Origin of the sequence: Vibrio pomeroyi (genome assembly GCF_024347595.1) — a bacterium.
GTDB lineage: Bacteria > Pseudomonadota > Gammaproteobacteria > Enterobacterales > Vibrionaceae > Vibrio > Vibrio pomeroyi.
In genome coordinates this window covers 2,941,240-2,998,910 of sequence record NZ_AP025506.1, presented here as the reverse complement: position 1 = coordinate 2,998,910, position 57,671 = coordinate 2,941,240, and the positions used below count along the sequence as shown (strand labels likewise).

The 57,671-nt window shown below is 44.2% G+C and carries 55 protein-coding genes and 2 tRNA genes (2 of these 57 only partly in view); 47 read left to right on the top strand and 10 right to left on the bottom strand.

What is annotated here, in order from left to right; translation table 11 throughout:
- From ftsH to OCV12_RS13015, 17 genes are all read left to right on the top strand, one after another.
- A protein-coding gene (gene ftsH / locus OCV12_RS13095; protein ID WP_261884836.1) for an ATP-dependent zinc metalloprotease FtsH crosses the window boundary here: on the top strand, window positions 1–236 show its 3' end. Its footprint begins 1,732 nt before the window's first position; 236 of the gene's 1,968 nt are visible here — the last part of the coding sequence; its start codon lies beyond the left edge, outside the window; the stop codon is at window positions 234–236.
- Window positions 237–325: 89 nt separating this feature from the next.
- Window positions 326–1,156, top strand: a complete 831-nt coding sequence (gene folP, locus OCV12_RS13090; protein ID WP_261884835.1) for a dihydropteroate synthase — start codon at window positions 326–328, stop codon at window positions 1,154–1,156.
- A 20-nt stretch (window positions 1,157–1,176) separates the two neighbouring features.
- Window positions 1,177–2,517, top strand: a complete 1,341-nt coding sequence (gene glmM / locus OCV12_RS13085) for a phosphoglucosamine mutase (RefSeq protein ID WP_176680394.1) — start codon at window positions 1,177–1,179, stop codon at window positions 2,515–2,517.
- Between the two features lie 294 nt (window positions 2,518–2,811).
- Window positions 2,812–3,144 carry a preprotein translocase subunit SecG gene (secG, locus tag OCV12_RS13080; protein ID WP_017633282.1) on the top strand — a complete coding sequence of 111 codons (333 nt, stop codon included), beginning with the start codon at window positions 2,812–2,814 and terminating at the stop codon, window positions 3,142–3,144.
- 16 nt (window positions 3,145–3,160) lie between these two features.
- Window positions 3,161–3,245: transfer RNA gene (locus tag OCV12_RS13075), tRNA-Leu, on the top strand.
- A 53-nt stretch (window positions 3,246–3,298) separates the two neighbouring features.
- Window positions 3,299–3,375 (top strand) — tRNA-Met (locus OCV12_RS13070).
- Window positions 3,376–3,609: 234 nt separating this feature from the next.
- Complete coding sequence (rimP, locus tag OCV12_RS13065; protein ID WP_004738265.1) at window positions 3,610–4,065, top strand: ribosome maturation factor RimP; 456 nt, start codon at window positions 3,610–3,612, stop codon at window positions 4,063–4,065.
- 35 nt (window positions 4,066–4,100) lie between these two features.
- The gene (gene nusA, locus OCV12_RS13060; RefSeq protein WP_017633283.1) at window positions 4,101–5,588 is read left to right on the top strand and encodes a transcription termination factor NusA; all 1,488 of its coding nucleotides are present in this window, start codon (window positions 4,101–4,103) and stop codon (window positions 5,586–5,588) included.
- Window positions 5,589–5,610: 22 nt separating this feature from the next.
- Window positions 5,611–8,301 (top strand): translation initiation factor IF-2, encoded by a 2,691-nt coding sequence (infB, locus tag OCV12_RS13055; protein WP_176680393.1) that lies wholly within the window; start codon window positions 5,611–5,613, stop codon window positions 8,299–8,301.
- A gap of 134 nt (window positions 8,302–8,435) precedes the next feature.
- A complete protein-coding gene (gene rbfA, locus OCV12_RS13050; RefSeq protein WP_017633284.1) occupies window positions 8,436–8,849 on the top strand; it encodes a 30S ribosome-binding factor RbfA in 414 nt (137 codons plus the stop codon).
- Entirely contained in the window at window positions 8,849–9,808 is a 960-nt protein-coding gene (gene truB, locus OCV12_RS13045) for a tRNA pseudouridine(55) synthase TruB (RefSeq protein ID WP_261884834.1), read from the top strand. The genes rbfA and truB overlap by 1 nt, the downstream gene beginning before the upstream one ends.
- 211 nt (window positions 9,809–10,019) lie before the next feature.
- Window positions 10,020–10,289, top strand: coding sequence for a 30S ribosomal protein S15 (gene rpsO / locus OCV12_RS13040; protein ID WP_004728948.1), 270 nt, complete (start codon window positions 10,020–10,022; stop codon window positions 10,287–10,289).
- 352 nt (window positions 10,290–10,641) lie between these two features.
- Window positions 10,642–12,762: a polyribonucleotide nucleotidyltransferase gene (gene pnp, locus OCV12_RS13035; RefSeq protein WP_017633285.1), complete on the top strand. Its 2,121-nt coding sequence runs from the start codon at window positions 10,642–10,644 to the stop codon at window positions 12,760–12,762.
- Between the two features lie 124 nt (window positions 12,763–12,886).
- The gene (gene nlpI / locus OCV12_RS13030; RefSeq protein WP_017633286.1) at window positions 12,887–13,810 is read left to right on the top strand and encodes a lipoprotein NlpI; all 924 of its coding nucleotides are present in this window, start codon (window positions 12,887–12,889) and stop codon (window positions 13,808–13,810) included.
- A 154-nt stretch (window positions 13,811–13,964) separates the two neighbouring features.
- The gene (locus tag OCV12_RS13025) at window positions 13,965–14,372 is read left to right on the top strand and encodes a MarR family winged helix-turn-helix transcriptional regulator (RefSeq protein WP_026084112.1); all 408 of its coding nucleotides are present in this window, start codon (window positions 13,965–13,967) and stop codon (window positions 14,370–14,372) included.
- A gap of 89 nt (window positions 14,373–14,461) precedes the next feature.
- Window positions 14,462–15,799, top strand: coding sequence for an MATE family efflux transporter (locus OCV12_RS13020; RefSeq protein ID WP_261884833.1), 1,338 nt, complete (start codon window positions 14,462–14,464; stop codon window positions 15,797–15,799).
- 117 nt (window positions 15,800–15,916) lie between these two features.
- Window positions 15,917–16,930 carry an IS110 family RNA-guided transposase gene (locus OCV12_RS13015; protein ID WP_261884832.1) on the top strand — a complete coding sequence of 338 codons (1,014 nt, stop codon included), beginning with the start codon at window positions 15,917–15,919 and terminating at the stop codon, window positions 16,928–16,930.
- Window positions 16,931–17,201: 271 nt separating this feature from the next.
- Here OCV12_RS13015 and OCV12_RS13010 read toward each other — a convergent pair whose 3' ends face one another.
- From OCV12_RS13010 to OCV12_RS13000, 3 genes are all read right to left on the bottom strand, one after another.
- Entirely contained in the window at window positions 17,202–18,080 is an 879-nt protein-coding gene (locus tag OCV12_RS13010; RefSeq protein WP_017059237.1) for a U32 family peptidase, read from the bottom strand.
- Between the two features lie 18 nt (window positions 18,081–18,098).
- Window positions 18,099–19,112, bottom strand: coding sequence for a ubiquinone anaerobic biosynthesis protein UbiU (gene ubiU, locus OCV12_RS13005; RefSeq protein WP_017629625.1), 1,014 nt, complete (start codon window positions 19,110–19,112; stop codon window positions 18,099–18,101).
- A gap of 180 nt (window positions 19,113–19,292) precedes the next feature.
- On the bottom strand, window positions 19,293–21,332 hold the full coding sequence (locus tag OCV12_RS13000) for a bifunctional diguanylate cyclase/phosphodiesterase (protein WP_017629626.1): 2,040 nt from the start codon (window positions 21,330–21,332) through the stop codon (window positions 19,293–19,295).
- A gap of 258 nt (window positions 21,333–21,590) precedes the next feature.
- Between OCV12_RS13000 and ubiT the strand changes: the two genes are divergently transcribed.
- From ubiT to deoD, 12 genes are all read left to right on the top strand, one after another.
- Window positions 21,591–22,118, top strand: a complete 528-nt coding sequence (gene ubiT, locus OCV12_RS12995) for a ubiquinone anaerobic biosynthesis accessory factor UbiT (protein ID WP_445082096.1) — start codon at window positions 21,591–21,593, stop codon at window positions 22,116–22,118.
- Window positions 22,102–22,605: a GNAT family N-acetyltransferase gene (locus OCV12_RS12990; protein WP_261884831.1), complete on the top strand. Its 504-nt coding sequence runs from the start codon at window positions 22,102–22,104 to the stop codon at window positions 22,603–22,605. Before ubiT ends, OCV12_RS12990 begins: the two co-directional genes overlap by 17 nt.
- 159 nt (window positions 22,606–22,764) lie before the next feature.
- Window positions 22,765–23,163 carry a DNA polymerase III subunit psi gene (locus OCV12_RS12985; RefSeq protein WP_261884830.1) on the top strand — a complete coding sequence of 133 codons (399 nt, stop codon included), beginning with the start codon at window positions 22,765–22,767 and terminating at the stop codon, window positions 23,161–23,163.
- Window positions 23,156–23,611 carry a ribosomal protein S18-alanine N-acetyltransferase gene (rimI, locus tag OCV12_RS12980; protein WP_261884829.1) on the top strand — a complete coding sequence of 152 codons (456 nt, stop codon included), beginning with the start codon at window positions 23,156–23,158 and terminating at the stop codon, window positions 23,609–23,611. Before OCV12_RS12985 ends, rimI begins: the two co-directional genes overlap by 8 nt.
- A 138-nt stretch (window positions 23,612–23,749) precedes the next feature.
- Window positions 23,750–25,330, top strand: a complete 1,581-nt coding sequence (prfC, locus tag OCV12_RS12975; RefSeq protein ID WP_132762122.1) for a peptide chain release factor 3 — start codon at window positions 23,750–23,752, stop codon at window positions 25,328–25,330.
- 98 nt (window positions 25,331–25,428) lie between these two features.
- A complete protein-coding gene (locus tag OCV12_RS12970) occupies window positions 25,429–25,584 on the top strand; it encodes a DUF5363 domain-containing protein (RefSeq protein ID WP_261885959.1) in 156 nt (51 codons plus the stop codon).
- Entirely contained in the window at window positions 25,565–26,377 is an 813-nt protein-coding gene (locus OCV12_RS12965) for a TatD family hydrolase (RefSeq protein WP_261884828.1), read from the top strand. The genes OCV12_RS12970 and OCV12_RS12965 overlap by 20 nt, the downstream gene beginning before the upstream one ends.
- 204 nt (window positions 26,378–26,581) lie before the next feature.
- Window positions 26,582–27,844, top strand: coding sequence for a NupC/NupG family nucleoside CNT transporter (locus OCV12_RS12960; protein ID WP_017629634.1), 1,263 nt, complete (start codon window positions 26,582–26,584; stop codon window positions 27,842–27,844).
- 518 nt (window positions 27,845–28,362) lie between these two features.
- A complete protein-coding gene (deoC, locus tag OCV12_RS12955) occupies window positions 28,363–29,139 on the top strand; it encodes a deoxyribose-phosphate aldolase (protein WP_010436196.1) in 777 nt (258 codons plus the stop codon).
- A gap of 254 nt (window positions 29,140–29,393) precedes the next feature.
- Entirely contained in the window at window positions 29,394–30,722 is a 1,329-nt protein-coding gene (gene deoA, locus OCV12_RS12950; protein ID WP_176680382.1) for a thymidine phosphorylase, read from the top strand.
- A gap of 76 nt (window positions 30,723–30,798) precedes the next feature.
- Window positions 30,799–32,019 (top strand): phosphopentomutase, encoded by a 1,221-nt coding sequence (locus tag OCV12_RS12945; protein ID WP_132762129.1) that lies wholly within the window; start codon window positions 30,799–30,801, stop codon window positions 32,017–32,019.
- A 64-nt stretch (window positions 32,020–32,083) separates the two neighbouring features.
- Window positions 32,084–32,803 carry a purine-nucleoside phosphorylase gene (gene deoD / locus OCV12_RS12940; RefSeq protein ID WP_004734474.1) on the top strand — a complete coding sequence of 240 codons (720 nt, stop codon included), beginning with the start codon at window positions 32,084–32,086 and terminating at the stop codon, window positions 32,801–32,803.
- 97 nt (window positions 32,804–32,900) lie between these two features.
- Here deoD and OCV12_RS12935 read toward each other — a convergent pair whose 3' ends face one another.
- Window positions 32,901–33,512, bottom strand: a complete 612-nt coding sequence (locus OCV12_RS12935) for a YtjB family periplasmic protein (protein ID WP_128644330.1) — start codon at window positions 33,510–33,512, stop codon at window positions 32,901–32,903.
- A 109-nt stretch (window positions 33,513–33,621) separates the two neighbouring features.
- Here OCV12_RS12935 and serB point away from each other — a divergent pair, with 109 nt between their 5' ends.
- Window positions 33,622–34,602 carry a phosphoserine phosphatase gene (gene serB / locus OCV12_RS12930; RefSeq protein WP_261884827.1) on the top strand — a complete coding sequence of 327 codons (981 nt, stop codon included), beginning with the start codon at window positions 33,622–33,624 and terminating at the stop codon, window positions 34,600–34,602.
- A 110-nt stretch (window positions 34,603–34,712) separates the two neighbouring features.
- On the opposite strand, the gene OCV12_RS12925 is transcribed toward serB, so the two are convergent.
- Window positions 34,713–37,061, bottom strand: coding sequence for a PilZ domain-containing protein (locus OCV12_RS12925; protein WP_261884826.1), 2,349 nt, complete (start codon window positions 37,059–37,061; stop codon window positions 34,713–34,715).
- Between the two features lie 161 nt (window positions 37,062–37,222).
- Between OCV12_RS12925 and radA the strand changes: the two genes are divergently transcribed.
- Window positions 37,223–38,602 (top strand): DNA repair protein RadA, encoded by a 1,380-nt coding sequence (gene radA, locus OCV12_RS12920; RefSeq protein ID WP_017063288.1) that lies wholly within the window; start codon window positions 37,223–37,225, stop codon window positions 38,600–38,602.
- Window positions 38,603–38,836: 234 nt separating this feature from the next.
- Entirely contained in the window at window positions 38,837–40,924 is a 2,088-nt protein-coding gene (fusA, locus tag OCV12_RS12915; RefSeq protein WP_017629642.1) for an elongation factor G, read from the top strand.
- 174 nt (window positions 40,925–41,098) lie between these two features.
- Here the strand turns inward: fusA and OCV12_RS12910 are convergent, their stop codons facing one another.
- Both OCV12_RS12910 and OCV12_RS12905 read right to left on the bottom strand, forming a co-directional pair.
- On the bottom strand, window positions 41,099–41,311 hold the full coding sequence (locus OCV12_RS12910) for a VF530 family protein (RefSeq protein ID WP_017106559.1): 213 nt from the start codon (window positions 41,309–41,311) through the stop codon (window positions 41,099–41,101).
- A 45-nt stretch (window positions 41,312–41,356) separates the two neighbouring features.
- Window positions 41,357–42,307: a LysR substrate-binding domain-containing protein gene (locus OCV12_RS12905; protein ID WP_146492029.1), complete on the bottom strand. Its 951-nt coding sequence runs from the start codon at window positions 42,305–42,307 to the stop codon at window positions 41,357–41,359.
- A gap of 103 nt (window positions 42,308–42,410) precedes the next feature.
- Here OCV12_RS12905 and OCV12_RS12900 point away from each other — a divergent pair, with 103 nt between their 5' ends.
- Complete coding sequence (locus OCV12_RS12900; RefSeq protein ID WP_261884825.1) at window positions 42,411–42,617, top strand: DUF1127 domain-containing protein; 207 nt, start codon at window positions 42,411–42,413, stop codon at window positions 42,615–42,617.
- 95 nt (window positions 42,618–42,712) lie between these two features.
- On the opposite strand, the gene OCV12_RS12895 is transcribed toward OCV12_RS12900, so the two are convergent.
- Entirely contained in the window at window positions 42,713–43,618 is a 906-nt protein-coding gene (locus tag OCV12_RS12895) for a LysR substrate-binding domain-containing protein (protein WP_261884824.1), read from the bottom strand.
- 99 nt (window positions 43,619–43,717) lie between these two features.
- Here OCV12_RS12895 and OCV12_RS12890 point away from each other — a divergent pair, with 99 nt between their 5' ends.
- The 4 genes from OCV12_RS12890 to OCV12_RS12875 all read left to right on the top strand — a co-directional run bounded on the left by OCV12_RS12890 (window position 43,718) and on the right by OCV12_RS12875 (window position 46,911).
- Window positions 43,718–43,909 carry a hypothetical protein gene (locus tag OCV12_RS12890; protein WP_261884823.1) on the top strand — a complete coding sequence of 64 codons (192 nt, stop codon included), beginning with the start codon at window positions 43,718–43,720 and terminating at the stop codon, window positions 43,907–43,909.
- A gap of 544 nt (window positions 43,910–44,453) precedes the next feature.
- Window positions 44,454–44,948, top strand: a complete 495-nt coding sequence (locus OCV12_RS12885) for a TadE family protein (RefSeq protein ID WP_370780656.1) — start codon at window positions 44,454–44,456, stop codon at window positions 44,946–44,948.
- A gap of 11 nt (window positions 44,949–44,959) precedes the next feature.
- The gene (locus OCV12_RS12880; RefSeq protein WP_176680375.1) at window positions 44,960–45,517 is read left to right on the top strand and encodes a TadE/TadG family type IV pilus assembly protein; all 558 of its coding nucleotides are present in this window, start codon (window positions 44,960–44,962) and stop codon (window positions 45,515–45,517) included.
- A gap of 11 nt (window positions 45,518–45,528) precedes the next feature.
- On the top strand, window positions 45,529–46,911 hold the full coding sequence (locus OCV12_RS12875; RefSeq protein WP_261884822.1) for a vWA domain-containing protein: 1,383 nt from the start codon (window positions 45,529–45,531) through the stop codon (window positions 46,909–46,911).
- 121 nt (window positions 46,912–47,032) lie between these two features.
- Here OCV12_RS12875 and OCV12_RS12870 read toward each other — a convergent pair whose 3' ends face one another.
- A complete protein-coding gene (locus OCV12_RS12870) occupies window positions 47,033–48,721 on the bottom strand; it encodes an AMP-binding protein (protein WP_261884821.1) in 1,689 nt (562 codons plus the stop codon).
- A gap of 83 nt (window positions 48,722–48,804) precedes the next feature.
- Window positions 48,805–49,548: a helix-turn-helix domain-containing protein gene (locus tag OCV12_RS12865; RefSeq protein ID WP_176680372.1), complete on the bottom strand. Its 744-nt coding sequence runs from the start codon at window positions 49,546–49,548 to the stop codon at window positions 48,805–48,807.
- Between the two features lie 192 nt (window positions 49,549–49,740).
- Between OCV12_RS12865 and OCV12_RS12860 the strand changes: the two genes are divergently transcribed.
- From OCV12_RS12860 to OCV12_RS12815, 10 genes are all read left to right on the top strand, one after another.
- Window positions 49,741–49,920: a Flp family type IVb pilin gene (locus tag OCV12_RS12860; RefSeq protein ID WP_017088257.1), complete on the top strand. Its 180-nt coding sequence runs from the start codon at window positions 49,741–49,743 to the stop codon at window positions 49,918–49,920.
- Between the two features lie 170 nt (window positions 49,921–50,090).
- Window positions 50,091–50,621, top strand: a complete 531-nt coding sequence (locus tag OCV12_RS12855) for an A24 family peptidase (protein ID WP_261884820.1) — start codon at window positions 50,091–50,093, stop codon at window positions 50,619–50,621.
- Window positions 50,622–50,660: 39 nt separating this feature from the next.
- Entirely contained in the window at window positions 50,661–52,010 is a 1,350-nt protein-coding gene (locus tag OCV12_RS12850) for a P-loop NTPase family protein (RefSeq protein WP_176680370.1), read from the top strand.
- A complete protein-coding gene (cpaB, locus tag OCV12_RS12845; RefSeq protein WP_239848345.1) occupies window positions 52,003–52,752 on the top strand; it encodes a Flp pilus assembly protein CpaB in 750 nt (249 codons plus the stop codon). The genes OCV12_RS12850 and cpaB overlap by 8 nt, the downstream gene beginning before the upstream one ends.
- 8 nt (window positions 52,753–52,760) lie before the next feature.
- Window positions 52,761–54,218, top strand: a complete 1,458-nt coding sequence (locus tag OCV12_RS12840; RefSeq protein ID WP_261884819.1) for a type II and III secretion system protein family protein — start codon at window positions 52,761–52,763, stop codon at window positions 54,216–54,218.
- Window positions 54,208–54,477: a hypothetical protein gene (locus OCV12_RS12835; protein ID WP_176680367.1), complete on the top strand. Its 270-nt coding sequence runs from the start codon at window positions 54,208–54,210 to the stop codon at window positions 54,475–54,477. The genes OCV12_RS12840 and OCV12_RS12835 overlap by 11 nt, the downstream gene beginning before the upstream one ends.
- A 14-nt stretch (window positions 54,478–54,491) precedes the next feature.
- Window positions 54,492–55,757, top strand: a complete 1,266-nt coding sequence (locus OCV12_RS12830; RefSeq protein ID WP_261884818.1) for a Tad domain-containing protein — start codon at window positions 54,492–54,494, stop codon at window positions 55,755–55,757.
- Between the two features lie 2 nt (window positions 55,758–55,759).
- Window positions 55,760–56,188 carry a TadE/TadG family type IV pilus assembly protein gene (locus OCV12_RS12825; protein ID WP_261884817.1) on the top strand — a complete coding sequence of 143 codons (429 nt, stop codon included), beginning with the start codon at window positions 55,760–55,762 and terminating at the stop codon, window positions 56,186–56,188.
- Window positions 56,188–56,688, top strand: coding sequence for a TadE/TadG family type IV pilus assembly protein (locus OCV12_RS12820; protein WP_261884816.1), 501 nt, complete (start codon window positions 56,188–56,190; stop codon window positions 56,686–56,688). Before OCV12_RS12825 ends, OCV12_RS12820 begins: the two co-directional genes overlap by 1 nt.
- A 1-nt stretch (window position 56,689) precedes the next feature.
- Window positions 56,690–57,671: the 5' portion of an AAA family ATPase gene (locus OCV12_RS12815; RefSeq protein ID WP_239848347.1), read on the top strand. Its footprint extends 233 nt past the window's final position; the window shows 982 of its 1,215 coding nt (coding positions 1–982); it begins with the start codon at window positions 56,690–56,692; its stop codon lies off the right edge, out of view.

Sequence of the window (57,671 nt, the reverse complement as noted above, 5' to 3'; positions counted from 1 at the left end):
ATGCGCTAATGAAGTTTGAAACGATCGATGCAGGTCAAATTGACGACTTGATGGAACGTAAAGACGACATTCGTGAGCCAGCTGGTTGGGGTGATCAGGTAAAAGCTGGGCCTGCCAAGGAAGAAGCTAAACCTGAAGCAAAACCAGAAGAAGCTGCAGCCGAACCCAAAGCTGAAGAGTCGAAAGTTGAAGAAGTTAAATCTGAAACAGATGATGCTCAAAACAAAGATTCTTAATCGCTAAGTTATAAATTAAAACCCTGAGTACGCTCAGGGTTTTTCTGTTTATAGCCCAAGATGTTTTTACCTTTTAAGACCCGCCTTTCATGATATTAAAAGCACACAATAAAACACTCATTTTAGACCGCCCACATGTAATGGGTATTCTCAATGTCACGCCTGATTCTTTCTCAGATGGCGGAAAATTCAATTCACTAGACAATGCCTTACTGCAAGTAGAGCGTATGATTCAAGCTGGCGTGAGCATTATTGATATTGGTGGTGAATCGACTCGTCCCGGTGCTCCTGACGTTTCCCTTGAGGAAGAGTTAGCTCGAGTTATCCCTGTGATTGAAGCGATTCGCGCTAAGTTTGATGTTTGGATCTCTATTGATACCAGTAAAGCGGAAGTGATGCGCCAAGCAGTTGAAGCAGGTGCAGATTTGATCAATGATGTGCGCGCGTTACAAGAGCCCGGAGCTTTAGAAGCTGCCGCTGATGCGAATGTTCCGGTTTGCCTGATGCACATGAAAGGTCAGCCAAGAACCATGCAAGCAAATCCTAGTTACGACGATGTTCTAATGGATGTTGAAGCTTTCTTACAAGAAAGGGTTGAAGCTTGTGAGGCGGTTGGTATCTCAAAAGAACAGCTGATTCTAGACCCAGGTTTTGGTTTTGGTAAAACCATCGAGCACAATTACCACCTATTATCGCACCTTGAGAAGTTTCATACGTTGGGCTTGCCTGTTTTGGCGGGGATGTCGAGAAAATCGATGATCTTTAAGCTACTAGACAAGGCGCCTGCAGATTGCATGGTAGCAAGTGTGACTTGCGCGACCATTGCAGCAATGAAAGGTGCACAAATTATTCGCGTTCACGATGTCGAAGATACATTGGAAGCGATGAAGATAATCGAAGTGATGAATAACAATCACTAATCATAATTAAGGAAATCAACATGTCTGATAAAAGACGTTACTTCGGCACAGATGGTGTGCGTGGCAAAGTAGGCCAGTACCCGATTACACCTGATTTTGTTCTGAAGCTTGGCTGGGCTGCGGGTCGTGTTCTTGCGAAACAGGGCACAAAGAAAGTGATCATTGGTAAAGATACTCGTATCTCAGGTTACATGCTTGAATCAGCTTTAGAAGCTGGTCTTGCTGCTGCTGGCCTTCAAGCTACATTTACTGGCCCAATGCCAACACCTGCAGTTGCATACCTAACACAGACATTCCGCGCAGAAGCGGGGATTGTTATCTCTGCATCGCATAACCCTTATTACGATAACGGCATCAAGTTTTTCTCTTCTGAAGGTACAAAGCTTCCAGACGATATCGAGCTAGCAATTGAGGCTGAGCTTGATAAAGACATTGAGTGTGTTGATTCTTCTGAGCTAGGTAAAGCTGTACGTTTAAACGATGCGGCTGGTCGTTACATTGAATTCTGTAAGAGCACGTTCCCAAATCAGATGACGCTTGCTGGTATGAAGATTGTTGTCGATTGTGCGCACGGTGCAACTTATCATATCGCTCCTGCGGTATTTAAAGAGTTGGGCGCTGAAGTGATTGCTATGGGCGTTGAGCCAAACGGCACTAACATCAACCATGAAGTTGGCGCAACCGATGTGCGCGCTCTGCAAGCTAAAGTGGTTGAAGAGAAAGCTGCGCTAGGCCTTGGCTTTGATGGCGACGGTGACCGTATCATCATGGTCGACGAGCTAGGCAACAAAGTTGATGGTGACCAAATCGCTTACATCATTGCACGCGATGCATTGCGTCGTGGTGAGCTGAAAGGTGGTGTTGTTGGTACACTAATGACCAACCTTGGCATGGAAAACGGCCTTAAGCAGTTAGGTATTCCATTTGTGCGTGCTGCTGTTGGTGACCGTTACGTGATGGAACAACTTCTAGCTAAAGGTTGGAAGATCGGTGCTGAAAACTCGGGTCACGTTATCCTATTAGATAAAGTGACAACTGGTGATGCTATCGTTGCTGCGCTGCAAGTTTTGGCTTCGGTTGTAGACAGTGAAATGACACTGAACGAGCTTTCGCAAGGTATGACTCTATACCCTCAGGTTCTGGAAAACGTTCGTTTCAGCGGCGATTCAAATCCTCTAGAAGCAGAAGCAGTGAAAGCAGCGGTTGTTGAAGTGGAAGCTGAGCTTGGTGAAAAAGGTCGTGTGCTATTACGTAAATCTGGTACTGAGCCATTGCTACGTGTGATGGTTGAAGGTGAAGATGCCGATCTCGTTCAAGCATCTGCACTTAAGATTGCTGATGCAGTAAAAGCAAACTGCTAATTTAACCTTTTACTGAATAGGCGTAGTGAGTAGCGCCTGTGATTTGAAGTGATTGACTTATATAAAGGTCAAGAGATATAACGGTCAAAAGAGACGTAAATGAGTTTTGTGTCGCTTTTGACCTTTTTTTGACCATTCACTTGGTAAAGGCTTATTTTTTAGCAAATTCTCCTTGTCAGCCATCGTCGCATTCGCTAGTATTGCTCGGCCTTCAGTTAGGAGGTCGCTAGCCTTGTTCTTAAAAATAGTTTTTTGAACGGCGCTGGCTCAACAATTAGGAACATAGGTGGAAAAATGTTTACAGTTCTACTTGTGATTTACCTGTTGGCAGCGCTTGGTGTAATTGGCCTAGTGTTGATTCAACAAGGTAAAGGCGCAGATATGGGAGCCTCTTTCGGTGCTGGCGCTTCAAACACTGTGTTTGGTGCTGGTGGCTCAGGAAATTTCCTTACCCGAATGACTGCAATTTTTGCAACTACATTTTTTATCCTTAGCTTAGTGCTTGGTAATATGTCTACACATAAGACTGAGTCACAGTGGATTGACCCGACCCAAGGTCAGGTAATTCAGCAAGCTGATGATGCAGTGAGTGAAGTTCCATCGCAAGGCGATGAAATTCCACAATAATCTGTAAAGATTTGATGCCGAGATGGTGAAATTGGTAGACACGCTAGCATGAGGTGCTAGTGCCTTAGGGTGTGAGGGTTCGAGTCCCTCTCTCGGCACCATGTTTACAAACTTGTAAAACATCTTGTTGGGCGTATAATGCTCGCAAGTCGGACGCGGGATGGAGCAGCTTGGTAGCTCGTCGGGCTCATAACCCGAAGGTCGTCGGTTCAAATCCGGCTCCCGCAACCAATTTCAATGCTATTATATAGCTTGTATTGGTAGCAAGTTTGCACAGTGTGAACCTCACTGTGAGTTAAGTGCGATATCGAATGTGATGGCACTTAGCATATAAGGGTCCAGCAACAAAAACCCCGGCTTATACGGGGTTTTTTGTTATCTAAGCATTTGTAAATGTATTTAGATAATGTTTGCTTGGAATTTAAATTGGGCTTTGAGCCCTTTTTTTGTTTCTGGAGTGGTTAAATGACTGGTTTAGAAAGACAACTTACTGAAATGCTTGACGCTCCAGTAGCAGCATCAGGTTATGAGTTAGTTGGATTAGAATTTATTCGTGCTGGTGAGCACTCAACGCTACGTATTTACATCGATTCACCAAACGGTATCAATGTAGATGATTGCGCTGAAGTTAGTCACCAAGTAAGTGCCGTAATGGACGTTGAAGATCCAATTTCAGTGGCTTATAACCTTGAAGTGTCTTCACCAGGTTTAGAGAGACCACTGTTCAAAGCAGAGCATTACCAACAATTTATTGGTCACGAGGTAAGCATCGTTTTGAAAATGGCTGTCGGCAACCGTCGTAAATGGAAAGGTGATATCCAATCTATTGAAGGCGAGACAGTAAAAGTATTGGTTGAAGGACAAGAAGAAGAATTCGTCCTGAGCAATATTGCGAAAGCGAACCTGATCCCTAAATTTTAGTTCTCCTAGAGAGAAGAGCTTAAGAGGCTAGATTAATGAACAAAGAAATTTTGGCGGTAGTAGAAGCTGTTTCTAACGAGAAAGCAGTTCCTCGTGAGCGTATTTTTGAAGCGCTTGAAATCGCGCTTGCAACAGCAACTAAAAAGAAAAGCGAACTAGAAATTGAAGTTCGTGTTGAAATCGACCGTAAAACGGGTGATTTTGAAACTTTCCGTCGCTGGGAAGCTGTTGAAGAAGTTGAGTTCCCAACGAAAGAGATCTCTCTTGAAGCTGCAAAGTACGATGATCCAGAGATCGAACTTGGCGGTTTCATCGAAGACGACATCGAATCAGTTACATTTGACCGTATTACGACTCAAACAGCTAAGCAAGTTATCGTACAGAAAGTACGTGAAGCTGAGCGTGCTCAAATCGTTGAACAGTTCATCGACAACGAAGGTGAGCTAGTAACGGGTGTTGTTAAGAAAGTTAACCGTGACACTATTATCCTAGACCTAGGTAACAACGCTGAAGCGGTAATCCTTCGTGATGACCAACTTCCTCGTGAAAACTTCCGTCCAGGTGACCGTGTTCGTGGTCTTCTATACGCAGTTAAGCCTGAAGCTCGTGGTTTCCAGCTATTCATTACTCGCTCTAAGCCTGAAATGCTTGCTGAACTATTCCGCGTTGAAGTACCTGAGATTGGCGAAGAGCTAATTGAACTTAAAGGTGCTGCACGTGACGCTGGTTCTCGTGCTAAAATCGCTGTGAAAACAAACGACAAGCGTATTGACCCTGTTGGTGCGTGTGTTGGTATGCGTGGTGCACGTGTACAAGCTGTTTCTGGTGAGCTTGGCGGCGAGCGTATCGATATCGTACTTTGGGACGATAACCCGGCTCAGTTCGTAATCAACGCAATGGCTCCTGCTGATGTTGCTTCTATCATCGTTGATGAAGATGCACACTCTATGGATATCGCTGTTGAAGCGGATAACCTAGCACAAGCTATCGGCCGTAGCGGTCAAAACGTACGTCTAGCGTCTCAACTGACTGGTTGGGAACTGAACGTAATGACGGTTGAAGATCTTCAGAAGAAACACCAAGAAGAAGCAGTTGCTTCTATTGAAAACTTCATGAAGCACCTAGACATCGAAGAAGACTTTGCTCAACTGCTTGTTGAAGAAGGTTTCTCTACACTAGAAGAAGTGGCTTACGTACCAGTAAACGAACTTCTTGAAGTAGATGGCCTAGACGAAGGCATCGTTGAAGAACTTCGTAGCCGTGCTAAAGATGCACTAACGACTCTAGCACTAGCGAAAGAAGAAACTTTCGACGGTGTTGAGCCTGCTGAGGACTTGCTAGCACTTGAAGGCCTAGAACGTGAAATGGCTTACAAACTGGCAGCTAAAGGCGTGGCAACATTGGAAGACCTAGCTGACCAAGGCGTTGATGAACTAGAAGGCATTGAAGACCTAACTGCAGAGCGTGCGGGCGAGCTAATTATGGCTGCGCGTAACATCTGTTGGTTCGGCGACGAAGAATAATTCAGCAAGGAGAGAAAGCGGTATGACACAATTAACAGTTAAAGCACTGAGTGAAGAGATTGGTACGCCAGTTGACCGCTTAATTGAACAACTTGCTGATGCAGGCATGAAGAAATCAGGGTCGGATCAAGTAACTGATTCAGAGAAGCAAACATTGCTAACGCACCTTAAAAAGGAGCATGGCGATACTTCTGGTGAAGCAGAGCCGACTCGTTTAACTCTTCAACGCAAGACCCGCAGCACGCTAAGTGTTGCCGCTGGAGGCGGTAAGAGTAAGGATGTTCAAGTAGAGGTACGTAAAAAACGTACTTACGTGAAGCGCAGCGCTATTGAAGACGAAGCGAAACGTGAAGCTGAGGATGCAGCATCACGTGAAGCGGAAGAGAAAGCACGTCAAGAAGCTGAAGAGCTTGCGAAACGTGAAGCTGCAGAGAAAGCACAGCGCGAAGCTGATGAGAAAGCAAAACGTGAAGCGGATGCAAAACGTGATGCTGAAGAAAAAGCTCAACGCGCACAAGCTGAAAAGGCTAAAAAAGACATGAATTCAAAAAATGCAGACGCTAACGCACAAGCGAAAAAAGAAGCGGATGAACTAAAAGCTCGTCAAGAGCAAGAAGCAACTCGTAAAGCAGAAGCTGAAGCAGCTAAGCTTGTAGAGGAAGCTCGTAAGCTAGCTGAAGAAAACGAAGCTCGCTGGACTGAAGAAGAGAAGAAGAAGAAAGAGCAAGAGAAGTCTGCGGACTACCACGTGACTACTTCTACTTACGCGCGTGAAGCTGAAGATGCAGCGGATCAGAAAGAAGAAAAAGCGCCTCGTCGTCGTAAAAAGAAAGCAGCTCCAGCTAACCAACCTGGCAACAACCGTGGTGGTCGTAACCAACGTGGTCGTGGCGCTAAAGGTAAGCTTGCGAAACCAACTTCAATGCAGCAAGGCTTCGATAAGTCAGCAACTGTTGCTAAATCTGACGTTGCTATCGGCGAGACTATCGTTGTTTCTGAACTGGCTAGCAAAATGTCAGTTAAAGCAACTGAAGTTATCAAAGTAATGATGAAGATGGGCGCTATGGCGACTATCAACCAAGTGATCGACCAAGAAACAGCACAACTTGTTGCTGAAGAAATGGGTCACAAGGTAATCCTACGTAAAGAAAACGAACTTGAAGAAGCAGTACTAGCTGACCGTGATAGCGATGCAATCGCTGAAGGTCGTGCTCCTGTTGTTACTATCATGGGTCACGTTGACCACGGTAAAACTTCAACACTGGATTACATTCGTAAAGCACACGTTGCTTCTGGCGAAGCTGGCGGTATCACGCAGCACATCGGTGCTTACCACGTAGATACTGACAACGGCATGATCACTTTCCTTGATACTCCTGGACACGCGGCGTTTACTGCTATGCGTGCTCGTGGTGCTCAAGCAACAGATATCGTTGTACTAGTAGTTGCAGCAGATGATGGCGTAATGCCACAAACAATCGAAGCAATCCAGCACGCGAAAGCGGCAGGCGTTCCTCTGATTGTTGCTGTGAACAAGATCGATAAAGAGGGTGCAAACCCAGACAACGTTAAGAATGAGCTAGCTCAATACGACGTAATCCCTGAGGAATGGGGCGGTGAGAACATGTTCGTTCACATCTCTGCTAAACAGGGTACAAACATCGATGGTCTTCTAGAAGCTATCCTTCTTCAGTCTGAAGTTCTTGAACTAACAGCTGTTAAAGAAGGCATGGCGTCTGGTGTTGTTGTTGAATCTCGCCTTGATAAAGGTCGCGGTCCAGTTGCAACAGTACTAGTACAGTCTGGTACTCTAAACAAAGGCGACATCGTTCTTTGTGGTCAGGAATACGGCCGTGTTCGTGCAATGCGCGATGAAAACGGTAAAGAAGTAACTACAGCGGGTCCTTCTATCCCTGTAGAGATTCTAGGTCTATCTGGCGTTCCTGCTTCTGGTGATGAAGCAACTGTTGTTCGTGACGAGCGTAAAGCACGTGAAGTAGCGAACTACCGTCAAGGTAAATTCCGTGATGTTAAACTAGCTCGTCAACAGAAAGCTAAACTAGAAAACATGTTCGCGAACATGGCTGCTGGTGAAGTTGCTGAACTGAACGTAGTACTAAAAGCTGACGTTCAAGGTTCTGTAGAAGCAATCGCTGATTCTCTACTGAAACTATCAACTGACGAAGTTAAAGTGAATATCGTAGGTTCTGGTGTTGGTGGTATTACTGAAACTGATGCAACACTTGCAGCAGCTTCTAACGCTATCATCCTTGGTTTCAACGTTCGTGCTGACGCAACTGCGCGTAACACGGTTCAGAACGAAAACCTAGATCTACGTTACTACTCAATCATTTACCAACTGATCGACGAAGTTAAACAGGCAATGGGCGGTATGCTTGCTCCTGAATTCCGTCAAGAGATCATTGGTCTTGCTCAAGTTCGTGACGTATTTAAGTCGCCTAAACTTGGTGCAATCGCCGGTTGTATCGTTACTGAAGGTACGATTAAGCGTAGCAACCCAATTCGTGTACTTCGTGAAAACGTTGTTATCTACGAAGGTGAGCTAGAGTCACTTCGTCGCTTTAAAGACGATGTTCAAGAAGTTAAGAATGGTTACGAGTGTGGTGTTGGCGTTAAGAACTACAACGACGTACGCGTTGGTGACCAGATCGAAGTATTCGAAATCGTTGAGGTTCAACGTACTCTAGACTAATCAGTCTGTACGACTCGACATATTGACTAAGGTTACTAACATTACTAATAAAGGTAATAAGTAATCGGTTGTTGAATACACCATGGGGGGCTGGTAATTACCAAGCCCCCCATCTTTCTAAGTGAGAAAAGAAAATGTCAAAAGAATTTAGCCGCACACAGCGTGTGTCTCAGCAGCTTCAAAAAGAGCTAGCACTTATCCTACAACGTGAAGTTCGTGACTCACGTATCGGTATGGTAACCATCTCAGACGTAGAAGTGTCTCGTGACCTTGCTTACGCAAAAGTATTCGTTACTTTCCTATGTATTGGCGAGCAAACACCTGAATCATGTCTTGCTGCTCTTAAAGAGCACGAAGTGCCAATCCGTATGGCGCTAGGCAAGCGTATTCGTCACCGTCTAACGCCTGAAGTTCGTTTTACTTACGACAACACACTAGTAGAAGGCATGCGTATGTCTAACCTAGTAAGTGAAGTTCTAAACGATGATAAGCGTAAGCAACAAGAAGCTGGCCGTACTGACGAAACTCAGTCTAAGGGCGAAGAGTAATGGCTCGCCGTCGTAAAGGTCGCCCTATTAACGGGGTAATTCTGTTAGATAAGCCAACAGGCATTTCGTCTAATGATGCACTGCAAAAAGTAAAGCGTATTTACTTTGCAGAGAAGGCAGGGCACACTGGTGCTCTGGATCCTCTTGCGACTGGCATGCTGCCAATTTGTCTTGGTGAAGCAACGAAGTTCTCTCAGTTTCTTTTAGATTCTGATAAGCGCTACGTAGTGATCGCTAAGCTTGGTGAGCGTACCAATACCTCTGACTCAGATGGTGAAGTGGTAGAGACACGTGATGTAAACGTGACTCAAGAACAACTTGAGCGTTGTATCGAAACCTTCAAAGGTGAAACTGACCAGATCCCTTCAATGTTTTCTGCATTGAAATATCAAGGTAAGCCTTTGTATGAATACGCCCGTGCAGGTATTGAGGTTCCTCGTGAGTCTCGTAAGATCACTGTGTACTCTATTGAGCTGCTTCGCTTTGAAGGCGATGAAGTGGAGATGGAAGTGCATTGTTCAAAAGGTACTTACATCCGCACAATCACCGACGATCTTGGTGAGATGCTAGGTTGTGGTGCTCACGTGACTATGCTTCGTCGTACAGGCGTAGCAAAGTACCCTTACGAGCGTATGGTAACCTTGGAACAACTGAACGAGATTTTAGAGCAAGCCCAGGCGCAAGAAATTGCACCGAAAGAGCTGCTTGATCCACTGTTGATGCCAATGGATACAGCCGTTGAAGACCTGCCAGAAGTTAATTTGAACGCGGAACTGACTGACTTAGTTCAGCACGGTATGCCTGTTCAAGTTGCTGGTGCCCCAACGGAAGGTACGGTTCGCATGACAAGCGGTGAAGAGAAACTGTTTGTTGGCGTTGCTCAAATTGCTGAAGATGGCCGAGTAGCACCGAAACGTTTGGTTGTTTTCAGAGATGAAGAACCACAAGTGAGTGCTTAAATCGAGTGAGATATTCGTGCTGAGTCGTTAAATACGAGCAAATAAGACAGAAAGCGGACGCCTAATTTAGGCGGTTCGCTTTTTTCGTTTTTAAGGCGTTCGATTGTTATTGCACCAACTGGCAAACTTCCCTATAATCCTCGGCTCGCGTAGCGGCTGAATCAGAGATTGGCTGCTACAAATATTAAACTACTCTTATCAGGAGAGAATTATGTCTCTGAATGCAGAAACTAAAGCAGCAATCGTTGCAGAATACGCACGCGCTGAAGGCGATACTGGTTCACCAGAAGTACAAGTAGCACTACTAACTGCTTCTATCAACCACCTTCAAGGCCACTTCAAAGCACACAAAGGCGATCACCACAGCCGTCGTGGTCTTCTACGTATGGTTTCTAGCCGTCGTAAGCTTCTTGACTACCTGAAAGGTAAAGACCTTTCTCGTTACCAAGATCTAATCAAGCGCCTAGGCCTACGTCGCTAATAGCGATGTCTGCAAAGACTGTTTGAAGAAAAGGAGCATTTATTGCTCCTTTTTTTGTGCCTGAAAGACAGAGTTTGAAGTAATTCACGGAGCTTTTTCAGCGCGAAAATATCCCTGTATATAAAAATAGTTTATACTATGCCTCGCCTGTACAGCTATCTGTATAGGTATTATACGACCCAGAAGTTACAGTCACAGATGTCGGCCAATAGGTCGCGACTATTCAAAGTGGATGCTCGTTGTATTTTTGATATAACGAATCAATTCCGTCTGCTTTGACTAGTCGCGATTGGTGATTTTTGGGTTCCAACTTACTGACTCTAAAGAGCACTCTTTAGATAAAGGAAATACAATGTTTGAGAAACCAGTTGTAAAAACGTTTCAGTACGGTAACCACACAGTTACTCTAGAAACTGGCGTTATTGCTCGTCAAGCTACTGCAGCAGTTATGGTAACAATGGACGATACTTCAGTATTCGTATCTGTTGTTGGTAAAAAAGAAGCGGTAGAAGGTCAAGACTTCTTCCCTCTAACAGTTAACTACCAAGAGCGTACATACGCTGCTGGTAAAATCCCAGGTGGCTTCTTCAAGCGTGAAGGTCGTCCATCTGAAGGCGAAACACTAACGGCTCGTCTAATCGACCGTCCAATTCGTCCTCTTTTCCCTGATTCATTCAAGAACGAAGTTCAAGTTATCGCTACAGTAATGTCTGTAAACCCAGACGTTCAACCTGATATGGTAACAATGATCGGTACTTCAGCAGCTCTTGCTATCTCTGGTATCCCGTTCAACGGTCCAATCGGTGCTGCACGCGTAGGTCACATCGACGGTCAACTTGTTCTTAACCCAAGCACAACTGAACTTGAAACTTCTAAACTAGACCTAGTGGTTTCTGGTACTGAAGGCGCGGTTCTTATGGTTGAATCTGAAGCTGACAACCTAACTGAAGAAGAAATGCTTTCTGCAGTTGTTTTCGGTCACGATCAACAACAAGTTGTTATCAACGCTATCAACGAGTTCGCAGCAGAAGTTGCTACTCCAGCGTGGAACTGGGAAGCACCAGTAGTAAACACTGAGCTTAAAGCTCGTGTTGCTGAGCTTGCAGAAGCTCGTCTATCTGACGCTTACCAAATCACTGAAAAAATGGCTCGTTACGAGCAAGTTGGCGCAATCAAGAACGACGTTGTTGAAGCACTACTAGCTCAAGACGAAGAACTAAACGAGCGCGAAATCCGCGGCATGCTTGGTTCTCTAGAGAAAAACGTTGTACGTAGCCGCATAATCGCTGGCAACCCACGTATCGACGGTCGTGAAAAAGACATGGTTCGTGCACTAGACGTGCGTACTGGTGTTCTTCCACGTACACACGGTTCTTCTCTATTCACTCGTGGTGAAACTCAAGCTATCGTTACTGCTACTCTTGGCACACAACGTGACGCTCAAATCATCGATGAGCTGACAGGCGAGCGTAAAGACAACTTCCTACTACACTACAACTTCCCTCCATACTGCGTTGGCGAAACTGGTTTTGTAGGTTCTCCTAAGCGTCGTGAAATCGGCCACGGTAAGCTAGCTAAGCGTGGTATCGCTGCAGTAATGCCTTCTGTTGATGAGTTCCCATACACAGTTCGTGTTGTATCGGAAATCACTGAATCTAACGGTTCTTCTTCAATGGCTTCTGTATGTGGTACATCTCTAGCTCTTATGGATGCTGGTGTTCCAATCAAGTCTTCTGTTGCGGGTATCGCAATGGGTCTTGTTAAAGAAGGCGACGACTTCGTTGTTCTTTCTGACATCCTTGGCGACGAAGATCACCTAGGTGACATGGACTTTAAAGTAGCAGGTACTAACGAAGGTATCACTGCTCTTCAAATGGACATCAAGATCGAAGGTATCACTAAAGAGATCATGCAAATTGCTCTTAACCAAGCGCAAGGTGCACGTAAGCACATCCTTTCTGTAATGGATGAAGCTATCTCTGGTGCTCGTGAAGATATCTCTGAATTCGCTCCACGTATCCACACAATGAAAATCAGCTCTGATAAGATCAAAGATGTTATCGGTAAAGGCGGCGCAGTTATTCGTGCTCTTTGTGAAGAAACGGGTACTACAATCGAAATCGAAGACGATGGCACAATCAAGATTGCTGCGACTGAAGGCGCAGCTGCTAAAGAAGCTATCCGTCGTATCGAAGAGATCACAGCTGAAGTTGAAGTTGGCCGCATTTACCAAGGTAAAGTTGCTCGTCTAGCTGACTTCGGTGCATTCGTAACTATCCTTCCAGGTAAAGATGGTCTAGTACACATCTCTCAAATCGCTGACAAGCGCGTTGAGAAAGTGTCTGACTACCTAACTGAAGGTCAAGAAGTGCCAGTTAAGGTTCTTGAAATTGACCGTCAAGGCCGTGTACGTCTAAGCATGAAAGAAGCAGTTGAAACGCCAGCTGAAGGCGAAGCACCTGCTGCTGAGTAATTCTCAGTGTGTCGATGGTGATATCGCTTTTTAGTGATTTCTAACCTATCGTCAACAAAGCATGTTATAAAGGGGAGCATATCGCTCCCCTTTTTTATTGCGGTCATAACAGGAGTAATTATTTGTGAAATGGTTTCAAACCGCGAGTATGTGTTTACTGCTTGTACTAACTGGTTGTGCAACAACATCAGATAACGCCTCACGTTGGGTTTATCCACCAATGGCTGTGCCACTGCAACCAAGCGTTCAGCAAGAAGTTCAAATTGCACGCCTTAGTCAGTTATTGCAGCGCCCAGATTTGAACGATGAAGTTAGAGCTAAGATGCTGTTTGAACGTGGTAACTACTACGACAGTGTTGGTCTGCGTGACTTAGCGCGCCTCGACTTCAATCAATCTCTTTCATTGAACCCTGCTCAACCTGATATCTTCAATCTTTTGGGTGTTTACTTTACGCAGGTAGGGGAGTTTGATGCGGCTTACGAGTCTTTTGATTCTACGCTAGAGCTTGATCCTGCAAACTCTTATGCAGAAAGAAACCGCTCAATTGCTCTCTACTATGGCGAACGTTACGACTTAGCTAATGAAGAGATGATGAAGCATTACGCCGATGATCCTAGCGATCCGTTTCGTGCTCTATGGTTGTACATCATTCAGCATGAACTCACGCCAGAACAAGCTAAGCTTGATTTACAAAAGCGTTACGAAAGCCGTGATGAGCAGTGGGGATGGGTGTTAGTTGCTATCATGCTTGATGACATTACCGAAGAACAGGCTTTCAAGGCGATCTTAACCGGTACTCGTGACAACACGTTACTTGCACAGCGTCTAACAGAGACTTACTTCTACCTAGCGAAGCGTTACCACATGAATGGTGACTACGCGAATGCGATCTCTTTGTATAAGCTGTCAGTGTCTTTCAACGTGTATGAATACGTAGAGCACCGATACTCTTTCTTAGAGTTAAGCCGTATCTTCACTACGCTTAAAGCCGAACATCTAGCTCAAGCTAAATTGGCAGAGGCTGAAGAAGAAGCTAACGCTCGATAAGCAATACACTATGAATATTAAGAAGCCGCTGCCTGTCAGCGGCTTTTTTATGACTATTTTTTATGGTCTTCATCTCGTTTTGATTGCTTTTTATTTAAACAATATTAAAATAGTTAGCCTTGCTAACTAAATGCTATTCTTTGATTAGGTGAGTATGCTAAACCAGAATTTAGAAAAGATTGAGCGCTTCGCCTCTAAGATATGGCGTACTCAGGTGAATGAAGATCCTATCTGCCAATTGAGCTTCAACGAGTATGATTATCTGAAGGTCATACAGGCTTCACCAGAGCCAATTCGATTGACCGACCTTGCCATTGAAATGCAGGTGACTAAGCCTTCAGCGACCACTATGGTTCAAAGGCTTGAGAGAAAAGGCTTGGTTGAACGCAAGGCGTCACTTGAAGATGCAAGGTCCAAGTTAGTCGTATTGACCAACAAAGCGGAGTTGGGTTTAGAAGAAGAGAGCAAGATCTACCAAGTGATGGCTCAAATACTAGAAAGCCGTTTATCAGAGCAAGAGTCTAAGCAACTGAACCTATTATTAGACAAAGCCTTGAAGTAAATAATTTAGATATTTAGTTAGCCTTGTTAACTAATTTTTCGAGTCATATCTCGTAGATATGCGACTCGCAAATGAAAGTAGAGTAAGAAATGAGTAACTCAATTAGTCGTCAATTTTGGCGATACACAATCCCTACCGTGGCGGCGATGTTGGTGAATGGCCTGTACCAAGTGGTGGATGGTATTTTCATTGGCCGCTATGTTGGCGCTGATGGACTCGCGGGTATTAACGTCGCGTGGCCTGTGATTGGTTCGATTCTCGGTATTGGTATGCTGGTGGGCGTAGGTACAGGTGCGCTTGTTTCGATCCGCCAAGGTGAAAAAGACACTCAAGGTGCTAAGCAGATCTTGGCGACCGGTCTAACCTTGCTACTGGCGATAACGCCGGTTGTTTCAGCGTTACTGTATCTGTTTGCCGACAACTTCCTGCTTTGGCAGGGGGCTGAAGGGCGTGTGTACGAACTTGGCCTGCAATATTTACACATCCTGATTGGTGCTAGCGTCTTCACTTTGGGTTCTATCGCGATGCCGTTCCTACTGCGTAACGATGACAGCCCGAACTTAGCCACAATACTGATGATTGTCGGTGCGGTGATTAATATCGTTCTGGACTACCTGTTTATCGCTCAGTTTGGTTGGGAGTTGATGGGGGCGGCACTAGCCACAGCCATTGCACAATTTGTGGTAACAGGTCTGGGTTTGGCTTACTTCTTCTCACGTCGAGCAAACTTACGCTTACGTTGGAATGAGTTGCGACTGAAGCTCTCGGTTATCCCACAGATCTTCGCTATTGGTACATCAAGCTTCTTTATGTACGCCTATGGTTCGATGATGGTGGCATTGCACAATGCGTTGTTCTCTCAATATGGCGACCAGTTGATGATTGGTGCTTACGCTATCTTGGGCTACATCGTGACGGTTTATTACCTCACGGCTGAAGGTATCGCCAACGGTATGCAACCATTAGTGAGTTACAACCATGGTGCGCGTAACCAAGCGAATATTCGTAAGTTACTTAAGATTGCGATGCTGAGTTCAGTATTGATTGGTGTGGCGTTTGTGTTGCTTCTCAACGCGTTCCCACGTGAGTTTGTGTCAGTCTTTAACTCTGACGAACCACAGCTAGTAGAGTACACCGTGTTGGGTATTCGACTACACATGTTTGCATTGGCGCTTGATGGTTTCTTAGTGGTTGCGGGGGCTTATTACCAAGCGGTAAATAAGGGCAGCAAGGCGATGTTTGTGACGATAGGCAATATGCTTATCCAACTGCCTTTCTTGTACATCATGCCGAAGTTGTACGGTGTGCCGGGGATCTGGATTGCGTACCCACTGTCTAACATTGCGTTAAGTGTGGTGGTGATGGTGATGCTCTACAAAGACGTAAAGAAGCTCGATGCTTCACCGATGGAAACAGTGACGGCATAGGTCGCTTTTGTTAAGTCGAACTAAAAAGGTCTAGCGAACGCTAGACCTTAATTATATGGTCCGCCTCACTCTCAAGCCCTTAAGCTTAGAGTAGGCTCTCAGAATGAGGTGAACCATATGTCTTCTATTCATATTTTAGGTATCGACCTAGGTAAACATTGCTTCCATGCTATCGCACATAACCGTTGTGGAGTGGAGGTGCTTCGTCGTAAATTTAATCGTAACCAACTCTTAATCTTTCTTAGTAAAATAGAACCAACAACTATTGCTTTCGAAGCCTGTGGCGGTGCTCATTGGCTTGCTCGAAAGTGTAGTGAGTTTGGTCATCAACCCCGACTTATTCCTCCTCAGTATGTAAAGCCTTATGTCAAAGGCAATAAAAACGATTTCATCGATGCTTCAGCGATCGCAGAGGCTGCGGGTCGACCGACCATGAGGTTTGTAGCTGTAAAAAGTGAAGAGGCTCAAGTCATCGCAGCGATTCATCGAGTCAGAGATAGTTATATCAAGGAGAGAACTGCCACTATGTCGCGGATCGGCGCGATCTTACTTGAGTTCGGCCTTAGCTTTCCCAAAGGGCATGCAAAGATGAAGTCTCTGTTTCAATGGTTAGCTGAACAAACCGTCTCATTACCAAAAAGCTTGCTATGTGAATTGATATCTATCCACGAACATTACAAGTACCTTAATGAACAAATCAAAACTCAAGATAACAAGCTTCAAACTATTGTTAATAACAATGAAAGTGCTCAATTATTAAAAACTATCCCTGGAATTGGCGATCTTACCTCCACATTGTGTATAGCCGATGTAAGCTCTCCGAATAACTTTACCAATGGCCGTGAGATGGCGGCTTGGTTGGGGCTTGTGCCAAGGCAATTCTCAACGGGAGGAAAGACCAAACTACTTGGTATGAGTAAACGAGGGAATAAACACCTCAGAACTCTGTTTGTCCATGGGGCAAGGGCTGTACTCTCTAGACTAGAGACGACAGGGAAAGTGTTCGGAGAGTGGCTTGCGAACCTACGAGCCACCAAACCATTTAATGTAGTGGTAGTCGCATTAGCCAACAAGCTAGTGAGGATAGCTTGGGCGGTGTTATACCACCGCCAAGCTTTTAAGGCTGTTTAGCTATAACCAAGTTTGCAACGCCAATGAACGTGATGACAAAAACGGTCAATCGGCCAGATTAAGAACCTGACACAAAAAATAGCAATCAATGCTTTGGGCTTTTTAAGGATAATCTGGCGCGGATATCATCGTGGAGCTGGGAAGCTAGTGCTCCCAACAAGGACTCCGAATACATTAGCGCAAACCAACTCCGTTATTACTTAATTGTAGTTGCAATAACGGGGCGGACCATACATTTTTGTATCTATTGCTGATAGGTTTAATTATCGAACTAGATGTTTTTTACGTCTAAACCTGCAAGTTGATGCCAGTAACCATTACATTGGCGGCTTTCAATCTTCATCGGTTTTTGACCTTGTTCGTTAGCTCTGAAGTTATTAATTTCAGAGAAGGTATCGATGCCGAGCGGGCTTAAACGAACCACATCAACCAAGTCGTGCATGTTGGGTAAATCATTCACTAGGTTGTAGCAGTAACCCGATTGGGTCTGGATACCATTAAGGTTGAATACCGATTGGCCTTCTTGGCTCTCGACCTGTAATCCGGTTGGGTACTTAATACAGCAGGTTTCGCAATCGTCTTTCGCTTTGTTCTCTGCGCGAGCCGTAAAGCAGCGTGCTGAGTAAGCAAGAGGCAAGTAACCGTGGCTAAATACTTCGACTTCGAACTTGTTACGAATATTGAGCTCTTCACACTGTGTCATGACGTTGCTTAGCCATTCACGAGAAAGCTCAACCGGCATACACCAACGTGTCATACCTTGCTTCAAGAACAGGTTCAGCGTGCGCGCGTTGTATGTGTTTACTGCTGGGCCGACAACGAAAGGTACTTTGCTTTCGCTTGCCAGTTGAATAGCTGACACGTCGTTTGCCTCAATCGCGAAGTCACCGTTATCAATGTACTTCTTCATGATGTTGACTTCGCTTGGCGCTTCCAGCAATGCCATGGTCGACAGCACCACTTGCTTACCTGAAGCTGACAGTTCTTTAGCGATGTCCATCCAGTGTTTCGCTTTCATCTCACGACGCTTTGAACACACGGCTTCACCGAGGTAGATGATATCAGCAGAGCTTGATTTCGCTTGCTCATAGAAGCTTTCAACGTCTTGTTTTGGCCAGAAATAAAGTAGAGGGCCTAATGCGTATTTCATTGAGTTCTCCATTTGGCTCTATTGCCATTTACGGTGATAAGCGCCAAGCGTGGTTTGTGTACCTTCCGATACATTCGCCAGTGTCGCATTCCAAGCTTGTTCTACTTGGTACTGTTCAGGATTTGCTAAGTAGCGGTCGATGGCTGCGCGCCAAGTACGAGTCACTTGTTCTACATAAGCAGGGCTACGCTGACGACCTTCAATCTTCACTGAAGCAACATTTGCGGCGAACAACTCAGGAAGCATTGATAACGTGTTAAGGCTAGTCGGCTCTTCAAGTGCGTGGTAGCGCTTGCGTTCACCGTCGATCTCTGCTTCAAAGCGACCTTTACACAGCGTTGGGTAGCCAGCGTTCTCACCTGCTTCATACTTATCGATAAGGATTTCATTCAAGCGAGACTCTAAACCTGTCTCTGTTTCTTGCCAGCGAACGTATTTCGCAGGAGAGCAAGCACCCACTGTATTTGGTGATTCACCTGTCATGTATGAAGAGAGGTAGCAACGACCTTCTGCCATGATACACAAACTACCGAAAGCGAATACTTCAAGGTCAACGTCAGAAGTGATGTTGCGAGAAAGCTGTTTGACCTGATGAATCGATAATACACGCGGTAATACGACACGCTTAACGTTGAAGTTTTTATGGTAGAAGTCGATAGCAGCGGCATTGGTCGCTGATGCTTGTACTGATAAGTGCAGTTCAAGGTCTGGATACTTGTTGGCAGCATATTCGAGTACTGCGATGTCTGCGATGATCAGCGCATCGACACCTAGTGCAGCTGCGTTGTCTACCGCATTAGTCCAGCGTTCGAAGCCATTTGGGTGAGCAAACGTATTTAAGGCAACATGAATTTTCTTGTTGCGGTCATGCACATACTGCACAGCACGATCGAGCTTTTTACCCGCAAAGTTTAGGCCTGCAAAGTGTCGGGCATTGGTATCGTCTTTGAATCCGATATAGACAGCATCCGCACCGCAATCAATGGCGGTTTTCAAAGCAGGTAAGTTACCCGCTGGGCATAAGAGTTCCATTTGCTCACTACCAGTAGAATTAAGTTGAAGCGAGCATTTTATGAAGAATTGTGAATGACGGAATTGATGTAAGGCAGGTTTAGATGGATAAATCTGCTTTTACTCCGTTTGAGGTACTGACGAGCGGTGGTTTTGTGTATTGCTTTAGCTTGAAAGGAGGTGTGTATTCGAATCGTCTAATCAGTTTTTATGACGTCGGTTTTGTGCGAACAGCTCTTCAACATCTTGTTTTGGTTGCGGGCGATAGAAGTGGAAGCCTTGAATGGAGCTACAGTTGAGGTTCGACAGCAGCGTCGCTTGCTCACTGGTTTCGACACCTTCTGCAACCACGGTTAAATCGAGAGATTTACCCAGATTGATGATGTTTTCAATCACAGTGATTTGCTTTGGCAGAGTATCGATATCCGAGATGAAAGCACGGTCGATCTTAAGCTCATCAATTGGGAAGCGAGCAAGGTAAGACAGAGAAGAATAACCGGTACCGAAATCATCAATCGATAGGGCGAAGCCGAGTTTCTTGATGGCGTTGAGCATTTGCAGCGTGTGTTCACTGTCACTCATCACTGCACTTTCTGTCAGCTCAAACGTAATTGCACTTGGGTCTAGCTCTGTCGAACGCAGCAGCTTTTCCATGTAATCAATCAGCTTTGGATTACCAAACTGTTCTGGTGAAAGGTTGATCGCCACACGACCAGGCAGGATCCCCTGCATCTTCCAGCGTTTAACTGTTGCGAATACTTCACGCATCACCACGCGACCAAGCTGCTCGATAAGACCGGCACGTTCTGCAACTGGGATGAAGGCGGCAGGGCTGATGTAGCCTTCTACTGGGTGCTTCCAACGAACTAGAGCTTCTGCCCCGTTGATGGTGAAGTCACGGGCGTTTACTTTTGGTTGGTACCAAACCTCGAGTCCGTTTTGTTGCAGCGCCTTCTGAAGTTCTATCTCAAGCCACAGTCGCATACGGGCTTCTTTGTTCATCTGTTCGTTGAACTTGATCAGGCGATTACGCCCACGATCTTTCGCCTCATACATTGCAGTGTCGGCATTTTGTAGCAAGATGCGAGCATCCGTACCATCTTGAGGAAAGCTTACACTACCAATAGAGCAGGCTAAGCGTTTACTAAAGTGGTGAAGATCGAAGGGTTGGTTGATCAAGGAAATGATCTTTTCAGCGAGCATTTCAGGTGTTCGTTGATGTTCAGGCTCTGGCAGAATAATACCAAATTCATCACCACCTAAATGACCGATAACGGCTTGACGAGGCAGCAAGCGTTTTAAGCGAGAAGCGACCTCTTTAATCACCTTGTCACCGATATGATGACCCAGTGAGTCATTGATATTTTTAAAGTTATCAATGTCTAAGTAGAGCATGACAACAGGCGTGTCGTTGTGAATGAACTGCTCAAGGCGCTTGGTAAACCCAACTCGGTTGTAGAGCTTGGTTAACGCGTCGATGTAAGCATCTTCACTGTTTGCCGGAGTGTATTGTTTTGCGGTTTCTTGCGCGTCTTGGATAAGCACAAGCTGGGTGCTACTGCCGAGAATGGCTGTTGAGTCGATGTTGAGTTGAACCTTACGTTCAAAGCCACATCGGGCGCCCGTTAAGCAAACCAAACCAGACTCAGAAATAATAGAACTCAGGCTATTATTGAAGACTGTTTTGGTTTGTTCATCGATAAATAAGCGGCCTAACTCTTCGCCAATCAGCTCTGTGGTGGAATTGAAACCAAGCAGTCGAGCTGCAGCTGGGTTGGATGATAAGATGTAGTCGTTCTCAACCAACAGTAATCCGTCTGGGAGTAGGTGAGAGAGTTTATGGAACTTTGCTTCGGACTCTTCTAAAGAACGGACAAGGACTTGGTTTTCAGATGTATCGAAGGCATGAAAGACGATGTAGTCAGTTTTGTTGCCGTTTGCTAGAGGGGATAAGCTGAAATGAAGGCTGGTATCGAGGTCAGTTTCGTTGAGAGTAACTTCGGCCTCAATTGTTTCGCCATTGAAGGCACGCTCATAGTAAGGCTTAAGATGTTGGTAGAATTGCTCGCCTAAGGTTTGGCGGTCATTCATGCCTGCAAGCTCTGTTTGGCTCAAACCAGCAATATCGCAGTAACGCTCATTCACCATAAAATAGTTATGTTGAGCATCAAGTACTGCAAAAAAGAACGGACTATTTGCAGTTAGCTGGGTAAACCAATGTTGTAGTTGCTGGGGAGGCATCAAAGTACTACCAATTCTCCAAGAGCTTGAATATTCACTATCGATAAATATTTATTACTTTTTGTGTGGTTATCGATATTTACCTGTGAGTGCAGCGATCCGCTGTAATTCTCATTACCTGAGTTACTATAACTGTGATTTTCAGGATATTAAAGGTCGAGTATCAAACAGAAGTTAATTTGATACATAACAGTAACTGAGATCTCAACATCATCTATGATGCATTCCATATTATTGACAAAGTTACGGATAAGTCACGTGATAAACAAGATTCGCACTCAACTAGTTCAAAATGCCGCATCAATTTTGCGATCTCCAGTCCAGTTATTGCCTAAAACAGTACAAAAAAGAGCCTTATTAGAAGCACTGAAGAATGTCTTCAAGGAAGCTTTAGAAGACGGTGACTTTGAGTTCTTAGAAGATAAGTGGCTGAAAGTTTCAATAAAAGATATGGGGTTAAGTTGGTGTATTAGTTACGAAAATGAGCAACTGGTTGTAGCTGATAAAGAAGTCGCTGAAGATGTCAGTTTTAGCGGGAATCTTAACGATCTTGTATTGATTGCGGGACGTAAAGAAGACCCAGATACGCTTTTCTTCCAACGTCGACTGTCTATTGAAGGTGATACAGAGCTCGGTTTAGAGGTCAAAAACTTGATGGATAGCGTAGATTTGGACTTATTGCCGACTCCTATGAAAACTTTGTTAAATCAATTAGCTGATTTTGTGCAGAAGGGAGTACAATCCCCAGATACACAAAGTGAGGTAATGAATGCTTATTCGAACTGAAGCACCGGCAGATATACTTGTCATTGATCGTCTATTGAAATCTGTTTTTGAAACGGATGCAGAAGCTAATTTGGTTATGAGCTTGCGTGAGAATAGTCATTTAACGCTATCGCTGGTGGCTTGTTCTGACGAAGGTGAGGTGGTTGGTCACCTGATGTTTAGCCCAATTACGCTTAAAGGTGACGATCACAACTGGCAGGGGCTTGCGCCACTTGCTGTGAAAGAAGAGTTCCGCAACCAAGGCATTGCTAAATCCCTGGTTGAAGATGCTTTCTCTACTTTGGTTGATTTCGGTTACCCAGCCTGTGTTGTGCTTGGTGATCCTGCCTATTACGGTCGCTTTGGTTTCAAGGCTGCGAGTGAGTTTGGTTTGAGCTGCGCTTGGGATGTGCCTGAGGGAGCTTTTCAAGCTATCGAGTTAGTTGAAGGTGCGCTTGTCGGGCATTCTGGTGAGATCGCTTACAGTCCTGAGTTCAACGACTTATAAGCCTATTTCCCACGCAATATAATGCAAACTGATTTAGTCTAAATAAAGGAGCTTGATGCTCCTTTATTTTTTGTTAGTATCAGCCCAACCTTGATGAGCTCGTTTTTAACTTCGCTCTAATCAGTCGCCCACTATCAACCTAAGGTTACACCGCTAGATATGTCACAAACACACGCACAATACCTGCAAGAGATGGGCATTAGCCAATGGGAGCTTAGTCACCCAGAGCGTTTGGCGGGCTATGAATCTGAATTGACTCCGCTCTCTAACGATTGCAAGTTACTGTTGGTATCGCCTGAAAAACCTCAGGAAGACCTCGCCGTGATGTTTGAGCGTGTACTCAAAAGTATCAAGCTCGACTTACCTCAAGCCTTACATATTCAGCCTCAACACCTATCTTCTCTCGAACTCGGTGATGTTGAATGGGTATGGTTTGCAGGTTGTGAGTCCGCCCAAGAGCTGAAAGCAAAAACATTACAATCACCATTACTGTCTGACATCAATGGTAATAACCAACACCGCCGCGATTTATGGCAACAAATTTGTGCTTATGACTAATCAATTTTTACCGACTTCACAAAAACACCTAGACGCTATTTGGCAGATAGAACAGACCGCGCATTCTCACCCTTGGTCTGAAACTATGATTCGCGATCTCGATAGTCGAGGTGCTTGTCACCATGTGCTTGAAGTCGATGGACAAGTGGTAGGGTATTTCTTCGCGCAAAATATCGTTGGTGAAGTGACGCTGCTTAATATTGCTGTCGACCCAAGCCAGCAAGGTAAAGGTTATGGTAAAGCGCTGACCGAGCATTTTCTTGATATGTGTGAGCAAGCTGACGCGGAAAGTGCTTGGCTGGAAGTTCGCGAGAGTAACGTGAACGCGTTTAACCTGTATGAGAAAGCCGGTTTCAACGAAGTCGACCGCCGTCGTAACTATTACCCAACTAAGCAAGGCAATGAAGATGCCATCATTATGAGCTATCTTTTTATGTCTTTTAGCTAAGCAGAGAATAAGCGACAAAATAGGGTGCAAACTGACCCTTTAGAAAGTGACACGCTTTCTGTATAATCCGCACACAGAATTCAAGGGCAAGTATTATCTACTTGCCCTTTTTACGCTTTAGATCAGCAAAGGGCGACTATGTCTTTCCAACAAGAAGTGAGCAAACGTAGAACGTTTGCAATTATCTCTCACCCGGATGCGGGTAAAACCACGATTACTGAAAAAGTTCTTTTATTCGGAAACGCGATTCAGAAAGCGGGTACCGTAAAAGGCCGTGGCTCTAACCAGCACGCTAAATCTGACTGGATGGAGATGGAAAAAGAACGTGGTATCTCGGTAACTACGTCGGTAATGCAATTCCCATACAATGATTGCCTAGTAAACCTACTAGATACTCCAGGACACGAAGATTTCTCGGAAGATACGTACCGTACACTAACTGCGGTTGACTCTTGTTTGATGGTTATCGATGCTGCGAAAGGTGTCGAGGATCGTACTCGCAAACTAATGGAAGTAACACGCCTACGTGATACGCCAATCGTAACGTTTATGAACAAACTTGACCGTGACGTTCGTGACCCGATGGAAGTGCTTGATGAAGTAGAAAGCGAGCTGGGTATGGCTTGTTCTCCAATCTCATGGCCAATTGGTTGTGGTAAAGAGTTTAAAGGTGTTTACCACATTCACCGTGATGAAACGATCTTGTACGAATCTGGCCACGGCCATGAAATCCAAGAAGTACGTATCATCAAAGGTCTAGACAATCCTGAGCTAAATGAAGCGGTAGGTGACGATCTTGCGGAAAGCGTGCGTGAAGAGCTAGAGCTTGTTATCGGTGCTTGTCCTGAATTTGATCACGATTTGTTCCTTGCTGGTGAGTTAACGCCTGTTTACTTCGGTACTGCACTGGGTAACTTTGGTGTTGACCACATGCTAGATGGTCTAACGAAGTGGGCACCTGCACCGCAAACTCGCCAAGCGAACGAGCGTGATGTTGTTGCTACAGAAGAGAAGTTTTCTGGCTTCGTATTTAAGATCCAAGCAAACATGGATCCTAAGCACCGTGACCGTATCGCATTCATGCGTATCGTATCGGGTACTTACAACCAAGGTATGAAGATGAACCATGTTCGTACTGGCAAGAATGTAAGTATCTCGGATGCGGTAACCTTCATGGCGGGTGACCGTGCGCGAGCTGAGAAAGCTTACGCGGGCGATATCATTGGTCTGCACAACCACGGCACAATCCAGATTGGTGATACCTTTACTCAAGGTGAAAGCCTGAAGTTCTCTGGTATTCCAAACTTTGCGCCAGAGCTATTCCGTCGTATTCGTCTACGCGATCCACTGAAGCAGAAGCAACTTCTTAAAGGTTTGGTTCAGCTTTCAGAAGAGGGCGCTGTGCAAGTATTCCGTCCAATGCAGAACAACGACCTGATCGTTGGTGCGGTTGGTGTACTTCAGTTCGACGTGGTTGTAGCGCGCTTGAAAGCTGAATACAACGTAGAAGCTATCTACGAAGGTGTTAACGTTGCAACAGCTCGTTGGGTTGAGTGTGACGACGCTAAGAAACTGGAAGAGTTCAAACGTAAGAACCAATCTAACCTAGCGCTAGATGGCGGTGACAACCTGTCTTACATCGCACCAACTATGGTGAACTTGAACCTAGCTTCTGAACGTTTCCCAGAAGTTCAGTTCCGAGCGACGCGCGAGCACTAATTACTCCGCGCTCTATTCGAGTTAAACAAAAACGTCTATTGTTCTGCAATAGGCGTTTTTTAATGCGTGTCATTTGAAGTAAGAGTCGTGAGGTTATGATGTTCGGTTGGATTAAAGATTGGATTAAGAAATACGATAAGTGGTGTGAGGAGCTTGGTTTAACACCTGAGAATAAGCGCAGCTGTGTGCCTCATCGTAGTGATCCTCAAGGACAACAAGCAGAGAGTGGGGAAGATGACACCAGAATTAAGTGATTTTCCGCTATTTGATACCCATTGCCATGCGGACTTTGACGCCTTTGACAGCGGTTTTTCAGTTGAGCAAAGTCTTGATGGTTACCTAAAAGAAGCGAAACAAGCCCAAGTTGAGAAACTGTTGATTCCTTCTATTGGCCAAAGTAACTGGGGAAAACTCGACAAAATCGCTCAATCTCATCCTAATATTTACTATGCATTAGGCTTCCACCCGTACTTTTTAGAGCAAGCGGATGAGACACAATTTTCAGAACTTCGCCAGTTACTCTCTTCAAAAAACAGCCAGTGTGTCGCGATAGGAGAGTGTGGACTCGACTTCTTTGTCGACGTCGAAAAGGAAAAGCAAGAGCGTTTTTTTATCCAACAAATGGAGCTTGCGAAGGCGTTTGGGCTGCCTTTAATCATCCATGAGAGGAAGTCTTACAACCGACTTATTGAGCTAATAAAGCAGCACAAGTTCACCTTAGGTGGTGTGATTCACGGTTTTTCGGGGAGTGAACAGCAGGCTTTGGCTTGGATCAAGCTCGGTTTCTATATTGGCGTCGGTGGAACGATAACTTACCCAAGAGCGCAAAAAACACGCACAACCATCGCAAAATTGCCCCTTGAATGCTTGGTATTGGAAACGGATGCTCCGGACATGCCCATGCATGGAAACCAAGGAAATGTTAATCATTCCAAATATTTAGTTACGATCTTAAATGAACTTTTTTTGCTTAGAAAAGAGCCAAAGCAATCGATTGCAGCGCAGATTTGGCAAAATAGCCATCGCGCATTCGGTATATGTGAATAAAATCGAAGGTTTTTGTTTATCGTTTGCGTAAATTGCACTGAGCTTGTGATTTGGGTCACATTTGCGCGTGAATGGTACATGAATCTTCTACGAAAGTGTGAGGACGGCATTACTTTATTAGTGGTCGCATGAGTATAATTGCCTCCGCTTTATAGCCCCATTTTGTAACACGCCAATAAATAACTAATAAGGAAGTCATAAACTATGAGCCTGTTTATGAGCCTAGTCGGAATGGTTGCACTGATCGCAATCGCAGTACTACTATCTGACAACCGCAAAGCTATTAATCTAAGAACAGTGGGTGGCGCTTTCGCTATCCAATTCGCACTTGGTGCATTCGTACTTTACATCCCTTGGGGTCGTGATCTACTTGCAGGTTTCTCTGCTGGTGTAGCAAACGTGATCGACTACGGTAAAGACGGTACTGGTTTCCTATTCGGCAGCCTAGTTAACTTCTCAGTTGACGGTATCGGTTTCATCTTTGCTTTCCAAGTACTACCAACTCTGATTTTCTTCTCTGCACTTATCTCTGTACTTTACTACATTGGTGTTATGCAAATTGTAATCAAAGTTCTTGGTGGTGGTCTTCAGAAAGCTCTAGGTACTTCTCGCGCCGAGTCTATGTCTGCAGCAGCAAACATCTTCGTTGGTCAAACTGAAGCACCTCTAGTTGTTCGTCCATTTGTTCCTAAAATGACAAACTCTGAACTATTCGCAGTAATGTGTGGTGGTTTGGCTTCTGTAGCTGGTGGTGTACTAGCAGGTTACGCATCTATGGGTGTACCTCTAGAGTACCTAGTTGCAGCGTCATTCATGGCAGCACCTGGTGGTCTACTATTCGCTAAAATCATCAAGCCTGAAACTGATAAGCCAGACGACAACATCGCTGACGAAATGGACGGTGGCGATGACAAACCAGCTAACGTTATCGACGCAGCAGCAGGTGGCGCATCAGTTGGTCTACAACTAGCTCTAAACGTAGGTGCAATGCTACTAGCATTCATCGGTCTAATTGCTCTAATCAACGGTATCCTAGGTGGCATCGGTGGTTGGGTTGGTATGGAAAACCTAACTCTAGAACTTCTTCTAGGTTGGATCTTCGCACCACTAGCATTCATCATTGGTGTTCCATGGGAAGAAGCAACTATCGCTGGTTCTTTCATTGGTCAGAAGACAGTTGTTAACGAATTCGTTGCATACCTAAACTTCGTACCATATGTTGGTGAAAACGCTCAAGTTGTTGCAGCAACTGGTCAAGTGATGTCTGAGAAGACTCAAGCTATCATCGCATTCGCACTATGTGGTTTCGCAAACCTTTCTTCTATTGCGATTCTTCTAGGTGGTCTAGGTGGTATTGCACCAAGCCGTCGCCACGACATCGCACGTATGGGTGTTAAAGCGGTAATTGCTGGTACTCTATCTAACCTGATGGCAGCAACAATTGCTGGCTTCTTCCTATCTTTCTAATCAAGTAGATTTAGATATATAGACGCCATAATAATATCGCCCCGTAGCAAGAAATTGCTGCGGGGCTTTTTTGTTTTTAGGCCTAGTGATTCTTTGGCATAAGCATCAGCTTGAAGTCGATTAATAGGTCTAGAATGTTTTTTTGAGATACAAACCGTTTGCGTTCTAAGGAGCACTACAATTTATTGATGGATACCTATAATGTATAAGCTTAAGGGATAGGATGTCTCTTTTGGCAAGAAAGTGACCGCTTGGATTCGTCCAAAGGTTATTCTTCTGGGATTAAGCCAAACTTAGCGATACGCTATAGATGTTAGACACAACATGACTGATTTGTTGTGCCATAGACCAAACTGGTACTGTGCGGTGACAAGGATTGCAATTGGTAGCGAAAGTTATCAAGTCTTCAGGGAACCAAGTCCGTTCATTTGTGACTACTGAGCATTACTAAAATATCCATCTATACTGGATGGAGGGCGAAGTAGTTAACTATTTGAATATATTGATCGGAGATAGAAATGAGCGATTTAAAAGCAGCAGCTCTACGTGCACTTAAACTTATGGACCTAACTACGCTAAATGACGACGATACTACTGAGAAAGTAGTGGCGCTTTGTCATGACGCGAAGACTGCAGTAGGCAACACAGCTGCAATCTGTATTTACCCTCGCTTTATCCCAGCAGCTAAGAAAGCGTTGCGTGAGCAAGGTACTCCAGAAGTACGCATTGCGACTGTAACTAACTTCCCTCATGGTAATGACGACATCGAAATTGCTGTTGCAGAAACAAAAGCAGCAGTAGCGTACGGCGCAGATGAAGTTGACGTAGTATTCCCATACCGTGCTCTTATTGCTGGCAACGAAGAAGTTGGCTTTGAGCTAGTTAAGCAATGTAAAGCAGCTTGTGGTGACATCACGCTTAAAGTGATCATCGAAACAGGTGAACTGAAAGAAGAAGCACTGATCAAGAAAGCTTCTCAAATCTGTATCGAAGCTGGTGCAGACTTCATCAAAACTTCAACAGGTAAAGTGCCAGTAAACGCGACTCCAGAGTACGCGCGCATGATGCTTGAAGTTATTCGTGACATGGGCGTTGCTAAAACAGTTGGTTTCAAACCTGCTGGTGGCGTACGTACTGCGGAAGATGCAGCACTATACCTAGCAATGGCTGATGAACTACTAGGCGCTGAGTGGGCAGACAACATGCACTACCGTTTTGGTGCTTCAAGCCTACTAACTAACCTTCTTAATACATTAGAAGTGACAGACCAAACTGCTGATCCAGCAGCATACTAATTTACTCGTCATATTTGACGCCGCAGCGTTGTTGACTGAGTAGTTCACCGGTTCGCCGGCCGTCCTAATCGCATAGAGCCTCTATGCTCATAGGAATGAACTTCGATTTTCTTTCAAGAGAATGGTCGCCTAACTGCAACGCCAAATATTTAGAGTATTGAACATAACAAGTCTGTTTGATGGAGTGGCGTTAAGTCACTCCATATTACCTCTTTCCCCTACAAACCATACTCACTAGAGTTTGGGAGGCACTAATGTATCTACCTCAAGAAATTATTCGCAGAAAACGTGATGGCGAAGTCCTAACAGCTGAAGAAATCAACTTCTTCATTCAAGGCGTAGCTAAGAACACGGTTTCTGAAGGCCAAATTGCAGCATTCGCAATGGCTATCTTCTTTAACGAAATGACAATGCCAGAACGTATCGCACTAACGTGTGCAATGCGTGATTCAGGCATGGTGATTGACTGGAGCCACATGAACTTTGATGGCCCAATCGTTGATAAACACTCTACTGGTGGTGTTGGTGACGTAACTTCTCTGATGCTTGGCCCTATGGTGGCAGCATGTGGCGGTTTCGTTCCAATGATCTCTGGTCGTGGCTTGGGCCACACTGGCGGTACGCTAGATAAGCTTGAATCTATCCCTGGTTACAACATTACACCAACCAACGATGTGTTCGGTGAAGTAACTAAAGATGCTGGCGTAGCGATCATCGGTCAAACAGGCGATCTAGCTCCTGCTGATAAGCGTGTTTACGCGACTCGTGATATCACAGCAACCGTAGATAACATCTCGCTAATCACGGCTTCAATCCTATCTAAGAAACTGGCCGCTGGTCTTGATTCTCTAGTGATGGATGTAAAAGTAGGTTCAGGCGCATTCATGCCGACTTACGAAGCGTCAGAAGAGCTAGCGAAATCGATCGTTGCAGTAGCAAATGGTGCAGGTACTAAGACAACAGCAATCCTAACCGACATGAACCAAGTTCTGGCTTCTTCGGCGGGTAACGCAGTAGAAGTGCGTGAAGCGGTTCAATTCCTAACAGGTGAATACCGTAACCCTCGTTTGCTAGAAATTACGATGGCATCGTGTGCTGAAATGCTGGTGTTGGGTAACCTTGCAAAAGATTCAGATGAAGCGCGCGAAAAACTGATGGCAGTACTGGATAACGGTAAAGCTGCAGAGTGCTTCGGTAAAATGGTAGCGGGCCTTGGTGGTCCAGCAGATTTCGTAGCGAACTACGATAACTACCTAGAAAAAGCAGAAATTGTTAAGCCAGTGTACGCGCTAGAAAGCGGTGTGGTATCAGCAATGGATACTCGTGCAATTGGTATGGCTGTGGTTGGTATGGGCGGTGGTCGCCGCGTAGCAACAGACAGCATTGATTACGCAGTCGGTTTTGATCACTTCATTCGTCTTGGCGAAGTGGCAAGTGAAGATAAACCATTAGCAATGATTCATGCTCGCAATGAACAACAGTGGCAAGAAGCTGCAACAGCATTACAAAATGCAATCACTGTGGGCGGAGAATATACAGCAACGCCAGACGTTTACCGTCAGATTCGTTCTGAAGACGTGTAAATAACAGGTATCGGCATATCTAGTGTATGCCGATAAACAAAGTTCTGGTGCAAAGAGCAATAAGTTGGTGAAGAAAATGAAAAGAGCATTTATTTTAGTTTTAGATTCATTCGGTATCGGTGAAACAGCGGATGCAGACAAATTCGGTGATGTAGGTTCAGACACTATGGGTCACATCGCAGATCATTGTGACAAAGGTCTTGCAGACAACGCAGATCGTCAAGGTCCTCTGACGCTACCAAACCTGTCTAAGCTAGGTTTAGCTATGGCTCATAAAGAGTCTACAGGTCGTTTTGCTCCGGGTATGGATGCAGACGCTGAAATCATTGGCGCTTACGGTCACGCTGCTGAACTGTCTTCTGGTAAAGACACGCCATCAGGTCACTGGGAAATCGCTGGTGTACCAGTATTGTTTGACTGGGGCTACTTCACTGACAAAGAGAACAGCTTTCCAAAAGAGCTGACTGACCGCATTCTTGAGCGTGCAGGTTTGTCTGGTTTCTTGGGTAACTGCCACTCATCAGGCACTGAGATCCTAGATAACCTAGGTGAAGAACACATGAAGACTGGCCTACCAATTTTCTATACTTCTGCGGACTCTGTTTTCCAGATCGCTTGTCATGAAGAGACATTCGGCCTACAAAACCTATTAGACCTTTGTCAGATTGCTCGTGAAGAGCTAGAAGACTACAACATTGGTCGTGTTATCGCGCGTCCATTCGTTGGTCCGGGTAAAGGTCAATTTGAGCGTACGGGTAACCGTCGTGATCTTTCTGTTGAGCCACCAGCGGCAACTATTCTGCAGAAACTTGCTGATGAGAAGGGCGGTAACGTTCACTCAATCGGTAAGATCTCTGATATCTACGCAGGTTGTGGTATTACTCAGAAAACCAAAGCAACAGGCATCCCTGCGCTATTTGAAGCAACAAAAGAAGCGATCAATGAAGCGGGCGACAACACGATTGTGTTCACTAACTTCGTTGACTTCGACTCTGCTTACGGCCACCGCCGTGATGTTGCGGGTTACGCTGCGGCACTTGAGTACTTCGATGGTCGCATCAATGAAATCATCGATATGATGAAAGAAGATGATGTACTCATCCTAACTGCAGACCACGGTTGTGATCCAACATGGCCAGGTACAGACCATACTCGTGAGCATATCCCTGTGATTGTTTACGGTCAGAAGGTTCCAGCGGGTTCTCTAGGCCGTCGCGATACGTTCGCTGATATCGGTCAAAGCTTAGCGTCATACTTTGGTACATCGCCAATGGGACACGGTACAAGCTTCCTATAATAGTTAACTAAGAGAGAGGGAAACCTCTCTCTTCTTTTTTGTTTTGAGATTAAGGATATTTTCAATGGCTACTCCACATATTAATGCTGAAATGGGTGATTTCGCTGACGTAGTTCTAATGCCTGGCGACCCGCTGCGTGCTAAATACATCGCTGAAACCTTCTTAGAAGAAGTGGTTCAAGTATGCGACGTTCGTAACATGTTTGGTTACACCGGTACTTACAAAGGTCGTAAGGTTTCGGTAATGGGACACGGTATGGGTATTCCATCTTGTTCTATTTACGCGACTGAGCTGATCAAAGATTTTGGTGTAAAAAAGATCATTCGTGTTGGTAGTTGTGGTGCAGTGAGCGAAGATATCAAAGTGCGCGATGTGGTTATTGGCATGGGCGCATGTACTGACTCAAAAGTGAACCGTATTCGCTTTAAAGGTCACGACTTCGCAGCTATCGCAGATTACAAAATGGTACGTGCGGCAGAAGATGCAGCCAAAGCGCGTGGTGTTGATGTAAAAGTCGGTAACCTATTCTCTGCTGAACTGTTCTACACGCCAGATCCTGAAATGTTCGAAGTGATGGATAAATACGGTATTGTCGGTGTAGAGATGGAAGCGGCAGGCATCTATGGTGTGTGTGCGGAGTACGGCGCAAAAGCTCTGACTATCTGTACTGTGTCTGATCACATCAAAACCGGTGAGCAAACTACATCAGATGAGCGTCAAACAACCTTCAACGACATGATGGTTATCGCTCTAGATTCTGTGCTTCTTGGTGACCAAGAGTAATTACAGTTCACAATAGCTTGATAAAGTAATAGATAACAAAAAGCCCCGTTGCTGCCTGAGCATCGGGGCTTTTTATTGGATATTTTGAACTGAGTTGTTATGAGTTTACGTTTTTCAGCAGTAAGTTCTCGCCTGACTTTGTTGGTCTTCTGCGAATTAGCATGATGAACAGCACACCACTGACGAAGCCCATCAAAACCATACCAATCATATAGCGATCGCTCTTGCGGTAATGGTGATCTGAAATCGCTGTCATCTTACCGGTTTCGAAGGTCACACGAATAAAGCCGATGATCGTATGTTCTGCAGAGTAAATAGGTTCGACTAATTGCTGTCTACCGATACTTGCGGTTGAAAGTGGCGTGTCTAAGCCAAGCACCTCACGTACAGAGAGTGCTTTTTCGCTCGAAGCCAGTCTAATACCTTCAGCATCGTAGATGGTGGTATCGAATACCAGTCGGTCTTGAGATAGCTGATTGGTTAGATCAAGCAGTCGCTCTTGGTCTTGTTGTGTGATCATCTTGCTGGCTGAAAGTGATGCCTGAGAGATAAGCAGCTTGGTAAGAGTTTCCAGCTGTTTCGCTTGGATCTTCTCGTTACCTTTACTGATCACGACCGTATTTTTAATCGTTACAACGAACATGGTAGCCAACAAAATGAGGGCTAGCATTCGTAAAGCGTTACGTATTGAGAACAATGATTCATTCATGTTTCACGAAGCCTGAAATAAACAAATGTTATGATTAAGACATATTGAGACTTGCGTTTTCAAATTGCAATAGGTTAACTATTAGCATAGTTAATTAGGAATCATACACATGGACGCTCAGAAATATCTGCCGATTAAAAGGCATACTACATTATTAACTCGACTCCCCGAGACTCGTTTCGCTTCTCAACTCGCTAAGGCAAAGGCCAACTGGATTGTGTTTGGCGAGTACCTATCTCCACAATATTTTGATGACATCGACTTTTTCACTGGCACTTACAACACCATTCTTGATACGTGGAAAGTTGGGCATTATGAAGTGGCACTGATGTCTGGAAACTTAACGCTTGCCCACGAAGAAATCCTACAAGCATTGAAGCTTGATTATGCTTGCCTTAGCGAGGTCCCAGACTTATCTAAGCCAGGTTTGATTGTGATGGATATGGACTCCACAGCGATTCAGATTGAATGTATTGATGAAATTGCAAAGCTGGCTGGAGTAGGAGAGCTAGTTTCTGAAATCACCGAACGAGCTATGCAAGGTGAGTTAGACTTCGAACAAAGCCTACGTCAACGAGTGGGTGCACTGAAAGGTGCCGATGAAGCTATTCTGGAGCAAGTGCGTCAATCACTGCCATTCATGCCCGATCTTGTTGGGCTTGTGAACACGCTGAATAAGCTTGGCTGGAAGACGGCTATCGCATCTGGTGGTTTTACTTACTTTTCGGACTACTTGAAAGATACGTTAGACCTAGACCATGCTCAGTCGAACACCTTAGAAATCGTTAAAGGCAAATTGACGGGTGAAGTTCTCGGTGATGTGGTTTCGGCGCAAACCAAAGCCGACATCTTAGTGGAACTGGCTGAAGAGTATGAGCTGGAATTGCACAATACGGTTGCTGTGGGCGATGGCGCGAATGACTTGGTGATGATGGGATCCGCTGGTTTAGGTATTGCCTACCATGCGAAACCAAAAGTAGAGCAGCAAGCTCAAACCGCTGTGCGTTACGCAGGTTTAGGCGGTGTGCTTTGTATCTTGTCGGGTGTATTGGCTAAGCAGCAAAAAATCAGCTGGCAGGCCAAACCTTAAGGTTTGCTTAGTAAGTTCTACTAGCTGGAAACTATAGTAGAGCTCAGATACAAAAAAGCAGGCGATGAGCCTGCTTTTTTTATTTTCAAATCCAGTAAATGGATGCTGACCTAACGAGTAAGCTCCAATCGAATCAACACTTCATCTGTGATGTCTTCAATCTCACCATAGCCGATAAAAGCGGTGATCTCATTCTCTAGCTTCTTCGCTTGGTGCATGCTAATTCGTGCCAGTTCTTCTAAGTCCGATTGGAACAAGGTGGTCAATGGATTAAAGATTGGCGCGGTTGTCACACGCAGTACATACACATCACCCAAGTGCTGCGCCTTCTTAATGAATAAGATGCGCTCTTTTGCCGAAGCGAAATCTTTCACCAACTTGGTATGCACCGATTGGATTTTGTCGCCAAACTTCACAGCAGCAATATACACGTCATGATGTTTAGGCTCTGCGCCTTCGATTCTTTTCAGTGGCTCAGCCAGCAATGAGCTAGTGTGACCCTTAAAGATCGGCTCTAGTGAGAACTTCTGGTTGTGCCCAAGCTTAGCCAGCAACGTTAGGTGCTTATTCAGTGGGAAGTTCACACCAATGATCTTACAACGCAGCGTTGAGCTTGGTTTATCAATGAAGATAGGGTTACTGACCATCTTGCTCAGCAATATATTGTGCAACGATTCGAGCAACGAGTTGGTTGGCAGTATCTCTTTCTTCTTAATCAGTTTGCTTTGGTTTTGATCGATAAGCCCGTTTAGGAATGCGATGGTACGCATTGTCTTGGCATTCTCTGCAATAACCAATTGTACGTTTCGGCCATTCGGGCTTACGCGAATCACGTGGTAAGGCACTGTGCTCAGTGGCAAGTTCTTATCATAGAGCTGTAGCTCATTGAAGTTGACCAATACTGGGTCATTAATCTTGAGAACCATCGGGTGCTCAAGGGTAATGCTGAGCCCACGCTTCGAGATGTCTAAGGTGTGCCCGTTCGCTGCTGCACCATCTTGTGAAGTGAGCTGCAACGGTGATTTAAACTGGTATCTCGGTTCTTTACGACGAGTCTGAGAGTCAAAATAGATACTTTGAATGTTCCCAACCACAGTGCGTGGGTGACGGAATCGGTTCAGTTCACTGCTTGGAATGCGTGGCTTTTCACTCAATAGATAATCAGCTGCACTTTCGTGATCACCAATTTCTTGCAAGATGCCGCAATGTGTCAGTTGCGCTGAGCTTTGAGCCAACGTGTCTGAGTGTTTGGCTAACGCTTGTCGCTCGGTATCACAGAGTTCGAAAACCGAGAACTTGAACGCCTTCCAACTTTTACGTTTGCCACCAATGTGCCAGAACAGTTGTCTTTGCTCACGAGACGCTTCTGGGAGCATCATCGAGTAGAACAAGGTCTTATTCTGATGTTCGTGGGTAAACGAATAGATGACGTTACTGGTGCCTTTAACGCCAGGTTTCGCCAATAAGTTCATTCGTTGTTCGTTGAATAGAGTACCCAGAGCTTGTTGGTTACGCTCGTCGTGCCAGTATTGCCACAACGGATGGTTGTTATCTGTGAGCAAGGCAAGCTTGAGTTCGCTACCACTGAAGAACAAAGGAAGGTTACAGGTATGTTTTAGATAGGTGTGCTCGATGCCTCGCGTACGAGTTCGAATGATCCTATCTTGGTTCTCATGGCTGGTTTTCTTACTGGTGCTATTTAAAGACTCATCAAGTAAGCGAGCCACAATATTGTTGTCGCTTACCTTGATGGTTCTCAGAAATTTAACTGCGTTGTTCTCGTATGATTCATCAATACCCAGAACGCGAAATTCTACTGCTTGGTTAACGTTGTTTTCTTGGGACTTTTCGACAAGTTCTGTGAATTTAACGCTGATGATTTCACCAAGGTTATAGCGAAAGGCACTCGGTACTTTGAATTTTGCACCAGAAGGGGAGATATCAACTGTCACACCGTGTAGGCTCTGCCCTTTCGATGTGGTTATCTCAACCTGTGAGCTAATCTTGAGTCTGTTCTCTTGGCGCTTTAAGTCGTAACCTAGGTTAATGGCTTCCGCTTCATACGGGCTGTTAGCGCTTGTGATGTCGTGGATATCTTGAGACGAAGTTTTAACAACACTGCGAAGGGGTTGAGTTCGCGGAGTCATCACTAACTCCCATGCGCCCTCGGTGTAACCTTTAAACTTTTTTGTACCACGTTGATACGCGTTCAAAGCAATATCATCGAGCCAGTGCTTACGGCCATCAAGTGTGAACTGACGACACTCATTATCAATACGCCCGCGTAAATCAATGCTCTTTGTACACGGAGCCATGATACGATTCAGTTCCATTTTAACGAGCAGCTTCAGAGACGGCGATTCCCCTTCTGTCATTTGAGAAAGAAGGAATTCGAAATCTTCGGCGTGGTAAGCCGGGATTAAACGTTCTGCTACAGATAGAATTTCAGATTGCTGCATACTTTTCTTGTTAGAATGGACGGTACGTTTATGTTATCGACTAGTTTAAATCGATCTTTAAGTATAAGTGGTATGACTGCAACTTTTATTTTCATCCGTACGGTCAAATAAGTCACAAATTGACAACATCATTGTGTAATTGAGTAAACTATTGAGGTTTTATGGCGAAGGCAAAGCGAGCTTATGTGTGTAATGACTGTGGTGCCGATTTTCCACGTTGGCAGGGGCAGTGCAATGCATGTGGTGCTTGGAACACGATTACAGAAGTTAGATTAGCGGCTTCACCTCAGGTCGCACGTAATGAACGATTGAGTGGTTATGCGGGCGGTGCAACTGAATCTTCAGTTCAAACGTTGTCAGAAATTGATCTGCAAGAAGTGCCACGTTTTAGCAGTGGTTTTAAAGAACTCGACCGTGTACTTGGTGGTGGTGTCGTACCGGGCGCTGCGATCCTGATTGGTGGTAACCCGGGTGCAGGTAAATCAACGCTGTTATTACAGACCATGTGTCAGCTTTCTTCTCAATTACCGACTCTCTATGTCACAGGGGAAGAGTCCCTACAGCAGGTCGCTATGCGTGCGTCTCGACTTGGATTGCCAAAAGAGCACCTAAAGATGCTCTCAGAAACGAACGTGGATAAGATCTGTCAGGTTGCCGAAAAAGAACAACCTAAGATCATGGTTATCGACTCGATCCAAGTTATGCACGTTGCGGATGTTCAATCTTCTCCGGGCAGTGTTGCACAGGTTCGTGAATCTGCAACCGCATTAACGCGCTACGCAAAACAGAATAACGTTGCCGTGTTCTTAGTCGGACACGTAACTAAAGACGGCACCTTAGCGGGGCCAAAAGTACTTGAGCACATTATTGACTGTTCTGTTCTATTAGATGGTGGAACCGATAGTCGCTTTAGAACACTGCGTAGTCACAAAAACCGTTTTGGTGCAGTGAACGAACTGGGTGTGTTTGCGATGACAGGCCAAGGGCTAAAAGAAGTTAGCAACCCATCCGCTATCTTCTTGTCTCGTGGTGAAGAAGAAACCTCGGGCAGTTCTGTCATGGTGGTGTGGGAAGGTACGCGTCCACTTCTTGTTGAAATCCAAGCGCTGGTGGATTATTCACAGCTGGCTAATCCACGTCGCGTCGCTGTCGGCCTAGAGCAAAACAGGCTTTCACTGTTATTAGCGGTGCTGCATAAACACGGCGGTTTACAAATGGCTGACCAAGATGTGTTTGTGAATGTCGTCGGTGGTGTTAAAGTAACCGAAACCAGTGCTGATCTTGCGTTGGTGATGGCTCTACTTTCTAGTTTCAGAGACCGCGCATTACCAAAAGATGTGGTGGTGTTTGGAGAAGTAGGCCTAGCGGGTGAGATTCGACCTGTACCGAGCGGACAAGAGCGTTTAAATGAAGCATTTAAACACGGCTTTAAGAAAGCAATCGTACCGGCAGCGAACATGCCTAAAGGTGGCATTCCAGGAATGCAGATCCACGGTGTGAAAAAATTATCGGAAGCAATTAATGCTTTTGATGAGTTGTAATTGAACTCACTTCAGCTACTCTATACAGCAGCAATTCAGCCTAACCTTAACGCCGATTAGGCTTTAGGTTAGCACTATAATTAACAATCATTTAGATTGTTACTACTGAGTGCCTTTTTCTATATGTTAGAAAAAGGCAAAGTTTTTTAGTCCCAAATGCATGCAAAGCTATCAGTCTTCACAGATTGTGATATACTCTGCGCGCATTTTATATCCTATTAACAGAGTAAGACAATGGCAGATTTATCGAAATACAGAAACATTGGTATTTTCGCGCACGTTGATGCGGGTAAAACAACTACCACTGAGCGTATCCTTAAGCTAACTGGTCAAATCCACAAGACTGGTGAAGTACATGATGGCGAATCAACGACTGACTTCATGGAACAGGAAGCTGAGCGCGGTATTACTATCCAATCAGCAGCTGTAAGCTGTTTTTGGAACGATCACCGTCTAAACGTTATCGATACTCCTGGACACGTTGACTTCACAGTTGAAGTATACCGTTCTCTTAAAGTTCTTGATGGCGGTATCGGTGTATTCTGTGGTTCTGGTGGTGTTGAGCCTCAATCAGAAACTAACTGGCGCTACGCTAACGAATCAGAAGTATCTCGTCTGATCTTCGTTAACAAACTAGACCGTATGGGTGCAGATTTCTACAACGTTGTTGACCAAGTTAAAAACGTTCTAGGTGCTACTCCTCTAGTTATGGTTCTACCAATCGGTCGTGAAGACGAATTCGTTGGTGTTGTAGACCTACTAAGCCGTAAAGCATACGTTTGGGATGACACTGGTCTTCCTGAAAACTACGAAATCAAAGATGTTCCTGCGGACATGGTTGATGACGTTGAGCAATACCGTGAAGAGCTAATCGAAACTGCTGTAGAGCAAGACGATGACCTAATGGAAGCTTACATGGAAGGTGAAGAGCCTTCTATCGAAGACATCAAGCGTTGTATCCGTAAAGGTACTCGTGATATCGCATTCTTCCCAACGTTCTGTGGTTCTGCGTTCAAGAACAAAGGTATGCAACTTATCCTTGATGCTGTAGTAGATTACCTACCAGCACCAACTGAAGTTGATCCTCAGCCTCTAATGGATGAGAACGGCGAAGAAACTGGCGAACACGCTATCGTTTCTACAGATGAGACTTTCAAAGCGCTTGCATTCAAAATCATGGATGACCGCTTCGGTGCTCTAACTTTCGTTCGTATTTACTCTGGTAAACTGAACAAAGGTGACACGATTCTTAACTCATTCACTGGCAAGACTGAACGTGTTGGCCGTATGGTTGAGATGCAAGCTGATGACCGTAACGAACTAACTAGCGCACAAGCTGGTGACATCATTGCGATCGTTGGTATGAAGAACGTGCAAACTGGTCACACTCTATGTGATCCTAAGCACCAAGTAACGCTTGAGCCAATGGTATTCCCAACTCCAGTAATCTCAATCGCTGTATCTCCAAAAGATAAAGGCGGTTCTGAGAAAATGGGTATCGCGATCGGTAAAATGGTTGCAGAAGATCCATCTTTCCAAGTTGAGACTGACGAAGAGACTGGCGAAACTATCCTGAAAGGTATGGGTGAACTTCACCTAGACATCAAGGTAGATATCCTTAAGCGTACATACGGCGTTGACCTAACTGTAGGTGCTCCTCAAGTTGCTTACCGTGAAACTATCACTCAAGCAATTGAAGATAGCTACACGCACAAGAAGCAATCTGGTGGTTCTGGTCAATTCGGTAAGATCGATTACCGTATCAAACCAGGCGAAGCAGGTTCTGGCTTCAAGTTCAACTCTGTAGTTGTTGGCGGTAACGTTCCTAAAGAATTCTGGCCTGCAGTTGAGAAAGGCTTCGCATCTATGATGGAAAACGGCGTACTAGCTGGTTTCCCAACTCTAGACGTTGAAGTTGAACTTTTCGATGGTGGTTTCCACGCAGTCGATTCATCTGCAATCGCATTTGAAATCGCAGCGAAAGGCGCATTCCGTCAATCTATGCCTAAAGCTGGCGCGCAACTTCTTGAGCCAATCATGAACGTTGACGTGTTCACTCCAGACGATCACGTTGGTGATGTTATCGGTGACCTTAACCGTCGTCGTGGCATGATCAAAGATCAACAAGCTGGCGTAACTGGTGTTCGTATTAAAGCTGACGTACCTCTTTCTGAGATGTTTGGCTACATCGGTCACCTACGTACTATCACTTCTGGTCGTGGCCAATTCTCTATGGAATTCGCACAATACGCACCATGTCCAACTAACGTTGCTGACGAAGTGATTGCAAAAGTTAAAGCAGAAAAAGAAGCTGGTAAGTAATTAGCCCTTTTCTCAATTAGCTAAAAAAGCCCCGCAAGTGAAAGCTTGCGGGGCTTTTTATTGTTTGTAACGAGATACGAGATACGAGATACGAGATACGATGTGGCCCCTAAAAAGTAGACACAGGGGTTGTCCCGTATTTAATCAACACGGGACTGATAAAGAAGAGAGGGACTAACGCTTTAAGTCGATGTAGATCTGCTCTACTTTGGTACGAGCCCAGTCTGTTTTACGCAAAAACTTTAGGCTAGATTTAATACTCGGGTCTTTTTTGAAACAGTTGATGTTGACCATGTAACTCAACTCTTCCCAGCCGTAATGTTCAACCAATTCAGTCAGTAGCTTTTGAAGAGTGATACCGTGAAGTGGGTTATTTTCTTGTGTCATGAGATGTTCTCGCCATTTATTTGAGCTCAGTATACCAGTTTCGCTTTATGAATTATCAGACCATTTAAGTTCGTAATCGGTGTGGATAATCGACAGTTCTTCTCTACCTGTATCACCAAACAATTTAACTTGAGCCTGCATCCATTCTTCGAAGCGTTTTATCTTTTCTCGATGGAAGTAACCTGGAGGCGCGCATAAAAAGTAATTGTATTTAGGCTTCAGCGCGATGTTACCGATGCGGACGAGTTTCTTTTCCTGCAAATAGCGATACACCAAGCTGTGCTTAACCAAGGCTACGCCTTGAACGGATAATGCCCCCTCTAAAACAAAATGTGAGCCGTCAAATTGCAGTGATGAACGACCTGCCTTCGCCCCAACAACGTCTAACCATAGATTCCAATCCATATCAGGCCAACGGTCTTCAATTAACTCTGCTTTATGCAGATCGCTGATGTCATAGATTCCATATTTTTCTTGATAGATAGGATGGCAGACAGGGTAAACTACTTCGTCCATTAACCAACGTGATTCAATGTTTGGGTAGTTACCATGACCATATCGAACACAGACATCGACAGCCGAGTCTTCAAAGGTAACCAGTTTGTTGGTCGGTTCTATTAACATAGATAAATCTGGGTGACGGTCACGGAAGTCGCCAATTCTAGGTACTAACCAATGTTGTGCAAAAGAGGGCACGGTCGAAATCGACAATTGAGTGGGGTTGGGGTCTTGGTTGATTCGCCTTACTCCATCTTGAATATGAGCAAAGCCTTTCTTCGCTTGCAGATAGAGCACTTCACCTTCATGAGTTAATACTATTTTTCGGTGCTGGCGAATAAAGAGGTCAGCTCCTAACCACTCCTCAAGTTGACGAATTTGTTGACTCACTGCAGCAGCCGTAACAAATAGCTTTTCTGCTGCGAGCTTAAAACTGCCAGTTTCAGCCGCGGTATAAAAATAATAGATCCCTTGGAATGGTGGGGTTCGTTCTCTCACATTAGTTTTCCTTAACTGTATGCCAGTATCTATCGTTTGTCGCTAATGCGTTTCTGGTCAATTATTGACCATGAGAAAGCAAAGCGTCAATAGGAGAAAGATTATGAATACGATAAGCGCGACATCAAATACTCATCATTCATTCTTATCATTGTTATCAGGTAAGAAATTCTATTCTAAATTTAGGATTTATCTTCAGAATATTAGAACGAGAAAACACCTAGCTGAGCTATCGGATCATTTACTTGAAGATGTTGGTATTACCCGAGAGCAGGCTAATGAAGAGATGAGAAAATCTTTTTGGGAATAACTAAACTTCACACACGTAACTCTTTCTATTTAAAAGGAGTTACGTGAACGCGGAGTGTGATAAGTAATGCTGAGTTATCTTTGCAAAGCCAAAGCTTAGCTCTTAGATATTTCAGACACTTCTTCATGCAACCATTCAGTAAAGGCCTCTATACGTTCTTTTCTCGGCGAGCTAGGATCAAAACATAAGTTCACTTGAACGCCTGGTGTCATCCCAATATTAAAGGGCTTCACAAGTAGGCCACGTTCGATAAAGTCTCCAGCCAAGCTATCTGTTGCTAGACAAACTCCATGACCTGCCATCACCGTCGTTAAACCCATATCAAAGGTACCCACTTCCATCCATTGGACGGTGCTGTCTTGCATTGGTATATCCGCCTGTCTGAACCATTCCTCCCAAGGGAAGAGACCACCCTCAAATTGGATCAGCCAACACTTAAGTAGCTGTTCTGGCGAAGTAAACTTCAAAGAGCTAGCGAGTTCAGGTGAGCAAAAGGGATATAAAGGTTCATTGAAGAGTACTTCAAGCGCTAAGCCTTGCTCAACGAACAGGTCTTCTCCTTGTCGAATAGCGACATCAATTTCGCCATGTTTTAGGTTAGGAGTGTCGCACCCTGTCAGGATCTTGATTGGTATCTCGGGGTGTTTGACTGAGAACTTCCAAAGCCTCGGCAGCAACCAACGTGAAGCAAAAGAGGGGGGACTTCGAACTATGATTACGCCTTGTAGCGGCTCCGACTGAATCTTGTTTAATCCGGCAAGAAGCTCTTTGAATCCGTCTGATACATGTGTGAAGAGTGTTCGACCCTCTTGAGTCAGAGCCATTTCACGCCCTTTCCTAATGAACAACTTGCACTCAAGTTGCTCCTCTAACTGTCGGATCTTTTGGCTAACAGCGGCTTGGCTAACAAAGAGCTCTTCTGCTGCCTTGCTATAGCTGCTTAAACGAGCTGCTACTTCAAAATAGCGCAGTCCGGAAAGGTGGCGCAGTCGATTGTCCATAACTTCTGCTTATAGTTCTTGTTAGGAATGGTTGTTCGCTTATCGAACAGGTTGTTTTCATAATAACGACAGAATGATAGCAAACACAAGAGAGGAATTATGGAAGCACTAATGAGTTGGACGAGGTGGTTTGGTATTTTATTATTTAAAAATAATAAAATAAAGGGGCGCCAGACTAAGTTGAAACCGAATGGTGCTTTATATTTAGACCAGCTAAGCCCTAGATTAAAAAAGGATGTAGGATTAGATTATGAGAGCAATGATGCGTCTGATTACACAAAATATTTATAACCAGCACTTATGTGGAAAAGAACATGAAAGTATATAGAAAAGAGCTAAAGTCTAGGATGACTGTTCGGGTTTTATCACTGGGTTTATTTTTCCAATTCAACTCAATCTGATTATTCACCAATAATAACCTAGCGTTTTTAGAATTCTATTTTCTACTAAACTAAATGCTTAGTTTTAAAGATTTGCTGTCTTATTTTTGAGACTGCAGCTCAGATTTGTATGGAAATCACCTTCATACTTTTTATATCCTTTCTTTTTCTAATGGATATAAAACATACAGTTATTTGAATGATGAACAAGTGAAGACTCGATATTTATTGTGTTTTTATCTATCAAAATCTCTATTAAGTAATTGAAAATGAGATGGTTAAACTTATTTTGGTTATTATTAATTTTCCATTTATAAACTTTTAAATACTCTTGTTATATAAACCTTGATCAACCCATCCGTCAAAACTATAGCTGTAGGGTAAGTTTTTCTATATTTTCTGAATTTCCAATGGGCCGGAAGTGATGATTAGAAAAACGCATGGGTGGGGGCTGTATAATGTCTATTGTAAGAGGCTCGGGGCGTAACCGCGCACTTGGCTATCTCAAATCCAAAATAAAAGGCATCGCTATTATCGAGTTTACGATCGTGGTGAGTCTGTTTTTCGCGCTTTTTTTAACGGTTGTCGATCTTGGGATCTACGGGTTTGTTAAATTAACCATGCAACACTCGGCAAGAGAGGGCGCAAGATATGCCATTACAGGTCGTTCTGATCTGGACCCCGACGCATCGAGTAACCGAGAAGCGGCAATTTTAGAAAAAATCTCCCAATCTTCGAGCGGTCTGCTCGACAAAGTGATGGATGTCCAAAACATACGTGTTGAAGATGTCTACGGCAATGCGATCGCCGGATTCGGTGGTTCAGGAGACATTATTTCTATTCACCTTGATTGCGAGTGGCCATCCGTAAACCCTTATATGTATGTTTTGCTCGATGACGGAAAGTTTAAATTTACCGTTAGTGCAGCAATGAAAAACGAAGCTTTTTAAGGAGGGACAGGATGTTTCCTTTGAAGATCAAAAGAGCCGCTGAGAAAGGGTTTGCGGCAATAGAAATGACGTTGATAGCACCATTATTTATGTTGCTCATTGTTGCTGCTGTCGACATCACACATCTCATTCAAGCTAACCATATCATTATCAGTATCAGTCGAGAGGGCGGAAATATTATCTCGCGGAGCAATACTGATACCCCACAAGAAGTCATGGATATTATAGCGACGACATCTGGAACATTAGATTTGACGCAAGACGGCGTCATTTATATTACCGAGGTGGTTGGGCAAGAAGATGCTTCGCCATATATAAAAAGTCAGTATCGATGGAATCAGCACGGCCTGAGTAAAAATAGTGCTATTTGGTCAAGCTGCAGTAATTGGGCAAGCGATGGAGAGTGTTCAGATGTCGATGCTGATGATCCTCCTCTCATTAACAATCTAGCGGTGGCGCTTGATGATGGGGAGATCGTGTACAGCGTAGAAGTATTCTATGACTATTCGCCTATTTTTAGTCGAGTTTTTGATGATGAATATATTCTGAGCGACACAACATATATGTAAGGGAGGTCAATATGGATAATGGAACCCCAATCAAATATCGTTACAGTCGAGGGTTAGTGGCTTTGATGTCAGTCATCGCACTGCCTTTTATTCTCTTAGTTGTGGGACTTTCTGTTGATGCTGGGCGTGCTTATATTGTTAAGTCTAAACTCTTTGCTGCAGTCGATGCGGCGAGTATTGCGGCTGCAAGAGCGGTAGCTAATGGTGAAGATGCAGGACGAGCAGCGGCACAAAAATATTTCACTGCGAACATTCCTGCCGACTTTTATTCGGCGACACCTAGTTTAGGTGCCGTCAACTTCGCATATGATTCGTTTGGTAATATCTCTATCGATATATCAGCGACAGCGCAAGTACCTACTGTCTTTCTACCATTGATAGGGCTAGATACGTTCAATCCAGGTGTGTCGGCACAATCTATTCGTCGTCCAGTGGATTTGGTATTAGTGATTGATAACACGACTTCCTTGAGGCTCGGGAGTATCGGAGACGTGACACAAGACGTTATCGACAGGTCTAAGTCATTCGTTGAGAATTTTCATGAAGGATTTGATCGTGTTTCATTGGTTAAATTTGCGTTCGGCTCAGAGGTGCCAGTCGCATTCAATGCTACTCGAGGTCATAGCCGAAGCACTATCAAATCAGAAATTGATAGCTTTAACTTTGGTAGCACGTCTAATGCACAATATACCAATGCATCAGAAGGGATGTATCGTGCTCTGAATGAGTTAAGAACGGTGACTGATCCTGCCAACTTGAAAGTGATCGTATTCTTCACCGATGGTGCGCCAAATACTTTTGCGACAACGTTTGATTTTGAGGATGGCGATTCACACACTGGCGCAATTCGCTCGAGTGATGGTAGCAGTGGTACGCCGAGAGGGCTTTGGAGGCATGACTCTATAGCAACCACTTTGTCTGGTGGTTATGAAGGGAATAATATTGACGACCGTATCAGTGAAATGCCTCAGTACTACACGACTCATGATTCCAGCGCTACAGAGTTCAATATTCTAAATCCAACTCATTCGGTTCGTCCTGTCGCGCAATACGACCCTGATAGTCACTCTGCCAATGATCTGTATACCAGAGTTAATCGGGTTGCGCGTAATTTAGTGGAGGACATTGCTGAAGCGGCAAGAGGGGAAGATATTTACGTCTTTACCTTGGGGTTAGGTTCATCATTAACATCGGCAACTGGACCAGATAGTGAATTTGGGGAGGACTTGTTGTTGCGAATGGCAAACTCTAGTGCGCTTTTGGATGATCCTGATTTAAGTGCGGATTATGACCCTGCTCAGTTAGAGGGAGTGTATTGTCACGCTATCGATGAAGAGGCGTTAGGCCCTTGCTTTGATGAGATGTTGGATGTGATTATTCGTTTAACCTTATAAGGTGTCTGTTAATTACCTTTGATTACCTATGATCATTAAGCTCGCGACAGAGAGTTGAGGTAAATAAAAAGAGGGGACTTTTTCAGCCCCCTCTTAGTGCTATGTGTTGTTTTGTCGTTGTTTACTCTTCCCAAACCACTAGTTTGTCTTTCGGCCAGTTATGGCCAACTTCGTGGTATTTCTGCTCGAGGATATGTCGTTTGATCTTAAGAGTCGGAGTTAACACACCATTCTCAATACTCCACGGTTCCTTAATCATCAATACGCCTTTGATCTTCTCGTGTGAAGCGAGTTGTCCGTTCATCTTCTCGATAACACGCTTGGTCGTTTTCTCATAACGAGCTCGATCAAAATTAGGGAAGTCGTGTGGAACGACAAGCAGAATAGGGCCAGGTAAGCCTAAGCCTATCAAACACATCATTTCTACGCGGCTGTATTCAAAGAGTTTGTTCTCGATAGGAACGGGAGCTACAAACTTACCTTTCGCGGTTTTGAAGGTATCTTTCTTACGTCCACGAATTGTTAGGTAGCCTTCGCTGTCGATATCCCCGATGTCTCCTGTATGGAGCCAACCTTCAGAGTTAAAAGACTCTTGGGTCGCAATATCATTCTTGTAGTAACCAGAGAATAACCCTTTACCTCGAACGAGAATCTCTTCGTCTTCAGCTATCTTGAGTTCTATCCCTGGACCTGCATTACCGACAGTACCAATTTTATCGGCTCTGAAAGGGTAGTTGAGCGTACTGTAGGCGAAAGACTCTGTCATGCCCCAAGCCTCGGTAATGTGTAAGCCGACGCTTTCGTACCATGCGAGTAGAGCCGGTGATACTGGCGCTGAACCACAGCCGAGAACGCGCGCTTGATCTAAGCCCAGGCCGTCAGCTAGCTTCTTCTTAATGATGTTATTCACAAACGGAATTTTGAGTAAGAAATTCAGTTTTTTCTGCGGGAGCTTGTCTTGAATTCGTTGTTGGAACAGAGTCCATAAACGAGGTACTGAAATAAACAAGGTTGGACGATGCATCTTCACATCATCAATAAAGGTGTCTAAAGACTCAGGGAAAGCAGTAACCACACCACCCATCACTGAAGAGCCGAAGATGTAAACTCGCTCCGTAATATGGGCAAGTGGCAGGTAAGAAAATAGACGATCATCTTTTTGTATACCGATATGATCAATCAACCTCTGAACTGACCATGTAAAAGCGCCGTAGGTCAGCATTGCGCCTTTCGGCAACCCAGACGTACCAGAAGTATACACCAAGGACATGAGCTTATCGTCGTGGTGCTGAGGTCGTTTGCTTGAGGGTTCGTGTGTTTCGATGAGCTGCTCGAATGTGTGTTGGCATTTCGCGGCACTATCGTAAGGTAGCGAGATACTGACCAAGCTCGGGTTGTCATCAAGTACTTGTTGAGTCGCCTTAGGATCGTCAAGTTTACCGGCGATCACAATCTTACTTTCACTGTGTTCAATACAGTATTGAATGGTGTCTGCCCCCGCTGTTGGAAAGATTGGGACGCTGACAAAATCTCCTAACATCATGGCAAGATCACAGATAAACCACTCTGCACAGTTTTTTGAAACGAGAGCAACTCGATCGCCTGGTTGGGCTCCGAGTCCTTCTAATGCTGACGCCAGTTTTAGTGCTTTGTCGGCCACTTCTTTATAAGTGAATTCAACAAATTGGCGGTTAATTATTTGTTTTAGATAGACTTCATTTGGGCGTTCTTCTGCCCATTTTAAAATCATGTCATTGGGTGTAGGGAGAGCTGTTGCTTGTTCTTGGCTAAACTCGTTAGGCTGAATCATTGTCTAACTCCATGTTTTTCGCTAAGTTATTTTTGTTAAAATCATGTTAAATGTACCATGATTTTTTCTTTTAGGGAGTAAAATTAGCGTTTTCTGTTATCCGTGCAGGCACGTCTGTAACTTGCGGGCGTTACTCCGGTCCTTTTCTTAAAGATTCTTGAAAAATACGACACATCCTTGTATCCACATTGATAAGAAATGACAGCGATTTTTGATTCGGTATCGGCTTCGATTAACTTCTTGGCTAACAGAATTCGTTTGTCGCATACAAAGTCTCTAAAGCTCACTCCAAAGTGTAGATGAAACTTCTTAGAAAAGTAGGTGGTTGAACAATGACACTTTTCAGCGATCTCTGTTTCTCTTATCTCTTTGTTAATGTTGTCCATAACAAAGTTAACGACCTCAGACGTGAACAGCTTTGCTGGCAGTTGATTGTTGCTATTGGTATTTCGGTCGAGATCGAAGTGAGGTTCGAAGATATGTTGTGTTTTATTTTTAAGTTCTTCAAAGGTACTGGTCAGATGATTACTGTTCGTTTCGATAACAAAGAATATATTCTTATGATTTCGCACGATATTAGGTATCTGGCCTGAACAAATAATGACTATTCGTTTGTTCAGGTTTTCACAAATAGAGAGGGCCATTTTAATCAGTTGAAGATTATCTGTTCTATTCAATATAAAGAATACGAGCCTTACATCTAAGTTACTGATTATAGATATATCTTGTTTATAGTTATCAATAGGAAAGTAACGACTTATTTTATTGATGATAATTGAATTAAAGTCGCTATCGATATCTGACAGTAAAGGTGTAATTATTTTCATTAATATTGAACCTGTATCATATTCAGATTGGCGGCGAGAAAATATAACAAAACCGTGTTTATTAAATAGATTAGAAGTACGACAAGAAAGTGCAAGTAAATGGCAAGAAAATCCTAACCGAATATATTGTTCAGCTCTAGATTTAGTTTACAGGTAAACAAAACCTGTTACCTAAATCAAGGAGAGATTCTCATGAGTAAGTTTTTGAAAAATTGTAAAGAATTCATGAATGATGAAGAAGGTCTTACTGTCATTGAATACGTAATTGGTGCTGCTATGCTCGTATTGGGATTAACGACAATATTTACTGGTATTGGTACTGCGTTATCAACGAAATTAAGTACGATCGTTGATCAAATCAGTACGTCATAAGAGCTTACCAAAAATGAACCTTAAAAGAGTGGAGCGCCAGAAAGGATTAACTGTGGTGGAATATGTCATTGGAGCTGCTTCACTTGTCATTCTCGCTTGGTTAATATTTTCAGGAATAGCAACTGCTCTAATCAGTAAGTTTCTTTCGATTGTAGCGGGTATCTAAATTAATGATAAGTGAATCTTTGGTTTTTTGGGCGTTGCTTATTATTGTTTCGGTATACGATGTTGAGAAACATCGTATACCAAATAAGATACTGATTTTATTGTTGTCTTTTTATTTCTTGTCAGTTTTAAATGACGAATTTTCAATAGATACATTATTTGTTTCATTAACAGGTGCTATCGTTCTTTTCTCTGTGGGTTTGCTCTTATATTTTATTAAGGCTATGTCTGCTGGGGATGTAAAGTTACTGGGTGTTATTGGTCTATATATTGGGTGGGGATCATTACTTGATGTTTCTTATTACATACTCATTGCATCGGGGATGATAGGGATATTATATCTGTTTTATAATCGAGCTAATAATAGTGATATGACAGTTCGTAAATATTTTGAAGAAAAATTGCTGTTAGTCAGTGGTATATCACCAAATATGAAAGGTGAGTATGTTGTGCATTCTCGTTACTCAAATAAAGTAACCATGCCATTTGCTCCTTCAGTTGTTATAGGTTTAGCGATGTACAGTTATTTTGCCTAGATCAAACTAAATCACTAATCGATGTGTTGGAGAGGACATATGGATATGAGAGGGATTCCTTCCCCGAGCACTTTAAAGCCTCAAATATCAGCTCCTTTGGTTCCGACGTCCATTGAATCGCTTGGTATACCTGAAGTTGTGATTGAAAATTTATTGCTCAAGCACTTATCTGCGTACCCTAAATCTGATGTCTTAGAGCTTTCTAACTACTTGTGTGTAGTGACACATATTGTTGAAAACGGACTTGCGGTACTCAGAAAAAAATCATTGATTGAAGTTTTCCAGCCAGTCTCAGCTCTCTCCTTAGAGTCATCTTCGCATAGCCATGTCCGATATTCCTTGTCGGAGAAAGGTATGGAAGAAGCTGACCTAGCCTTTACCCGTGATGCCTATCTTGGACCTGTCCCTGTTTCACTTGCTCAATATAGTGACATTGTAAAGCAACAAGATCTAAGAGCGGAGTTAGTGACGCGACCGCATGTCGAAGCGGCACTGAGTGATGTCTATGGCGTCAACAGAATGATCTCTGTGTTGGGACCTGCAATTAATTCGGGTAGAGCTTTGCTTCTGTATGGGCATGCAGGAACCGGTAAAACCTTTGTTGCAACACGTATTGTGAATGCTCTACACACATCCGTTTTTATTCCTTATGCCGTTTATGCGCTCGGAAATATCATTAAGGTTTTTTCTACTCAACACCATAAACCACTAGATAGTAATGGTAGTGAGAATGTCGTTTCTCTTAAGGATCAATACGATAAGCGTTGGCTTAATTGTGAGCGACCGAACATTCAGGTTGGTGGTGAGCTGACCATGAGCATGCTTGAAGTTAATCACTCTGAGAACAGTCGAGTTTGGTTGGCTCCCGTACAAATGATGGCCAACAACGGCATCTTTGTGATTGATGATCTTGGACGCCAACCAATGCCAGTGGATACATTGCTTAATCGCTGGATTGTGCCGATGGAGTATTCTTTTGATTACCTCTCGTTACCTAATGGCCAACAAGTCACGATGCCATTTGTGTTAACGCTTGCCTTCTCCACGAACTTGAACCCTGAGAAGATCAGCGACCCAGCATTCTTACGCAGACTGGGTTATAAAATTGAGTTCAAACCTCTTAATCAACGTGATTATGAAGCTTTGTGGATGAACGTTGTTGCAGAGAAAGAGATGGAGCTCCAAGATGGATTCTTTGAGCGCTTGTCGCAAATGCACACCCTTTATAAGGTGCCACTTTTCCCCTGCTTACCGAAAGATCTCGTAGGTATTAGTAAAGACATTCTTTCGTTTGAGCAACTCCCGCCCGTTATTACTTTCGATATTCTTTCCATGGCATGGGAAGTCTACTTTACCTCTGATGGACACGAGGAAGAAAATAATGAATAAGAGTCAGGTTTTCCTACTGTTTTTACTGTCCGTAGTATTCGGCTTAGCAGCTGTATTCTTTGCTAAGCAATGGATGGACGACCAAGTTCAACCGACTGTTGAAGTCGAAGAGGTTGAACGTCACCCGGTTGTAGTTGCGTCTCAAGAAATTGAAGCTGGAACCATAATTGAAAAGCAATTCTTAACGACCAAGTTGATGGAAGTTGATTGGATTAATGATAACAACTATTCAGATGAGTCAGAGCTAGTTGGTAAGGTTGTTGCGAACACTATTTATGCCGGAGAGGTACTTCATAAGTTACGTTTTACCGTTCCCGGTGAAGGTTCGACACTTGCGGCACTCATTCCTGAGAACAAGCGAGCAGTGACGATTCGTGTGGATGATGTGATTGGTGTGGCTGGTTTCCTACTACCCGGAAATAAGGTCGATATTCTTAATACCGTTTCCTACGGTAAAAACTCTGCGTCGACTCAAACCGTGTTGAAAGACATTAAGGTATTAGCCGTTGACCAGACAGCTAGAACCAAAGAAAACAGCCCTATTATTGTTCGTGCGGTAACGCTTGAGGTAACCCCTAAAGATGCTGAAAAGCTTCTGACGGCGAAGAGCAAAGGCAGTATCCAGCTAACCTTAAGAAACCCTCATGAAGTAGAAAAGAAAGTCGTTCGTCGATACGTGCCTAGACCAAGCGTGACCATTATCAAGGGTACGGAAACATCCAATGTTCGCGTCAAGGATTGAGGTGAGATATGAAAATAATATTAGTGTGTGCGTTGAGCCTGATTTGTTTTTCGACTGTAAGTTTTGCTTCATTACAAACCGGAAAAACAGTCACGGTTCCACATCATAAATCCACGCATGTGGTGCTTTCAGGCAAAGCGAGCAAGGTTTCTCTTGGTGATCCTGATGTTTTGGATATCGTGATTCTGAAGTCAAACGAAGTGTTTTTAATTGGTAACAAATTGGGTGCAACCAACCTGATGGCATGGGATTCACGCGGTCAGTTGATTGAATCTATTAATATTGAGGTTACTCATGATCTTAATAGTTTGAAGTCGAAGCTGTACGAGTTTCTTCCTGATGAAACGATCGAGGTACACAGTGCTCAGAATCGCTTGTTGTTGAGTGGGCAAATTAGTAACCAACAAAAAATGAATGTGGCGATGAGAATTGCTGAAACTTACGCAGCAGGGCAAGCCGCGGATGATTCTAAAGAAAGTGGCAGTGAGCAAGCGGCTGCAACTGGGGTTATCAACTTGATGTCGATTGGTGGTGCTCAACAAGTCATGCTAGAGGTGACGGTCGCAGAAGTTCAGCGAAGCCTAGTGAGAAAGTTTGATGCAAACTTCCACTTTTTCCAAACCAGCGGTTCTAATTTCTCTTGGGGTGGCTCATCGGTTCCAGCTGGTGTATTGGGGGCAACGCCCATCTTTGATATTCCCACGTCAACCGATTATGGGATTCTAGGTTCATTCATTGATAGCAATACCTTGTTTACCTTTGCGTTGGATGTCGCCAAACAGAATGGTGTGGCTAAGGTATTAGCAGAACCTAATCTAACCGCATTGAGTGGTTCTAAGGCCGAGTTCTTAGCGGGTGGTGAGTTCCCTATTCCTGTTCCGGACGATGACGGTATTACCATAGAGTACAAAGAGTACGGGGTAGGGCTGAAATTTATTCCGACTGTACTCAGCGATCAAAAAATCAACCTGAACCTAGCGGTAGATGTGAGTGAGATTGCTAATAACAGCTCATTGACTATCGATCCGGGATCGACCAATGCGACATACTTTATTCCACCGATTACACGTAGAAGTGCTTCTTCCACACTTGAGCTCGCTGATGGTCAAACTATCGGTATTGCAGGGCTCTTGAGTGAGAACGTACGAGATGTAAGTAACAAAATGCCTGGGATCGGTGATGTGCCAGTGTTAGGTCAGCTTTTCAATAGCCAAGAATATATATCTGGTGAAACCGAGCTTGTCATTCTTGTTACACCAAGGCTCGCTAAACCTGTAGACCGAAGCAAAGTCACGTTACCAACCGATGCTTTTGTTGATCCCAATGATCTTGAATATTACCTGTTAGGTAGAGGCGCTTATATTGCTGAGCCTTCCGATTCAGAAGATAACAGTAGTACAAGTTCCACTAAGGGTATCGCACCAACTGATGGTGGTAGTGAAGGCTCATTTGGTCATGATTTATAAGGAGATAGATATGATTAAAACAATGATGGTCTTTCTCGTAGTTTTATTGGTGGGGTGTGCGAATGATGCCCCTTTAGGTCAGTCGGTTGCTAAGCTGAAAATGGAGCAAACGTACAACCCGAATGCAACTCAAGAGAACTTGCAGGTTCTACCTGATGGTACTGGGGAGCGCATGCAAGCGGGATACGATAAGTATGTGGGTAAAGGTGATGAAGAACTCTCCGGAAGTAGCAGCCAGGTTTTGAAGAGCTTTAATTAGTTTGGAGGTACTTTATGTTGTATCAAGTATCAAAAATGCCTAAAAAACAGAGCGGGTTGGTAGTCATCTTTGTGACCATTGCCCTGTTAGTTTTTCTAGCCGTATCAGCTTTAGCTGTGGATATAAACCATATGCTAGTGAATAAAACTCGCCTACAGAATGCGGTTGATTCAGCGGCGTTAGCGGCAGCGACGATTTTGGATAACAGTAAAGATCAAACCGCGGTATCTGCTGAAGTTACATCAACATTGAATGCCATGGCTGGATCTTCTGGTAATCATGAATTTGATTTCTCGACGGCTGTGGTTAGCGTTGAATATTCTAATGATCCTCAAAGCTTTGCGGGGACACCTACGTTTGGTGTTGATGATGATGTATATGTTCGAGTTAATGTCAGCTCATTAGATATGGATGAATTTTTTATTCAGATGTTCGGTTTAGAGAAAAGCGTATCGGCAACGGCGGTTGCAGGACCAAGTTCAGGGCTGCAAGTCGTGAATAATATTGTGCCTATAGGAGTGTGTGTTGGTGACGGGACTTCAGATAACGATATTAACGAAGATGGTTATGATGATGCTACCGGAGAGGCAATTACCAATGTCTTTGGTTATGAGGTAGGCGCAGTTCATGCTTTAAAAGTGGGCGATAAAAAACTGTCTCAAATGGGAAATGGTAATTATCACTTACTGGATTTTGGATCTGGAGGAAGCACGGTAAAAGAAGCCTTAGCTGGTTACTATGATTACTCCGTCGCTATTGGAGATAGTGTTACTACGAAGCCTGGGGGAACGGTTGGTCCTACAGCTGATGGTTTAAATACTCGTTTTGGTGATTATGGTGGCGGCTTATCAAGTTCAGATTACCCATCTGATTATGTAACTACTGAGCCCAGTTCTGAAATTAAGATAGACAGTAAAACGGGTGATATTGATTTTGATGGCTCTTACACCTATTCCCAATATGAGGCCGACACCAACGCATGTATAGCAAATATGGGCTCTGGCTGTGTGTCTGATGGTACAGCATGGCGACGTATTCTTCCTGTTCCTATGGTTGATTGCTCAGGTAAAAGTGGTGGAGTAACCAGTTTTACCGTTCAGAAAATAGGGTGCTTCTTCTTATTGCAAAAGGCGCCAACTAACAATTCAGGTACTCCGGCAGTATTTGGTGAATTTATACATTCTTGCAGTGTTGTTGGCGGTTCAGGTGGGGCTGAGTCATCAACTGAAGGACCTTACAAAATTGTTTTGTATAAAGACCCAGATGGAGGAGGCTCTTAGTTATGGGTAACAACTTAAGAAAACAACAAGGCCTCGCTGCAATTGAAATGTTGATTGCGACACCGGTATTACTGTTTTTCTTGGTGTTGGTTCTTGAACTGGGAAACATCCTAATTCACTACAATATCATCTCAAAATCGGTTCAAAACGGGGTTCGTTATGCTGTGAGTGAGGTTTACGGAACAAAGGGTGGGACATTGGCTCCTACTGCGGAAATTCAAAATATTGTGGTTTACGGTAAGAACACTGCAGGTACGGCCATACTTTCTAGTCTTGCTACTTCTGACGTAGTTGTCACTCCTCCTTCAGCAGACAGTTATGTGAGAGTAACGGTTAATTACGATTATGTTCCTCACTTTTTATCGATTCCATTTTCATCTGAAAGCTTAGCTGTCCCCTTGAGTGTGTCGTCAGTTATGAGGGTTTTCTGATGAAGTCAATCAAGAAGCATAACGGCTTAGCCATTATCGAGTTTACGATAGTTTCTTGGTTGGTTTTCTTGCTGATTTTTCTGATTTTGGCTTTGGGGGCTTATGTATTCTCACTCCAGATTGTTAACGAGGCGACGAGAAAAGCGGCAAGGCTAGCGACCGTTTGTTACGTCTTAGATCGCGATAATATTGCGGAGATTGTTGTAGAAGACATTCCACTACTGGGGTTTAGCGACAGCAACTTGGAGGTGGCGTACTTGGATGCTACTGGCGCTGAAATTACCTCTGATTTCGAAGCCAATTTTAGTGCAATTAAGTTTGTACGAGCAAGAGCGACAGGCTATGGCATTCAGTTGATCAGCAACCTCAGCTTTTTAGGGACAAATGGGTTTCTTGCGGCACCTGCGTTTGAGACGATTTTACCCGCTGAGAATTTAGGTGTAATTAAAGCCAATACAAATACTAGGACAAGATGTCCGGAACAAATACAGGGTGGGTAATATGGGCGAAGCAATTGATATTTTACCGAATGAAGACGATGCGATTCGCCTTAAAACCAACTTGAATGTGTGGCTCATTTATAACAATGAGAATTTTCATTCTCACATGAGACAGCAGTTGAAACGCTGCCGAAATGTTCACATCGAGTCATTTTCTTTGCTTGGGATGACGGAAGAATACGTAAAAAATATTGATGCGCCCGATTTGATTTTTGTCGAAGCCAGTGGTGGTTGGGCTCAGAAAATGGTCGACCTACAAAGCTACAATCTGCAGTTAGAAGAGCATGATTTATCTTTGGTTGTGTTTGGTGATGAGAATGACAACGGGTCGTTAAAAATAGCATTAAGACTTGGGGCTTCAGATTTCCTATCTCACGATATTTCTATTTCTGGTCTTCTGCCGCTACTCAAGAAAACGGCGGCAGAGAAAATTGAAAACTCGAGTTATGGAGAAGTGTTCCTATTTATCAACACCAAAGGTGGAATGGGAGCAACAACCTTGGCGCTCAATACGGCCGTAGAAATAGCCAGTTATCATCCAGATGAAGTGCTTTTACTTGATATAGACCTTCAATTTGGTGTTATCCCTGAATATTTAAATATCACACCAACTTACAGCATCTCAGATGCCATCGATAGCTCCAATGACTTGGATGAGATGTCTTTGGGAAGCTTGGTGAACAAGCACTCGTCAGGATTACACGTCTTAAGCTTCAAGCATGAAAATAACGCGGATGATTATGAACACGCGCAGAAAATTGGGCGGTTATTACCTGTATTACGTCGCTTCTATCGCTACATTATTATCGATTTCTCTCGAGGGCTAGATCATATTTTTGCATCGGCTATCTCTCCTGCGACTAAGGTGCTACTGGTTGCTCAGCAAACCTTAGTGTCTGTCAAAAATAGTAACCGATTGGTAAGAACTCTGAAATTTGAGTATGGGTTACAACAAGACGCAATCGAGATCATTGTAAATCGCT

Bases quoted from the DNA above. Each gene is read 5' to 3' on its own strand.
- rimI (WP_261884829.1), top strand. From the start codon at position 23,156: ATGACTAATCAATTTTTACCGACTTCACAAAAACACCTAGACGCTATT.
- serB (WP_261884827.1), top strand. From the start codon at position 33,622: ATGGACGCTCAGAAATATCTGCCGATTAAAAGGCATACTACATTATTA.
- radA (WP_017063288.1), top strand. From the start codon at position 37,223: ATGGCGAAGGCAAAGCGAGCTTATGTGTGTAATGACTGTGGTGCCGAT.
- OCV12_RS12870 (WP_261884821.1), bottom strand. From the start codon at position 48,721: ATGATTCAGCCTAACGAGTTTAGCCAAGAACAAGCAACAGCTCTCCCT.
- deoD (WP_004734474.1), top strand. From the start codon at position 32,084: ATGGCTACTCCACATATTAATGCTGAAATGGGTGATTTCGCTGACGTA.
- OCV12_RS12890 (WP_261884823.1), top strand. From the start codon at position 43,718: ATGGAAGCACTAATGAGTTGGACGAGGTGGTTTGGTATTTTATTATTT.
- OCV12_RS12875 (WP_261884822.1), top strand. From the start codon at position 45,529: ATGGATAATGGAACCCCAATCAAATATCGTTACAGTCGAGGGTTAGTG.
- OCV12_RS12820 (WP_261884816.1), top strand. From the start codon at position 56,188: ATGAAGTCAATCAAGAAGCATAACGGCTTAGCCATTATCGAGTTTACG.
- infB (WP_176680393.1), top strand. From the start codon at position 5,611: ATGACACAATTAACAGTTAAAGCACTGAGTGAAGAGATTGGTACGCCA.
- pnp (WP_017633285.1), top strand. From the start codon at position 10,642: ATGTTTGAGAAACCAGTTGTAAAAACGTTTCAGTACGGTAACCACACA.
- OCV12_RS12990 (WP_261884831.1), top strand. From the start codon at position 22,102: ATGCTTATTCGAACTGAAGCACCGGCAGATATACTTGTCATTGATCGT.
- OCV12_RS12865 (WP_176680372.1), bottom strand. From the start codon at position 49,548: ATGAAAATAATTACACCTTTACTGTCAGATATCGATAGCGACTTTAAT.
- ubiU (WP_017629625.1), bottom strand. From the start codon at position 19,112: ATGGAACTCTTATGCCCAGCGGGTAACTTACCTGCTTTGAAAACCGCC.
- OCV12_RS12935 (WP_128644330.1), bottom strand. From the start codon at position 33,512: ATGAATGAATCATTGTTCTCAATACGTAACGCTTTACGAATGCTAGCC.
- rbfA (WP_017633284.1), top strand. From the start codon at position 8,436: ATGTCAAAAGAATTTAGCCGCACACAGCGTGTGTCTCAGCAGCTTCAA.
- cpaB (WP_239848345.1), top strand. From the start codon at position 52,003: ATGAATAAGAGTCAGGTTTTCCTACTGTTTTTACTGTCCGTAGTATTC.
- nusA (WP_017633283.1), top strand. From the start codon at position 4,101: ATGAACAAAGAAATTTTGGCGGTAGTAGAAGCTGTTTCTAACGAGAAA.
- deoA (WP_176680382.1), top strand. From the start codon at position 29,394: ATGTATCTACCTCAAGAAATTATTCGCAGAAAACGTGATGGCGAAGTC.
- OCV12_RS13025 (WP_026084112.1), top strand. From the start codon at position 13,965: ATGCTAAACCAGAATTTAGAAAAGATTGAGCGCTTCGCCTCTAAGATA.
- rimP (WP_004738265.1), top strand. From the start codon at position 3,610: ATGACTGGTTTAGAAAGACAACTTACTGAAATGCTTGACGCTCCAGTA.
- OCV12_RS12830 (WP_261884818.1), top strand. From the start codon at position 54,492: ATGTTGTATCAAGTATCAAAAATGCCTAAAAAACAGAGCGGGTTGGTA.
- OCV12_RS12970 (WP_261885959.1), top strand. From the start codon at position 25,429: ATGTTCGGTTGGATTAAAGATTGGATTAAGAAATACGATAAGTGGTGT.
- truB (WP_261884834.1), top strand. From the start codon at position 8,849: ATGGCTCGCCGTCGTAAAGGTCGCCCTATTAACGGGGTAATTCTGTTA.
- OCV12_RS12900 (WP_261884825.1), top strand. From the start codon at position 42,411: ATGAATACGATAAGCGCGACATCAAATACTCATCATTCATTCTTATCA.
- folP (WP_261884835.1), top strand. From the start codon at position 326: ATGATATTAAAAGCACACAATAAAACACTCATTTTAGACCGCCCACAT.
- OCV12_RS13000 (WP_017629626.1), bottom strand. From the start codon at position 21,332: ATGCCTCCCCAGCAACTACAACATTGGTTTACCCAGCTAACTGCAAAT.
- OCV12_RS12910 (WP_017106559.1), bottom strand. From the start codon at position 41,311: ATGACACAAGAAAATAACCCACTTCACGGTATCACTCTTCAAAAGCTA.
- OCV12_RS12825 (WP_261884817.1), top strand. From the start codon at position 55,760: ATGGGTAACAACTTAAGAAAACAACAAGGCCTCGCTGCAATTGAAATG.
- OCV12_RS12855 (WP_261884820.1), top strand. From the start codon at position 50,091: ATGATAAGTGAATCTTTGGTTTTTTGGGCGTTGCTTATTATTGTTTCG.
- OCV12_RS12985 (WP_261884830.1), top strand. From the start codon at position 22,765: ATGTCACAAACACACGCACAATACCTGCAAGAGATGGGCATTAGCCAA.
- OCV12_RS12945 (WP_132762129.1), top strand. From the start codon at position 30,799: ATGAAAAGAGCATTTATTTTAGTTTTAGATTCATTCGGTATCGGTGAA.
- OCV12_RS13010 (WP_017059237.1), bottom strand. From the start codon at position 18,080: ATGAAATACGCATTAGGCCCTCTACTTTATTTCTGGCCAAAACAAGAC.
- OCV12_RS12840 (WP_261884819.1), top strand. From the start codon at position 52,761: ATGAAAATAATATTAGTGTGTGCGTTGAGCCTGATTTGTTTTTCGACT.
- OCV12_RS12850 (WP_176680370.1), top strand. From the start codon at position 50,661: ATGGATATGAGAGGGATTCCTTCCCCGAGCACTTTAAAGCCTCAAATA.
- OCV12_RS12925 (WP_261884826.1), bottom strand. From the start codon at position 37,061: ATGCAGCAATCTGAAATTCTATCTGTAGCAGAACGTTTAATCCCGGCT.
- OCV12_RS12835 (WP_176680367.1), top strand. From the start codon at position 54,208: ATGATTTATAAGGAGATAGATATGATTAAAACAATGATGGTCTTTCTC.
- OCV12_RS12880 (WP_176680375.1), top strand. From the start codon at position 44,960: ATGTTTCCTTTGAAGATCAAAAGAGCCGCTGAGAAAGGGTTTGCGGCA.
- OCV12_RS12895 (WP_261884824.1), bottom strand. From the start codon at position 43,618: ATGGACAATCGACTGCGCCACCTTTCCGGACTGCGCTATTTTGAAGTA.
- fusA (WP_017629642.1), top strand. From the start codon at position 38,837: ATGGCAGATTTATCGAAATACAGAAACATTGGTATTTTCGCGCACGTT.
- OCV12_RS12860 (WP_017088257.1), top strand. From the start codon at position 49,741: ATGAGTAAGTTTTTGAAAAATTGTAAAGAATTCATGAATGATGAAGAA.
- OCV12_RS13015 (WP_261884832.1), top strand. From the start codon at position 15,917: ATGTCTTCTATTCATATTTTAGGTATCGACCTAGGTAAACATTGCTTC.
- deoC (WP_010436196.1), top strand. From the start codon at position 28,363: ATGAGCGATTTAAAAGCAGCAGCTCTACGTGCACTTAAACTTATGGAC.
- prfC (WP_132762122.1), top strand. From the start codon at position 23,750: ATGTCTTTCCAACAAGAAGTGAGCAAACGTAGAACGTTTGCAATTATC.
- OCV12_RS13020 (WP_261884833.1), top strand. From the start codon at position 14,462: ATGAGTAACTCAATTAGTCGTCAATTTTGGCGATACACAATCCCTACC.
- OCV12_RS12965 (WP_261884828.1), top strand. From the start codon at position 25,565: ATGACACCAGAATTAAGTGATTTTCCGCTATTTGATACCCATTGCCAT.
- secG (WP_017633282.1), top strand. From the start codon at position 2,812: ATGTTTACAGTTCTACTTGTGATTTACCTGTTGGCAGCGCTTGGTGTA.
- glmM (WP_176680394.1), top strand. From the start codon at position 1,177: ATGTCTGATAAAAGACGTTACTTCGGCACAGATGGTGTGCGTGGCAAA.
- rpsO (WP_004728948.1), top strand. From the start codon at position 10,020: ATGTCTCTGAATGCAGAAACTAAAGCAGCAATCGTTGCAGAATACGCA.
- OCV12_RS12960 (WP_017629634.1), top strand. From the start codon at position 26,582: ATGAGCCTGTTTATGAGCCTAGTCGGAATGGTTGCACTGATCGCAATC.